The sequence below is a fragment of the Paenibacillus pini JCM 16418 genome (genome assembly GCF_000576305.1).
Classification (GTDB): domain Bacteria; phylum Bacillota; class Bacilli; order Paenibacillales; family Paenibacillaceae; genus Paenibacillus_AQ; species Paenibacillus_AQ pini.
Window position 1 is genome coordinate 1 of sequence record NZ_BAVZ01000021.1, and the last position, 51,569, is coordinate 51,569.

Annotated in this window: 31 protein-coding genes and 12 pseudogenes; 39 read left to right on the plus strand and 4 right to left on the minus strand. The window is 44.2% G+C overall.

Going from position 1 to position 51,569, the window contains the following annotated elements:
- The 18 genes and pseudogenes from JCM16418_RS25080 to JCM16418_RS25345 all read left to right on the plus strand — a co-directional run.
- Nucleotides 1-295, plus strand: a 295-nt coding sequence (locus JCM16418_RS25080) for a hypothetical protein (protein WP_036652580.1), incomplete at its 5' end; no start/stop codon positions are given.
- A 353-nt stretch (nt 296-648) separates the two neighbouring features.
- The gene (locus JCM16418_RS20075) at nt 649-846 is read left to right on the plus strand and encodes a cold shock domain-containing protein (RefSeq protein WP_036652581.1); all 198 of its coding nucleotides are present in this window, start codon (nt 649-651) and stop codon (nt 844-846) included.
- 306 nt (nt 847-1,152) lie between these two features.
- Nucleotides 1,153-1,727 (plus strand): annotated as a pseudogene (gene hpf / locus JCM16418_RS20080) (ribosome hibernation-promoting factor, HPF/YfiA family).
- A 442-nt stretch (nt 1,728-2,169) separates the two neighbouring features.
- On the plus strand, nt 2,170-4,674 hold the full coding sequence (secA, locus tag JCM16418_RS20085; protein WP_036652583.1) for a preprotein translocase subunit SecA: 2,505 nt from the start codon (nt 2,170-2,172) through the stop codon (nt 4,672-4,674).
- Nucleotides 4,675-4,847: 173 nt separating this feature from the next.
- A protein-coding gene (gene prfB / locus JCM16418_RS20090; protein WP_148298875.1) for a peptide chain release factor 2 occupies nt 4,848-5,961 on the plus strand; the annotation gives its coding sequence in 2 pieces (ribosomal slippage) (nt 4,848-4,919 and nt 4,921-5,961; 1,113 coding nt in all).
- Between the two features lie 92 nt (nt 5,962-6,053).
- Nucleotides 6,054-6,941 carry a YitT family protein gene (locus JCM16418_RS20095; protein ID WP_036652585.1) on the plus strand — a complete coding sequence of 296 codons (888 nt, stop codon included), beginning with the start codon at nt 6,054-6,056 and terminating at the stop codon, nt 6,939-6,941.
- 269 nt (nt 6,942-7,210) lie between these two features.
- A pseudogene (gene argC / locus JCM16418_RS20100) lies at nt 7,211-8,286 on the plus strand (N-acetyl-gamma-glutamyl-phosphate reductase).
- A gap of 15 nt (nt 8,287-8,301) precedes the next feature.
- Complete coding sequence (argJ, locus tag JCM16418_RS20105) at nt 8,302-9,528, plus strand: bifunctional ornithine acetyltransferase/N-acetylglutamate synthase (protein WP_036652587.1); 1,227 nt, start codon at nt 8,302-8,304, stop codon at nt 9,526-9,528.
- A gap of 126 nt (nt 9,529-9,654) precedes the next feature.
- Nucleotides 9,655-10,424 (plus strand): annotated as a pseudogene (argB, locus tag JCM16418_RS20110) (acetylglutamate kinase).
- A gap of 42 nt (nt 10,425-10,466) precedes the next feature.
- On the plus strand, nt 10,467-11,666 hold the full coding sequence (gene argD, locus JCM16418_RS20115; RefSeq protein WP_036652589.1) for an acetylornithine transaminase: 1,200 nt from the start codon (nt 10,467-10,469) through the stop codon (nt 11,664-11,666).
- 24 nt (nt 11,667-11,690) lie between these two features.
- Nucleotides 11,691-12,640, plus strand: a pseudogene (gene argF / locus JCM16418_RS20120) (ornithine carbamoyltransferase).
- Between the two features lie 68 nt (nt 12,641-12,708).
- A pseudogene (locus JCM16418_RS20125) lies at nt 12,709-13,940 on the plus strand (argininosuccinate synthase).
- 91 nt (nt 13,941-14,031) lie between these two features.
- Nucleotides 14,032-15,435: an argininosuccinate lyase gene (gene argH / locus JCM16418_RS20130; RefSeq protein ID WP_036652590.1), complete on the plus strand. Its 1,404-nt coding sequence runs from the start codon at nt 14,032-14,034 to the stop codon at nt 15,433-15,435.
- Nucleotides 15,436-15,808: 373 nt separating this feature from the next.
- Nucleotides 15,809-16,447 carry a YhbD family protein gene (locus JCM16418_RS20135; protein ID WP_036652592.1) on the plus strand — a complete coding sequence of 213 codons (639 nt, stop codon included), beginning with the start codon at nt 15,809-15,811 and terminating at the stop codon, nt 16,445-16,447.
- 3 nt (nt 16,448-16,450) lie between these two features.
- Nucleotides 16,451-16,627, plus strand: coding sequence for a hypothetical protein (locus tag JCM16418_RS25085; RefSeq protein WP_156327236.1), 177 nt, complete (start codon nt 16,451-16,453; stop codon nt 16,625-16,627).
- Nucleotides 16,600-17,175: a polymer-forming cytoskeletal protein gene (locus JCM16418_RS20140; protein ID WP_052020595.1), complete on the plus strand. Its 576-nt coding sequence runs from the start codon at nt 16,600-16,602 to the stop codon at nt 17,173-17,175. The genes JCM16418_RS25085 and JCM16418_RS20140 overlap by 28 nt, the downstream gene beginning before the upstream one ends.
- A 28-nt stretch (nt 17,176-17,203) precedes the next feature.
- A complete protein-coding gene (locus JCM16418_RS20145) occupies nt 17,204-17,947 on the plus strand; it encodes a hypothetical protein (protein ID WP_036652593.1) in 744 nt (247 codons plus the stop codon).
- Nucleotides 17,948-18,007: 60 nt separating this feature from the next.
- Nucleotides 18,008-18,163: a hypothetical protein gene (locus JCM16418_RS25345; RefSeq protein ID WP_162832486.1), complete on the plus strand. Its 156-nt coding sequence runs from the start codon at nt 18,008-18,010 to the stop codon at nt 18,161-18,163.
- 90 nt (nt 18,164-18,253) lie between these two features.
- Here JCM16418_RS25345 and JCM16418_RS20150 read toward each other — a convergent pair whose 3' ends face one another.
- Nucleotides 18,254-19,693, minus strand: a complete 1,440-nt coding sequence (locus tag JCM16418_RS20150) for a VanW family protein (RefSeq protein WP_036652595.1) — start codon at nt 19,691-19,693, stop codon at nt 18,254-18,256.
- A 210-nt stretch (nt 19,694-19,903) separates the two neighbouring features.
- On the opposite strand from JCM16418_RS20150, the gene ftsE reads away from it, so the two are divergent.
- From ftsE to JCM16418_RS20180, 6 genes are all read left to right on the plus strand, one after another.
- The gene (ftsE, locus tag JCM16418_RS20155) at nt 19,904-20,590 is read left to right on the plus strand and encodes a cell division ATP-binding protein FtsE (RefSeq protein WP_036652596.1); all 687 of its coding nucleotides are present in this window, start codon (nt 19,904-19,906) and stop codon (nt 20,588-20,590) included.
- On the plus strand, nt 20,580-21,494 hold the full coding sequence (gene ftsX, locus JCM16418_RS20160) for a permease-like cell division protein FtsX (protein ID WP_036652598.1): 915 nt from the start codon (nt 20,580-20,582) through the stop codon (nt 21,492-21,494). Before ftsE ends, ftsX begins: the two co-directional genes overlap by 11 nt.
- A gap of 88 nt (nt 21,495-21,582) precedes the next feature.
- A complete protein-coding gene (locus JCM16418_RS20165) occupies nt 21,583-22,896 on the plus strand; it encodes a murein hydrolase activator EnvC family protein (protein WP_036652620.1) in 1,314 nt (437 codons plus the stop codon).
- Nucleotides 22,897-22,990: 94 nt separating this feature from the next.
- Nucleotides 22,991-24,454 carry a S41 family peptidase gene (locus JCM16418_RS20170; protein WP_036652621.1) on the plus strand — a complete coding sequence of 488 codons (1,464 nt, stop codon included), beginning with the start codon at nt 22,991-22,993 and terminating at the stop codon, nt 24,452-24,454.
- Between the two features lie 63 nt (nt 24,455-24,517).
- A complete protein-coding gene (locus tag JCM16418_RS20175) occupies nt 24,518-25,828 on the plus strand; it encodes a PDZ domain-containing protein (RefSeq protein ID WP_052020604.1) in 1,311 nt (436 codons plus the stop codon).
- 36 nt (nt 25,829-25,864) lie between these two features.
- Nucleotides 25,865-26,173, plus strand: coding sequence for a hypothetical protein (locus JCM16418_RS20180; protein WP_036652599.1), 309 nt, complete (start codon nt 25,865-25,867; stop codon nt 26,171-26,173).
- 77 nt (nt 26,174-26,250) lie between these two features.
- On the opposite strand, the gene JCM16418_RS20185 is transcribed toward JCM16418_RS20180, so the two are convergent.
- Nucleotides 26,251-27,072, minus strand: coding sequence for a flagellar motor protein MotB (locus JCM16418_RS20185; protein ID WP_036652601.1), 822 nt, complete (start codon nt 27,070-27,072; stop codon nt 26,251-26,253).
- Complete coding sequence (locus JCM16418_RS20190) at nt 27,056-27,850, minus strand: flagellar motor protein (RefSeq protein WP_036652603.1); 795 nt, start codon at nt 27,848-27,850, stop codon at nt 27,056-27,058. The genes JCM16418_RS20185 and JCM16418_RS20190 overlap by 17 nt, the downstream gene beginning before the upstream one ends.
- A gap of 174 nt (nt 27,851-28,024) precedes the next feature.
- Here JCM16418_RS20190 and uvrB point away from each other — a divergent pair.
- The 15 genes and pseudogenes from uvrB (at nt 28,025) to ligA (ending at nt 49,789) form a co-directional block, all read left to right on the plus strand.
- Nucleotides 28,025-30,015 (plus strand): annotated as a pseudogene (uvrB, locus tag JCM16418_RS20195) (excinuclease ABC subunit UvrB).
- A gap of 117 nt (nt 30,016-30,132) precedes the next feature.
- Nucleotides 30,133-32,994 (plus strand): annotated as a pseudogene (gene uvrA, locus JCM16418_RS20200) (excinuclease ABC subunit UvrA).
- Nucleotides 32,995-33,312: 318 nt separating this feature from the next.
- On the plus strand, nt 33,313-33,522 hold the full coding sequence (locus JCM16418_RS20205) for a hypothetical protein (protein WP_036652633.1): 210 nt from the start codon (nt 33,313-33,315) through the stop codon (nt 33,520-33,522).
- A gap of 274 nt (nt 33,523-33,796) precedes the next feature.
- A pseudogene (locus JCM16418_RS20210) lies at nt 33,797-34,995 on the plus strand (S1C family serine protease).
- 23 nt (nt 34,996-35,018) lie between these two features.
- Nucleotides 35,019-36,929 carry a copper amine oxidase N-terminal domain-containing protein gene (locus tag JCM16418_RS20215; protein ID WP_036652605.1) on the plus strand — a complete coding sequence of 637 codons (1,911 nt, stop codon included), beginning with the start codon at nt 35,019-35,021 and terminating at the stop codon, nt 36,927-36,929.
- Between the two features lie 72 nt (nt 36,930-37,001).
- Nucleotides 37,002-37,151, plus strand: coding sequence for a hypothetical protein (locus JCM16418_RS25090; RefSeq protein WP_156327237.1), 150 nt, complete (start codon nt 37,002-37,004; stop codon nt 37,149-37,151).
- A gap of 37 nt (nt 37,152-37,188) precedes the next feature.
- Nucleotides 37,189-39,700 (plus strand): annotated as a pseudogene (locus tag JCM16418_RS20220) (U32 family peptidase).
- Between the two features lie 171 nt (nt 39,701-39,871).
- Nucleotides 39,872-40,756, plus strand: a complete 885-nt coding sequence (galU, locus tag JCM16418_RS20225) for a UTP--glucose-1-phosphate uridylyltransferase GalU (protein ID WP_036652607.1) — start codon at nt 39,872-39,874, stop codon at nt 40,754-40,756.
- A gap of 282 nt (nt 40,757-41,038) precedes the next feature.
- Nucleotides 41,039-41,586, plus strand: a pseudogene (gene rfbC / locus JCM16418_RS20230) (dTDP-4-dehydrorhamnose 3,5-epimerase).
- A gap of 14 nt (nt 41,587-41,600) precedes the next feature.
- Nucleotides 41,601-42,622, plus strand: a pseudogene (gene rfbB, locus JCM16418_RS20235) (dTDP-glucose 4,6-dehydratase).
- Complete coding sequence (rfbD, locus tag JCM16418_RS20240) at nt 42,619-43,488, plus strand: dTDP-4-dehydrorhamnose reductase (RefSeq protein ID WP_036652609.1); 870 nt, start codon at nt 42,619-42,621, stop codon at nt 43,486-43,488. The pseudogene rfbB and the gene rfbD overlap by 4 nt, the downstream one beginning before the upstream one ends.
- A gap of 166 nt (nt 43,489-43,654) precedes the next feature.
- Complete coding sequence (locus tag JCM16418_RS20245) at nt 43,655-44,524, plus strand: phosphatidylinositol-specific phospholipase C/glycerophosphodiester phosphodiesterase family protein (RefSeq protein WP_036652611.1); 870 nt, start codon at nt 43,655-43,657, stop codon at nt 44,522-44,524.
- A gap of 175 nt (nt 44,525-44,699) precedes the next feature.
- A pseudogene (gene pcrB / locus JCM16418_RS20250) lies at nt 44,700-45,384 on the plus strand (heptaprenylglyceryl phosphate synthase).
- Nucleotides 45,385-45,416: 32 nt separating this feature from the next.
- Nucleotides 45,417-47,744 carry a DNA helicase PcrA gene (gene pcrA, locus JCM16418_RS20255; protein WP_036652613.1) on the plus strand — a complete coding sequence of 776 codons (2,328 nt, stop codon included), beginning with the start codon at nt 45,417-45,419 and terminating at the stop codon, nt 47,742-47,744.
- Between the two features lie 32 nt (nt 47,745-47,776).
- Nucleotides 47,777-49,789: an NAD-dependent DNA ligase LigA gene (ligA, locus tag JCM16418_RS20260; RefSeq protein WP_036652615.1), complete on the plus strand. Its 2,013-nt coding sequence runs from the start codon at nt 47,777-47,779 to the stop codon at nt 49,787-49,789.
- A 58-nt stretch (nt 49,790-49,847) separates the two neighbouring features.
- On the opposite strand, the gene JCM16418_RS20265 is transcribed toward ligA, so the two are convergent.
- Nucleotides 49,848-51,104: a molybdopterin-dependent oxidoreductase gene (locus JCM16418_RS20265; protein WP_036652616.1), complete on the minus strand. Its 1,257-nt coding sequence runs from the start codon at nt 51,102-51,104 to the stop codon at nt 49,848-49,850.
- Between the last annotated feature and the right edge of the window lie 465 nt (nt 51,105-51,569).

The window sequence follows — 51,569 nt, forward strand, 5'->3', positions numbered from 1 at the left end:
GGCGTTAGTGGCAGAATCAAATCAAACCAAACTAACCGGCGCAGTATCGAAAATCGCAGAACTCAAAGCTACAGCGGAACGTGATCAAGCCGCAGCAGAGGAAGTAACCGCGAAAATCGTAGCCTTACCAGAAGAAATCACGTTAGAGAATGAAGAGGAAGTAACTTCAGCTCAAGCTGCATACGCAGTTTTAACAGAAGAGCAAAAGGCGTTAGTTCTGGAAGTAAACTATACCAAACTAACAGCAGCAGTAGAAAAGATCGCAGAACTTAAAGCCGAAGCTGAACGCGATTAAGCCACAGCAGATACACTAACAAAGAAATTGTAGCTTGACCAGCAATGCAACGAAAAGGCTTCATAAAAGACTGTACAAGTGGTAGGACCCTATTTAATATGTGGGGTCCTTTTCTTTGGGCCTTTCATTATTTGATGGGTATTAAATTTTAACATTAAAGGTACTAAGGTAATTACCATAATTACAAATATTTTTTTAATAAATATTTTACTTCATCAATCCTGTTAATTGTGTATATATTCTATAGGTATTATATGTGTCATTCACATTGACACCACCCAATCCATGGTGGTATATTCGAAATGTGAGCGCTTGCTTATTACTCTATTTGACAATGAAGGGAATGTTAGTGCATGCAAGGTAAAGTGAAATGGTTTAACGCAGAAAAAGGTTATGGCTTTATTGAAACTTCTGAAGGTGGCGATGTATTCGTACATTTCTCCGCTATTCAAACTGAAGGTTTCAAAACTTTAGAAGAAGGTCAAGACGTAGAATTCGACATCGTTGAAGGCGCACGCGGACCACAAGCAGCTAACGTAAACAAACTGTAATCATCCGGCTACGGCCGCGACCTACATATGATGTGTACGATGGTTAATGGAATAACGATAGCTACCAAGACCCTGGTCATTCAGGGTCTTTTTTTGCGTCATGCACAATTAATGGTTTATTTTAACATAAAATTTTCTTATAGCTTATGTTTCCCGATCCCATAAAACGGTTAAGAATTCGTACCCTCACCTATAGAACAGGTTAAAAGAGTAATGGGGCGTTCAAGGGCGCAACATACACAGAAACGCCTTTTTACTTAGGGTTAACAATTGTGATATAATGGATTTGCAAAGGAGGAGTGCCCTATGAATTTTAGTATTCGAGGTCAACATATCGAGGTAACCGATGCTTTGAAAGATTACGTGGATAAGAAACTTGGAAGACTTGAAAAGTACTTTGATGCACCCCCTACCTCAGAAGGCTATGTAACACTTAGCGTCATTCGAGGATTGCACACCGTGGAGGTGACGATTCCACTCCCAGGCGTTATGCTTCGGCAGAAGACCGCAGTGAAGATATGTATTCATCAGTTGATTCGGTCGTGGACAAGCTGGAACGTCAGATTCGCAAACACAAAACTAAATTAAACCGTAAGTTCCGTCAGGAAGGCAGCTTGAAGACGCTGTTTACTGAAGATCCGGCTGCTGGATTAAATCCTAGCTCCGAGATGGAAGAAGAACTCGATGATCTGGAAGTAGTGCGTACCAAGCGGTTTACCTTTAAACCAATGGATGTGGAAGAAGCTATTTTGCAGATGAACATGATTGGTCATAATTTCTTCGTATTCTCTAATATTGATAACCAAGAAGTGAATGTTGTGTACAAACGGAATGATGGTAAATATGGGCTGATTGAGAAGACTGAGGTTGGATCGTATTAGAACATGTTAATGAAGCGGATGTAACAATTTTCATGTAATTGTAAATTTTAATTTCAAAAAAGAGCCCTAATCCTGCAACGGATGGGGCTCTTTATACGTATATATATATATAGAAGGTTTTTGGACGGTGTCAGCACAAATGAACTGTGATAGTCTATCAACCTGTATGTTGCGGCATCCCTTACAAACTGTTACAATTTATGCAAACAAGAAATGAAAAGGATCTATTTTTTCAAGCGTATCCGAACTAACTTCAAACCGTAAATTTTGTCTGGATGAAGTCGATTCGATCTGGATCAATTTCAACAGAACCCAACGTACCCATATGAGTTGCTTCCTGTATGAATTGATTCTCAGGGAATCCATCTCATTTGATAAATAACCCTTATATATTGAAGTTAATTCTTAATCTAACTATTGTTTTGCGCGAAAGGGGTTAATCATGCTAGGACTTGTTAAAAAGATCTTCGGCGATGTAAATGATCGTGATATCAAACGTCTGATGAAGACAGTAGAAAAGATTAACAACATAGAACCGGATTTCGTATCACTCTCGGACGAGCAGCTGCAAGCTAAGACGGCAGAATTCCGTGCACGGATTGAGAAGGGTGAAACGCTCGATGAGCTTTTGCCAGAGGCGTTTGCTACCGTACGGGAAGCTTCCAAACGTACACTGGGCAAACGTCATTATAACGTTCAGCTCGTAGGTGGTATGGCTCTGCACGAAGGACGAATTGCAGAGATGAAGACAGGTGAAGGTAAAACGCTAGTAGGTACATTGCCTGTATATTTAAATGCTCTACTTGGCTTAGGTGTACACGTGGTTACGGTCAATGATTACCTTGCACAGCGTGATAGCCAGGAAATGGGTATCATTTATGAGTTCTTGGGTATGACAGTCGGGGTTAACCTGGGCGGCATGGACCATGCGGATAAACAATTGGCTTACGCTTGTGATATTACGTATGGTACTAACAATGAATTTGGCTTCGACTATCTACGGGATAACATGGTTCTGTATAAAGAGCAAATGGTTCAACGTCCGTTGTATTTCTGTACCATTGATGAAGTTGACTCGATCCTTGTCGATGAAGCCCGTACACCACTCATTATTTCTGGACAAGCGCAGAAATCAACCGAGCTATATTACTATGCGGACCGCTTTGTGAAACAATTGCAGAAGGAAGAAGATTTCACGGTTGATATTAAAGTGAAATCTGTTGCACTGACGGAGAAGGGTGTACAGAAGGCAGAACGTGGATTTGGTATTGAGAATCTATACGATCATGCTAACGTAACGTTGAACCACCACGTGGTTCAGGCTCTGAAGGCAAATGCTATTATGCGTCGTGATGTTGACTACGTTGTAACCGAAGATGAAGTTGTGATCGTGGATGAGTTTACAGGCCGCCTGATGGCTGGACGCCGCTACAGCGATGGACTACACCAAGCGATTGAAGCGAAAGAAGGCATCGAAGTACAGAATGAAAGTATGACGCTGGCTACGATTACGTTCCAAAACTATTTCCGTATGTACCGCAAGCTTGCAGGGATGACAGGTACAGCGAAGACAGAAGAAGAAGAATTCAAGAAAATTTATGGACTTGAAGTACTTCAAGTGCCTACGAATAAACCAAACCAGCGCATAGACACGCCAGATGTAGTTTACAAGAGTGAGAACGGTAAGTTTAAAGCTGTTGTAGAAGAAATCTTGAAACGTCACGAGAAGAACCAGCCCGTGCTGGTAGGTACCGTTTCTATTGAGAATTCTGAGTTGATCTCGGACATTCTTAAACGTAAAGGCGTGAAACACCAAGTCCTTAATGCTAAATACCATGCTGAGGAAGCTGAAATCATTTCCGGTGCTGGGCAGGCGGGTGCTGTGACGATTGCAACCAACATGGCTGGACGCGGAACAGATATTATACTTGGTGAAGGTGTGGCTGAATTAGGTGGTCTGCACATTATTGGTACAGAACGCCATGAATCTCGTCGTATTGATAACCAGCTGCGCGGACGCGCAGGGCGTCAAGGTGATCCGGGTTCTACACAGTTCTACCTCTCCTTAGGTGATGAGCTGATGAAACGTTTCGGTGCGGATAACGTGCTGGCTATGATGGACCGTCTTGGATTTGAAGAAGATCAACCGATTGAGAGCAAAATGATTACCCGTGCAGTTGAATCAGCTCAGAAACGGGTAGAAGGTAATAACTTCGATATGCGTAAAGTTGTCCTTCAATATGATGATGTCATGAATCAACAGCGTGAAATTATCTATAAACAGCGCCGTGAAATTCTGGAGTCTGAGAATATTAAAGACATTGTTATGGAAATGATTAAACCGGTAATTGAGCGGGTTGTTCAGGTGCACTGTAGTGATGATATTCCAGAAAACTGGGAACTACAGGAAGTTGCTGATTATGTGAACAGTAAATTACTTGATGAGGGTTCCATTACACGTGATGATTTATGGGGTAAGGAAATTGAAGAGATTGTTGAATTCCTATTCGATAAGATTCAAGTGAAGTATACGGAACGCGAAGAACGTATTGGTGCAGAACTCGTACGTGAATTTGAAAAAGTTATCGTACTACGTTCTGTAGATAGCAAGTGGATGGATCATATTGATGCGATGGATCAGCTTCGCCAAGGTATTCACCTCCGTGCATACGGTGGTACAGATCCATTACGTGAGTATCAATTTGAGGGCTTCGAGATGTTTAATAATATGACTGCTAATATTCAAGAAGAAGTTGCACAGTATATTATGAAGGCACAAATTGAAGGTAACCAAGAGCGCCAATCGGTAATCGAAGAAAGTAAAGTTTCTACGAATGCTGAACCTGCAGAGAAGAAGCCGGTGCAAGTTGCTGAACAAGCGGGTCGTAACGATCTATGTCCTTGCGGTAGCGGTAAGAAATATAAGCATTGTCACGGACAAGAATAGTTCGGTTAGCATAAAATAATTATACAATGCCCGCCTTCATGAATTGAGGCGCGGACCAAAACTCCCTTGATTCAGGGTAACTTAAGCCGCTTTTGTATTCAGCCTCTAAGCTGATGGCTAAAGTTGTCCCTACTTAAGGGAGTTTATGTCGATAAAGAGGTGAAGAGTTCATTATGATCGATCCAAGTATTAAGCATGACCTGCGCGAAATTGCAAAGAAACTCACCAATCTTAGGGGGTCTCTTTGACTTAGATCTCAAGCAGGAAATGATACTCAACTTTGAAGAGAAAATGTCTGTTCCAGATTTTTGGGATGACAATGAGAAGGCGCAAAGCCTAATTGCTGAAATGAATGCGGTGAAGTCCTCAGTGGACGACTATGAGAAGCTGCAGCAGGAGTACGATGATGCGGCAATGATGGCAGAGCTAGCAGATGAGGAAGGAGAGGAATCCCTTTTTGATGAAATTGCAGAAGCTGTCAAAGGCATCACGAAGAAGCTAGATGATTTCGAACTCGAGCTGCTGCTAAATCAACCGTATGACAAGATGAACGCGATCTTAGAGCTTCATCCAGGTGCTGGCGGTACGGAGTCGCAGGATTGGGGTCAGATGCTTCTACGTATGTATACGAGGTGGTCTGAGAAGCATGGCTTCAAGGTTGACGTACTAGATTACTTACCTGGCGATGAAGCAGGCATTAAGAGCGTGACGCTGCTGATTAAAGGATTCAATGCTTATGGATATCTGAAGGCGGAGAAGGGCGTACACCGACTAGTAAGGATTTCACCTTTCGATTCCTCAGGCAGGCGCCATACTTCATTTGTATCCTGCGACGTGGTACCGGAAATTACCGAGGATGCAGCTGTTGAGATCCGGACTGAAGACCTGAAAATTGATACGTACCGCGCGAGCGGCGCGGGCGGACAGCACATCAATACAACAGATTCAGCTGTTCGGATTACTCACTTACCCTCAGGTGTAGTTGTGACGTGTCAGAATGAGCGTTCACAGATCAAGAACCGTGAGCAAGCGATGACCATGCTTCGTTCGAAATTGTATGAGCGTAAAATCGAAGAACAAAAGAAACATCTGGACGAAATCCGAGGGGAACAGTCGGAAATTGCGTGGGGAAGCCAGATTCGCTCCTATGTGTTCCATCCCTATAACATGGTAAAGGATCACCGTACATCAGTAGAGACAGGCAATGTCGGCGCTGTTATGGATGGGGATCTAGATCTCTTCATTGACGGTTATTTGCGTAGCCAAATTAAGGTGGAAACTGAATAAAATTTGTTTATTCCTGCACGCTAGTAGTGCAGGAATTTTTGATGTCTAAGGAATACAACCTATTGATCTAATAATAAGGAGAGAGAAGAAACATGCCTCAACCACCATCGAGTCGCAGAACAACGCCACTCATACCCATGAACAGCCCACAACGTCACGTTGTGGATACGCTTTTAATTATTATAGGATCATTTATTATTGCACTTGGATTTAATCTGTTCTTTCTACCCAATGGCATTGCTTCTGGTGGGGTATCTGGTTTATCGGTACTTGGCGAGGCTTGGCTCGGATTGGAACCCGCTTTTACGCAGTGGGCACTCAATATTCCATTATTTATTATGGGTGTGTTATTACTCGGCAAAAATTATGGCATTCGCTCGTTACTTGGCAGTGTAATTTTACCGCTGTTCGTATTTTTAACTAAAGATTGGCCGCTCCCTACAAGTAACCCGCTACTGGCATCCATTTATGGTGGTATCGCTGTTGGACTGGGTATCGGAATTGTATTCCGTGGTAGAGGTTCCACAGGTGGACTGACTACTCTAGCACAGATTATCCAGAAGTTCACCGGGCTTAGCTTTTCTTTATGTGTTGTACTACTAGATGGTTCGGTTATTATTTTGGCGGCATGTACACTTTCCTTAGAAAAGGCGCTGTACGCGCTCGTAGGCTTATATGTTACAGGCAAGGTGATTGATGGAATTGAAATGGGCTTCAATTTCACCAAAGTGGCTTATATTATTTCTGACCACACGGAACCCATTAGTCAGGCGATTCTGCATGATCTCGACCGAGGTCTTACGAAGCTGAACGCACAAGGTGGATATACAGGGAATAATCGCACAGTACTGATGGTTGTTATTGGACAAAGTGAGACGACCCGATTGAAGGCGCTTGTTCGATCAGTGGATCCAGATGCTTTTGTGATTATTAGTCATGCGCATGAAGTCTTGGGCGAGGGATTTAAATTGCATGAGTAGTTTATGATGGATAGGTAGAAGAGGTATACTGCTCCCGAATGGGGCGGTATACCTTTTTTGTGGAAAATTATAGTTGAAAACGATGATTAATAAGTTCAAAATGGTTGGTATGCAGATGCTATGGCAAGATGTTGGATTTGGTAAAAGTCCATATGGGACAAGGGATTAAATCCTCAAGAACGGTTGTATTTATATGAATACAGATGTATAATAATACATACTTATTAATGGGAATGGACGTAGTAGGCAGTGGAGAGGGGAACGCGAACATGTCAGGTGATCAAGCAGATAACAGTAGAGATCAAAAGGTGAGAGTAGCTATTATTGGTTCAACCGGATATGGCGGAGTAGAATTGATTCGATTGCTGCAAGGACATCCTCAAATTGAAATCACATCCGTTATTTCTTCTTCTAGTGCGGGGGTTCCAATATCGGATGGATTTCCCCATCTAACGGATATTATCGTACAGAATCTAGACGGGGTAGATGCCCAAGAAATAGCTGGAAAAGCCGACGTGGTTTTCGCGGCAACTCCATCAGGCGTAAGCAGTACACTTGTACCGCAGCTACTTGATGCTGGCCTTAAAGTCATCGACCTATCAGGAGATTTTAGATTAAAGGATGCAGCTAGCTATGAACATTGGTATAAGCATGCGGCTCCCGAAGCGTCCTATTTGGAACAAGCCGTATACGGTTTAAGCGAAGTGTATGGCGAGGCAGTAGCTGGTGTCGACTTCATATCAAACCCAGGATGTTATTCGACAGCAAGCTTGCTAGGATTGATTCCGGCGATTAGCGCTGGATGGATTGATCCGAAAAGCATCATTATTGATGCCAAGTCTGGCGTATCTGGATCGGGTCGAGGCGTTAACTTAGGCGTTCATTACGCGGAAGTGAATGAGAATTTAAAAGTTTACAAAGTCAATAAACATCAACATATACCGGAAATTGAGCAGGTACTAACACAGATAACAGGCGAGCCCGTTACGGTGACATTTACAACGCATCTTGTTCCGATGACTCGGGGAATTATGACGACCATATATGCAAGCATGAACAACACATATAGTATGAAGATTTAGTGCAATTATACCGAGAATATTATCGTGGAAGTCCGTTTATACGGGTAAGAGACAAAGGCATTTGGCCTGCAACGAAGGAAGTCACTGGATCAAACTATTGTGATATTGGATTCGCAACAGATGCACGTACAGGCAGAGTAACGATTATATCGGTCATTGATAATGTTGTGAAAGGTGCGGCAGGTCAAGCGATTCAAAATATGAACCTGATGATGGGATGGGAGGAGCATCTTGGCTTAAGATACGTACCAATGTATCCGTAAGCAGGATGAAAGGACATGGGAGAAGGACATTATGAAGTGATTGAGGGCGGCTCCATTATTACGCCAAAAGGGTTCTTCGCAGGGGGCGTGCACTGCGGACTCAAGAAGACGGATCGCCATGATATTGGCATCATCCGCTGTGAGGTGCCGGCCGTGGCTGCGGCCGTTTACACCACGAATGCTTTTCAAGCGGCGCCACTGAAGGTGACGCGCGAGAGCTTGCAGGACGGCCGCTTGCAGGCCGTCGTTGTCAATAGCGGCAACGCGAACGCCTGCACAGGGCAGCAGGGCGAAGCCGATGCCTATGAGATGCGCGCGCAGGCCGCTCGCCACCTTGGGGTGGCGGAGCAGGATGTCGCTGTCGCCTCCACAGGCGTGATCGGCGAGCTCCTGAAGATGGACTGCGTCAGCGCCGGCATTGAGGCGCTGCCAGCACGACTAGGCAGCACACCGCAGAGCGCTGAAGATTTCTCGCAGGCCATCCTCACCACCGATTTGGTGAAGAAGGAAATTTGCGTAACGGTTGATGTAAACGGCAAGAAGGTTGTCATCGCTGGAGCCGCGAAAGGCTCAGGGATGATCCATCCGAATATGGCGACGATGCTTGCTTTTATGACTACAGATGCAGTCATTGAACAGCCAGCATTACAAGTACTTATGCGCCAAGCAACGGATTCTACGTTTAACATGATTACCGTTGATGGCGATACAAGCACCAACGATATTCTGATTGCTATGGCGAGCGGTATGGCGAGTAATGATGTATTAAATGAGGATCACCCCGATTGGGAAGCTTTTGCAGCTGGGTTTACGTATGTATGCCAAGTGCTTGCACAAGCGATTGCTCGTGACGGTGAGGGTGCAACGAAGCTGGTTGAGGTAAGTGTAAACGGTGCGGTTAGTGACTTATCTGCCCGTGCAATTGCCAAAACAGTAGTCGGTTCAAGTCTAGTCAAATCCGCTGTATTCGGAGCGGATGCCAACTGGGGACGAATTATCGCAGCCGTTGGACGTGCGGGGGAGCCCGTGAATCCGGAGAGCGTAGATATTCGTCTCGGCGATATTTCGGTGCTTGAAGCATCTCGTCCTGTTATATTCGATGAGGATGCGGCGCTTGTTTATTTGAAGGGTGACACGGTGCGAATCGTGGTTGATCTTCATCATGGAGAAGGCAAAGCTACAGCTTGGGGCTGTGATTTAACATATGATTATGTTCGCATCAATGCGGCATACCGAACTTAAAATGAACTCAACCATGAATGACTGGAATGCTAATCTTCTGGAGAGGAGAGAACATGTGTGACGAATCTAAAATACGAGACTAGTAATACCGATGCTACTAAAGCTTCCTCCACTCGGAGCTTTGTGATGAAATGCGGGGGAAGCACACTAGCTGCATTACCCGAATCATTCTTTGAAGATTTGAAGCAGCTTCAGAATAATGGAATGCAGCCTGTGATCGTTCACGCGGGGGCCCTGCCATATCGGATAATTTGACGAAGCTCGGTATAGAAACGGAGTTCGTAGGTGGATTACGTAAGACGACGGATGCCGTTCTCGATGTTGTTGAGATGGTTTTGGCAGGGAGCATTAACAAACAAATCGTAAGACGTATACAGGGAACCGGTGCACGTGCTTTGGGACTGTCTGGAGTAGACGGTTCGCTCATTCAGGCACAGCCTGTTCCCAATCATGCCGAAGTTGGTTTTGTAGGTGATGTTACTTTCGTAGAATCAAGCATTATCCATGGAGTTATGGATATGGGATATATGCCAGTCATCGCTCCAGTGGGTGTAGATGCTAGCGGACAGCGATATAACATTAATGCGGATACGGCAGCAGGCGCTGTGGCTTCGCATATGGGTGTCGATCGAATGATCGTCGTCACAGATGTTCCGGGCATTATGACATCTGCTGGCGGCGAGAAGCGGGTGCTGCCTGAGGTTTCGATTCAGCAGATTGAAGATATGATCACAAGCGGTGAAATCTATGGCGGTATGATTCCGAAGGTTCGTGCAGCCATTAACTGCATCCATGGTGATGTACAGGAAGTCGTTATTGTCGACGGAAGTGAACCACAGGTGCTGAGCCGTGTCGTTCATGGCGAAACCATCGGCACACGAATTGTCCGGGTGTAAAGCGTAATGAGTTAACTGAAAATAGGGATAGGAGTGATACGAATGGGTGATCAAGCACAACAAACAAGCTCGTTGTTTCCGACATATGCCAGATATCCGATTAGTTTGGTTAAGGGTAAGGGAAGCTGGCTTTGGGATGATCAAGGGAATAAATATTTAGATTTCATGTGCGGTTTGGCTGTTACGAATTTGGGCCATGCGCCTGAGAAGGTGTCGGCGAAGTTGAAAGAGCAGATCGATGAGCTATGGCATGTATCTAACTTATTTCAGATCCCAAATCAGGAAAAAGCAGCTGCGCTATTAACAGCTAACACTTGTGCGGATGCTGTATTCTTCTGTAACAGTGGCGCAGAAGCGAATGAAGCTGCAATCAAGCTGGCTCGTCGTTATCACCAAAAGGTGAAAAAGACAGGACGTTTCGAGATCATCACATTCTATCAATCCTTCCACGGGCGGACGCTAGCTACATTGACAGCAACCGGGCAAGATAAGGTGAAAGAAGGATTTTTGCCGCTTCCGACTGGATTCAAGAGTGTACCTTTGCATGATTTAGACGCGCTTAAAGCAGCAATCAGTAAAGACACAGCTGCAATTATGATTGAGATGATTCTAGCTGAAGGCGGCGTATTGACTGTTCAAGCTGATTTCCTTAAAGCTGTGAAGGAGTTGTGCGATGAGCATGGACTTCTACTTATTGTAGATGAGGTTCAGACAGGAATGGGACGTACAGGCAAGTTATTTGCACATGAGCATTATGGCATTGAGCCGGATATTTTTACAGCCGCCAAGGGAATTGCTAGTGGCTTCCCCGCAGGAGCGATGCTTGGTAAGGGATATCTGCGTGAAGCATTCAGCGCAGGTAGTCATGGTTCCACCTTTGGGGGTACACCACTCGCAACAAGCGTCATGATTGCGACGATTGAGACCATTCTAGAAGACAAACTGCCAGAGCGTGCGGCTGAAATGGGTGCGTATCTCGTCCAGCAATTGAATGAGAAGGTAGCAACGAATCCTTTTGTCATCGAAGTTCGTGGTAAAGGACTGTTGATTGGCATCGAATGCCAAGACGCCGTAGGCGATATTGTATCGGCAGGACAGAAGCGGGGTCTATTATTCGTGACAGCCGGTCCGAATGTGATTCGTCTGTTGCCAAATCTATACGTTAGCAAAGAAGAAATTGATCAAGCTGTGAGTATTCTTGCAGAGTTGATTCATGAACATACGGCAGTAAAGAAAGCTTAGTAGAATTGAAGGAGGGGTCAGCATATGACACAGACACAGCAGCAGGTGAATTTGAAAGGGCGGGATTTGCTAGAGCTTGATGATTACAGCCCGGAGGAAATCCAGTATCTGCTGGATCTTGCGGTGGAACTGAAGCGTAAGCAGAAGAACGGTGAGGTTTATCAGCCATTGAAGGGTAAGACGATTGGTCTTATTTTTGAAAAATCATCTACACGTACACGTGTATCCTTTGAAGTAGGAGCCTTTCAATTGGGTGCACACGCACTTTTCCTTAGCAAAAATGATATTCAGCTTGGACGCGGGGAAATCATCAGCGATACAGCGCAGGTGCTTTCACGCTACCTAGACGGCATGATGATTCGTACCTTTGGTCATCACAATGTGACGGACCTCGCGAAGTATGCTTCTGTACCTGTCATTAACGGTCTTAGCGATTTAGCGCATCCATGTCAGGTGCTTGCGGATTTACAAACAATCTACGAGCAAAAGGGCACATTAAAGGGCCTCAAGTTAGCTTATATCGGTGACGGTAATAACATGGCCCACTCGCTTATGATCGGCGGGGCGAAGCTGGGTGTGCATGTTTCCATTGCAAGTCCTGAAGCTACGAGCCAGATCCAGAAGTTGTAAAGCTCAGCCGTCAAATTGCTTCAGAGAGCGGAGCACAGATAGTGGTGACTCGCAGTCCTCAGGAAGCCGTGAAGGATGCCGATGTAATCTATACGGATGTATGGGCGAGCATGGGCTTTGAAGAAGAACAGAAGCAGCGTGAAGCGGCTTTTAAAGATTATCAAGTGAATGAAGAGCTAGTTAAGGGTGCGAAAAGCGACTACTTGTTCATGCACTGCCTGCCTGCACATCGCGGTGAAGAAGTAAGCGCGGGCGTGATCGACGGTAAGAACTCGGTAATTTTTGATCAAGCTGAGAACCGTCTGCACGCACAAAAAGCTTTGATGGCTGCTTTAATGGCATAATAGAGTAAGTATTTCATTATATAATCCGAATTTCGATTCATAAAGGATACAGGGAGAGGAACCTTACGATGGCAAAAGAAAAGATTGTACTCGCATACTCCGGCGGTTTGGATACGTCGATCATTCTCAAATGGCTAAAAGAAACCTATGATGCTGAAATTATCGCTTTTACAGCTGATGTTGGACAAAAGGAAGAGCTAGATGGCTTGGAGGAAAAGGCTCTCGCTACGGGTGCTTCCAAAGTATACATCGACGATCTTCGTGATGAATTCGCAAATGATTTTATCTTTCCGATGTTCCAATCGGGTGCTTTGTATGAAGGACAATATCTGCTAGGTACGAGTATTGCTCGTCCGCTGATCGCGAAGCGTATGGTGGATATCGCCCGTGCTGAAGGCGCAACGATGATTGCTCACGGCGCTACAGGTAAAGGTAACGACCAAGTTCGTTTCGAACTAGGTGTAGCTGCACTGGCACCAGATATTAATGTCATTGCTCCTTGGCGTCTTGAAGAATTCCGTAATGATTTCCCTGGACGTGCTGAAATGATCGCTTACGCTGAGAAGCATGGCATCCCAGTTACTGCTTCAGCTGCTAAGTCTTATTCCATGGATCGCAACTTGCTACATATCAGCTATGAGAGCGGCGTGCTTGAAGATCCTTGGTTTGACCCAAGCACGACGGAAAATAAAGATATGTTCCTGCTGAGTGTGTCCCCAGAGGATGCACCAGATGAAGCGGAATACCTAGAGCTTGAATTTGCTAAAGGTGACTGCGTTGCTCTAAATGGACAGAAGATGAGTCCGTTAGAAGTTATGGATAAATTAAATGAACTGGGCGGCAAGCACGGTATTGGGCGCGTAGATATGGTAGAGAATCGTTTTGTGGGTATGAAGAGCCGCGGCGTGTATGAAACGCCGGGCGGAACCATTCTGTTCACCGCACACCGCAAAATGGAATCCATTACGATGGATCGTGAAGTGATGAATCTTCGTGATAGCCTAATTACTCGCTATGCCACTCTTGTATATAACGGTTTCTGGTTCGCACCAGACGCCTTGCATTGCAAGCGTTGGTACAAGAAAGCCAGAAGAATGTGAGCGGAACCGTTCGCGTGAAGCTGTATAAAGGTAATATTATCGGTGCTGGCGTGAAGAGTCCTGTCAGCTTGTACAACCCGGACATTGCTACGATGGAAGCTGATCCTACACAAGCTTATGACCAAGGCGATGCTACTGGATTTATCCGTTTGAACGCCCTTCGTCTCAAAGTGAGTAAAGGCGTAGAACTGAATCAATAAAACAACCTATGGCTGCATGAAAGCCGTTCCTGCTTCTTTGTGAAGGAGTTGGGACGGCTCTCTGCTGTTTAGAAGAGGAGAGGGAAAAGCTATGAGTAAATTGTGGGGAGGACGCTTCACAAAGCAGACCAACCATTTGGTAGACGAGTATACGGCATCGATTGGTTTTGACCAAGCGTTGGCTGAGGAAGATATTCAAGGCAGCTTGGCCCATGTGACCATGTTAGGTAAATGTGGGATTCTGCCACTCGAAGACGTGGAGAAGATTAAAGAAGGGCTGAACACCGTATTAGGAAAAATTAGGGATGGAGAGATTGAATTCTCCGTATCCGATGAAGATATTCACATGAATATCGAGAAGAACTTAATTCAAGAAATCGGACCTGTTGGTGGTAAGCTGCATACAGGACGTAGTCGTAATGACCAAGTAGCTACGGATATGCACTTATACTTACGTAAACGTGTGGTGGAGCTTACAGGTATGCTGCATACGCTTCAACATGCTTTAGTTACGCAGGCACGTGATAATCTAGATACAATTGTTCCAGGTTATACACACTTACAGCGTGCACAGCCGATTCTTTTTGCTCATCATCTGATGGCGTATGTATCAATGTTCCAACGTGACATTGAGCGTCTAATGGATAGCTATAAACGTATTAATGTATTGCCGCTAGGTGCAGGGGCTCTTGCAGGAACGACATTCCCAATCGATCGTCACTATGTAGCGGAACAGCTTCAGTTTGATCGTGTCTATGAAAATAGTCTAGATGCAGTTAGCGATCGTGATTTCATCGTGGAGTTTCTATCCCACGCTTCGATCATCATGATGCACCTCTCCCGTCTATCGGAAGAGCTTGTGCTGTGGAGCAGCACAGAGTTTGGCTTCGTTGAGCTTGATGATGCGTTCTGCACGGGCAGCAGCATTATGCCACAGAAGAAGAATCCGGATGTTCCCGAGCTTGTTCGTGGTAAAACAGGCCGCGTTTATGGTAACTTAATCGGTCTATTGACCGTATTGAAGTCTCTGCCGCTTGCATACAACAAGGACATGCAGGAAGATAAAGAAGGCATGTTTGACACTGTCGCTACCCTTGAAGGAGCGTTACAATTGTTCGCTCCAATGATCACGACGATGAAGGTAAACAAAGGACGTATGCGTGATGCGGTTAACAAAGATTTCTCTAATGCTACGGACATTGCGGACTTCCTAGTAGGTAAAGGTCTTCCTTTCCGTCAAGCACATGAAGTCATCGGTAAAACCGTGCTGTATTGTATTCAGAACAGCAAATACTTGCTTGACCTCTCCATGGATGAGTTCAAGCAATTCTCACCGTTGTTTGATGACAGCATTTATGGCGTATTACAGCCAGAGACGGTAGTGGATGCTCGTAATGTATACGGAGGAACGGCAACCGATCAGGTTGTAAATGCCATTAAACGCGGCGAGGTATTGCTGAATATGACGGAGCAGTGGCTTGGAGAGCACGAATAAAGGACAAGCGCTACGAGTTACAGGTTAACATATAAACATAACCGATAGAGATTAGTACATTCTCTATCGGTTTTTTGTATGTATCTATTCTGGTTCAACGCCAAAATTAGGGGTTGCTAAAAAGCGAAAGTAGCGAAGGGGACGGAATCGATCTGAAGAAGCGGTAGCGGTCGCCTTTGTCTCCGAATTTCTACCTTTTAAAATAATAAGATTAAGAAATTCAGAGACAACAGCGATCGGAAGAACGATCCGTAACCGCAGCGGTCGCCTCGCTCAATGTCAAACACTAATTTTTTAGATTCAACCTCTACTATTAAATATTTACAACGTAACAATGTTATGTTACATTTATTTTGAGGGGGTCATTATACAAATGAACGAAGACGAATTGATCTCAAAAAAAGAACTGCTGGAATGGACCGGCATATCATATGGTCAGCTGTATCGATGGAAACGTAAGAATCTCATCCCAGAGGATTGGTTTATACGTAAATCCTCTTATACGGGGCAAGAAACTTTTTTCCCGCGGGAGAAGATATTACAACGTATTGATCGAATTAAGAATATGAAGGATGGCTTATCCCTGGATGAGCTTGCGGATGTGTTCTCGCCAAGCTCAGACGACATTTCACTTGGAGCACAAAAACTTGTTGAACGTAACATTGTTACTCAAACAACCCTACATTTGTATGAAGAAGTTCAAGGGAGCCAGGAAACACTGGCCTTTTCCGATATGGTTTGTCTATTTGTATTAGAGAAGCTACTCCAGAGTGGGGAAATGACCCAAGGCGAGGGGAAGATGCTGATACATTTACTCAAGGAACATGAAGAGCATTTTGCTAGCAGACCCTGTGAAGTTGTTCTTTTCCGCAAAATGGGCGTAACTTCATTCGTACTCGCAGAGTCCATGGAACATATTTATTTTGACAAGGGTGTAAAGTGGGTCGTTCGAATGTCGGTCACAGCCTGTATTGAAGAATTGAAGATGAGCTTGAATGAACGGGAGGAATGAGGAGTGGAGCAGCAATCACGTCATGATTTGATTTTATCGGGAATGGGCAAGGCGGCTGGGGGCAGCTATCAGCATGTGCAGATCGATGGGATGGGCACTATAAATCAGGATACCGACTGTGTTTCATTGACTGCACACGGAAGGTTCATGTTATGGGAGCATTGCAATCAGAGGCGGTAACGGCAAGTGGTACCTTATCTATAAATGGGGCTGTTCATGCAGATCGAATTCTCGTGGATGGTATGGCAACAATGAAGGATGCTGTAGTATGCAAAGATTCTCTTGAGGTGAACGGAAGAGTGTCCATCGAGAAGAATCTTAGCGCTGATAAAGTGAAGGTGGACGGAAGTTTGAAGACAAGGGGCGACGTTCAATGTGAGACTCTTTCAGTACATGGTGGGTTTAATATTGAGGGGCTGTTGAATGCAGGACAGGTGGATATTAAGCTTAATTTTCCGTGTCGGGCTCATGAAATTGGCGTCGAGAGAATAACGGTTAAGCGGACGAAGAAATTCCGTGTACTAGAGCAACTAACAGGTACGTTTGCGGCTCGTTTGAAGGTGAATGTAATCGAAGGTGATTTCATTGAACTGGAGTATACAGATGCCGATACGGTGCGAGGCAACGAAGTTAGAATTGGCCCCGGATGTCAAATTCGGTTGGTTGAATATAAGCATGAAATGATTCAGCATCCTGATGCAAAGATTGGATCGATTCAACAGATATAAGGATTAGTTTAACTTGAGGAGGGTGCGTATGACAGCTTCTAACAACGAGAATGTTAAATTTTCAGATATGAAGATTATGGGTAATGGAAGCTCGGCAGGAGGAACGTTTAACCTAGTCAAAATCATGGGTGATGCTGAGATCAATGGTTCGATAACATGTAACGCATTTAAATGTATGGGAAATACTCAGGTAAGAGGAATGGTAAGCACAGGTGGATTTAATTGCACTGGTGAAATACAAATCACCGAAGGCATGCGGTCTGAGAGTGCTAAATTAAATGGAAATTTACGAGTGCTAGGAGAACTAAGCGCGAAGTTGATTACGATAAATGGTGAATTATCCGTTGGACAACGAATGACTGCTGAGAAGGTCAAGGTCAACGGCACGCTGAGTGTTGCAGCAGACTGTCAATGTGAAGATATGACGATCCGAGGTTCCCTCGAGGTGGACGGCATGTTAAATGTTGAGCATTTGCAGCTTAAGATGCATGGCTCAAGCAAGGCACGAGAAGTGGGTGGCAGTAAACTTCATGTAAGCAGGGGATTCAGTGTCCCAATTCTGAACAAATTGATCACAAGTATGGAAGGAACCTTTCAAGCGGGTAGCATTGAAGGCGATGAGTTGTATCTGGAGTATACGATAGCGAAGATTGTACGGGGGCGGCATGTAACGCTTGGACCTGGCTGCGAAATAGGTTTGGTCGAATATGCTGAAGAATTCAAGTATGATCCAAGTGCTTCGGTTTCTCAGGTGAATCAAATCATTGTATGAGGTTTCCTCAGCGAAAGCTGAGGGTAATTCTCCTTATAGAACGAAGGGAGACGATATAAGATGAAGGTTATCATTACACAAGCAGAAGCGGTAGAGAAAGGCATCTGGAGTCAGGTCATGAGTATGTTTGGTGTGGATGACGAGGATGAGGTATGGCCTAAAGAAGAGTATATTCTGACAGAGGATCAGGCTCGGAAGCTTGAACTCATCCGTTAAAAAAGAAAGTACATACTATAAGTAAAAAGCGCTCCTGTAGGAGCGCTTTTTTGGTTTGTTCATGGTGAGAGAAGTATGTTCAATTTGAGCTTAGAGATTCGGACCGCTCACACCATCCTCAACTACGGAATCATTAGAAGCAGGACCATTGTTTTTGGCTCTTCCACTACCGGGAGGGACGGCAATCAGGCGATTCTGCGGACGGTAGGTATCTGTAGATATCTTGTGTTTTTCAATGACTTTTCCATCTACGATTTTGGTTTGATAGGTCTCAACCACATAACCAGGTTTTCCACTCTGTAGAATTTCCTGGCCATCCGTAGGTATCGAAGCATTTTGTACAAATTTATCCGTAACGGGCAAAGTCTTCACGATGTTCGATTCAAGTGCGTATTCAATATTTTCGGGAAAGGTGCCAAAGAATTTAACGGTTAGTTTGTGCTCCTGAACAGCAGCGCGAATAATTAGCGTCTTACCTGTATTGTTCTTAAAGCGAAAATTAATAGAGCCTGAGGCAAAGGTGGCATCTTGGCCTTTAGGCAAGTAGCTGACAGGAAGGGAATGATTGCGACGTTCAACGATTTCCATGCCCGTGCGCAGAGCTGCATTGTAGACTGTACTGGATACCTGGCAGATCCCTCCGCCAATACCCGGCACAAGCTTGCCATTCACAATGACGGGGGCCTCTTGGAAACCGGATTCCTTCTCCGCCTTAGCAATAACCTTGCTGTAATCAAAAAGATCACCGGGTTTCAGCACCATACCGTCCACTGCCTTTGCGGCTGAACTGACGTTATAGATTCTACCCGGACCACTTGACCCAAGGGTAGTGGAGAACTGAACAATTTTACGATCAATTCCTTCATCCTTTAGCCCCTTATAAGTAATCTTCGGTTGAAGTGTATAAATAGGAAGATCAAGCTTAAGTGCTTGGGTAGATCGATTGTCGATAGGAGTGAAATCTTTAGGAATGATTGCAGTCATCTGCTCTGAGAACGTCTGCCAGTCAATGCGCGCCACGGATGTCTCAGTCGTATAGATAATCTGATCATTGTCGTTAATTCGCCGAGTTGCATTCACGGGTATGCCAAAGTGCTCCTTCTCCCACGTGTCATTGTACATGCTTTTAAGGACGGATGGATCGAAGTGGGGAACAAGACTCCAGTTCTGACTAAACTCACGGCGATAATTCAGTTTATCCCACCAGCTACCTGCGCTTAGTTGTAATAGAGCATTACGAAAAGTCTCTGCTTCGTATGTCACTCCCGCCTCGGCCAATGTCAACTTTACTTCCGGAACATCTTGCTTCGTCATAGACAAGTTTAAGGGAAGTTCCCCCATCTGTTGGAGTCGCTCATCAAGTTCTTTGAGCACATCGGTCGTTTTCTTGCCGCCTACGTCCCACCCAGAGACCTGTACATTTTCTGGGACGGTGTTTTGGTTTGCGTAGAGATGAATCCATCCTGCGGTGATGGAACCGATCAACACGAGACTGGCGATGATGATCAGGCTTAAATGAATTTTTTTCATGGGCTCCCACCTTCTGACTTCGTATTAATCACGATTAATGCTATTTTCATGTATATGCCCGTAACCATGGAAAAATTTCGGGTACTAAAAAGGTAACAATTTTGTTACAATGGAAAACATCTTGATGATTTCTAAAGTTTTTTAAAGGAATTAGCTGGAATGTGTCGAAATTATAATGGCTAATTATGTAATTAGGAAGTGATGAAGAACGTGATCGAAATGCAGGATGTATGGAAGACGTATCCGAATGGCGCACATGCCCTTCAAGGAGTCACCGTTAAGATTGATCGAAACGAGTTTGTATACGTTGTCGGACCGTCCGGCGCAGGTAAATCGACATTTATGAAACTGATTTATAGAGAAGAAGTACCCACTAAAGGTCAAATCTCTGTAAATGGGTTTAACATTGGTAAGCTGAAGCAGCGTAAGATTCCTTACGTTCGCCGTAACATAGGCGTTATTTTTCAGGATTTTCGCTTGTTACCTCGACTATCGGCATTTGAGAATGTAGCCTTTGCGATGGAGGTTATCGAATCGCCAAAACGTCAGATGAAGAAACGCGTGATGGAAGTGTTGGATTTGGTAGGTTTGAAGTCCAAAGCGAACCGTCAACCTGCACAGCTCTCCGGCGGGGAGCAGCAGCGTATTGCGATTGCAAGAGCAATCGTCAATAATCCTTCTGTCATTATCGCGGACGAGCCTACAGGTAATTTAGACCCGGAAACCTCGTGGGGCATCATGCAATTGCTCGATGAGATTAATTTTCGGGGAACGACGATTGTTATGGCCACTCACAACAAGGACATTGTAAATTCTATGCGTAAGCGTGTTATAGCAATCGAACAAGGCAACATTGTGCGGGATCAGTTGAGAGGAGAATACGGATATGACTTTTAACACCTTCTTGCGTCATTTACGGGAAGGGTGTAGGAACGTATTCCGCAATGGATGGATGTCAGTGGCATCTATTACCTCCATCATCGTGTCCCTTTTTATTCTGGGCGTTTTTGTTCTTCTAGTCCTAAATGTGAATGCCATTGCCGACAAGGCCGATAGTCAGGTGCAGATTCGGGCATTTCTGAATGTGACAGTAGATCAGAAGCTTCGTGAATCCTTACAGAAGGAAATTGCTTCCATGCCTGAGGTTAGCCGAATAAGCTTTATTTCCAAAGCGCAGGGCCTTGAGGATTTCCGCAAAAGTATGGGTGATGAGGGAAAGGATATTCTTGAAGGTTTTAGCAAGGATAATAACCCGATTCCCGATACAATCATGGTGGAAGTAATCGAACCGACTACCGTCCCTTTTGTAGCGAAGAAGATTGAAGCACTGAACACAACCCATACCGAACAGCCTATTTTCAAAGTAAAGTATGGAAAAGGTACAATTGAAACTTTATTCAAGGTTACGCGGACTGTTCGCAATGTTGGCTTTATTTTTGTAGCGGGATTAGCACTTATGTCGATGTTCCTAATATCTAATACCATTCGAGTAACAATCCTAGCGCGCCGTAAGGAAATTGGCATTATGAAGCTGGTCGGAGCAACGAATAACTTTATACGCTGGCCGTTCTTTGTTGAAGGAACATTGATTGGTCTTATTGGTTCGCTAATTACCATTGGAATATTGTTTGTTGGATATGATCAGTTGATTTCTGCGGTTAGTTCGGATCTTGCACTACAGGTTTCTTTAATTCCCCTGAAACAAATTTGGCTTCAAATTGGGGGCATATTGTTCGTATTAGGTGTACTTATCGGAATGTGGGGGACAACGCTCTCCATTCGTAAGTTTTTGAAGGTATAAATATGAGGCTTCGTTATAAGCCTCGTCTGATCATTACGGGATGTCAGCTGAACGGGAGAACATTTTGAAAAAGGATGGGGAGCGCAAGTTGAAAAAAATCGCCTCTATAGTAGCCGTTGCGATGTTGGCAGCTGTTATTTTTCAGCCCACAGAAGGATATGCCAAGCGTAAAACGGTAGATCAAATTGAACATGAATTGAGATTGCTGCAGCAACAAGCACAGTCCGCGAAGAAGCAGAAGGCATCGGCTGATGCGAAGAAGCAGGAAGCTCAGCATTATAAGAATAAAACGACACAGAACCTGCAGACTGTATTGGACCGAATTGATCAAGTTAGTACTAATTTGGCCAGCCTATCGGTTCGTATTGATCAAACACAAGAGAATCTTCGAAAGACGGCAAATGAACTGGATGAAGCGGAAGAACGGATCCAGTCACGTGAGAAGATGTTAGAGTCGCGTGTCAGACTGATGTATACAGATGGGAATGTTTCTTATTTAGAAGTGCTCCTTGCTGCAACCAGTTTTTCTGATTTCCTAGAGCGAGCGGATACAATTAAGAACTTCGCAGATCAGGATAAAGATTTAGTTGAGCAACATAAGAAGGACAAGGCTCTTGTATTGGACAAGCAGAATGATTTAAAGGGCCAGTATGCGGAAGCTAAGAATTTATATGCCGATATGGAAACACAGAAATCAATATTGGACGAAAATGAGAAGCAAAAGCAGGTCCTGATTGCTCAGTATGACCATGAGATTGAGGAATCAGATGGCATTAGTGAAGAGCAGGACCAAATGCTCGTTACTTTGGTTAGTAAGCGTTCTGCGTTGCAACAGGAGAAGAATAAGATTAAGGCGGAGGAAGCGGCACGTAGAGCCGCTGCCGCTAAGAGAGCAGCCTTAGCTGCAGCCAAGAAAGCAGCCGCCAAGAAGGCCGCTGCTGCGAAGAAGGCTTCATCTAAAGGCCATGTTTCAGGTAGTTCATCTATAAGTGGCTTCTCAGGCAACGGCGGTCCGCTTCTATTACCCGTTAGTGGAGCACGCGTTTCATCTGGATTCGGACGCAGGGTCCATCCGGTAACTGGTGAAGTCGGCAAAATGCATAAAGGTGTCGATTTAGCTGTGCCTCAAGGAACTTCTATTCATGCTGCTGATGAAGGGAATGTCATATTAGCGGAGTGGTATAGCGGTTACGGATACTGCGTTATTGTTGATCATGGAGGTGGCATGTGGACCCTTTATGGTCATATCCGTCAAGGTGGTATTAAAGTAAGCGTGGGAGATCATGTTTCTCGCGGTCAAGTTATTGCAGAGTCAGGTGCTACTGGGCAAGTAACAGGGCCACATTTACACTTTGAAGTTCGTAATGATGGCAATGCTGTTGATCCAATGCCGTATCTGTAGTGATGAGTATAAATATTCCGTACAAGCCAAACATATACTAGGATGATTGGCCCGGGTCATTGATCTTGATCTGAAAATAAAAGGCGGTGGACATATGCTCAAAAAACAAACAGTCGTTTTATTGCTGATTCTGGCTATTGTCGGCAGTAGCGCATTGACGCTGTTCGTATCAAAGGATCATAGCTTTGCTACAAGTCCGGGTGCCGGTATCCTTGCGAGCGGCGGGTCTAATGGACTCAAACAGGAAGAGGCCAAGAAACTTGGAACGGCCCTCGATCTTATTGAGGGTAACTACTATCAAGATGTAGATCGTACAAAACTGGTGGATGGTGCGATTAACGGGATGATGCAATCGCTCGAAGATCCGTATTCCTCATATATGGGTAAACAGACTGCCAAAGAATTTGAAGAGAGTATTGAAGGTTCTTTTAGTGGTATTGGGGCTGAGGTTTCCTCGGACAACGGGAATGTTATGGTTGTCTCTCCAATTAAGGGTTCTCCTGCTGAGAAAGCAGGTATCCGGGCTAAGGACATTATTCTTTCGGTTAACGGACAGTCTTTACAAGGTCTTGAACTCAATGAAGCAGTGGCTAAGATACGTGGTCCAAAAGGAAGTGAAGCGAAGGTATCTGTCAAGCGTACAGGTACAGCCTCACCAATCGAGTTTGTTATCGTTCGTGATGATGTAGATCTGGAAACGGTCAAAGCTCATATGGAACCAGGTAAGATTGGTGTCATTGAAATTACACAGTTTTCATTGAACACGGGCGAGCGTTTCAAGAGCGAATTAACGAAGCTTGAGCAACAGGACATGAAGGGCCTAGTGATTGATGTCCGTAATAACCCTGGTGGGGTATTGTCAGTCGTTATTGATATTGCAGACCAGTTCGTCCCACAAGGTAAAGTGATCGTGCAAGTTGAAGATAAGGATAAGAAACGTGATAAGAATGTATCCAAAGGTAAAGGTAAGTCTTACCCTGTAACATTGCTAATGAATAAAGGAAGTGCTAGCGCTTCTGAGATTTTAGCAGGTGCTTTGCAGCAGTCCGCTGGTGCTAAGCTTATGGGTGAGAATTCATTTGGTAAAGGGACCGTACAGACTAGTTTTGAGAAACAACTAGGTGATGGTAGTTTACTCAAAATTACAATTGCGAAGTGGCTTACACCGAATGGATCATGGATTCATAAAAAAGGAATTAAACCGGATATTGCGGTTTCACAACCGGATTATTTCTCTGTAGCTCCAATCAATAAAAAGGTGAGCCTACAGTATAATACGAATAACAGTGATGTGAAGAATGCTCAAATCATGCTGGATGGCCTTGGATTCAAGCCAGGACGCAAGGACGGTTTTTTCGATCAGAAGACGACCACAGCAGTCAAGGAATTCCAAAGTAGCGAGAAGCTTAAGGTTACCGGAATTATCGATGCCAAAACGGCAGAAAGCCTTGAATCAGCACTGATTAAAGCGATTCGAGATCCGAAGCGGGACAATCAAATGAAGAGTGGAATCGAAGAGGTACGGAAGGAAATCGCGGCTTCCGCGTCGAATAAGTAAGAAGGCTGAACTTCAGCCTTCTTTTTTTCTGTACTAAGCTTTATTTGGGAGGAGTGACCTAGTTTGAATTTGGCTTTGGAATTATTATGGAATTTTACAGATGCTCTGGTACAGCTGTTATTACAGCCGTTTTACTATATTTCGATCATATTTATGATGTTGATTTATCGCAGGCAGGTATTACTAGAACGTAAGCTGTTTCATGTCCGCCTTCACAGTTGGGGGAATCAAACCTTTCGTACGATTGTAGGGGGATTAATTGCAGGTATTAGTGTTTCAATAGCAGTGGCCTTTTTGGGTATATCATTGACGCAAGAGGCAATTATTTGTATATGGGCAGTAGCGATTGTATTACTTCTGTTTCGTATTCGCTATCTATGCTTTGCGTACTCGATCGGTATTTTAGGTGTAATGCAATTCGGTTTAAACCTATTTACGAATTGGGAGCCAACCAGTTTCATGGGATCGATAACAGACACGATCCGAGGTCTAGATATTCCTGCATTGTTAGCGCTAGTGGCTATTCTACACTTAGCAGAAGCACTATTGATTAAGCTGCAGGGTGTGTCGTTTGCCAATCCACTGTTTATGGAGAGTAAGCGAGGCAAGCTGGTTGGAGGATATCAGATGCAGGCATTCTGGCCGCTACCGCTGTTCCTACTCATCCCTGCACAGACTAGTGGAAGTATTCTGCCTTGGACTCCTCTACTAGGAAACGGATGGAGTGGCGGATTTAGTATGATGGCACTTCCAGTCGTCATTGGTTTTAGTGAGATGACACAAAGCTTACTGCCGCAGGTAAAGGCTACGCGTACATTTAAACGCCTGCTTATATATAGTGTTGCTCTATTTGCACTCAGTCTATTATCAGCATGGTGGACACCGCTTATCATTGTGGCGTCACTTGCAAGCATCCTGCTTCACGAAGGGCTAGTCTGGTATAGTCGTTTTGAGGAGCAGAATCAGAGTCCGATATTTGTGCATCCCACACAGGGGATGAAGGTGCTTGGCATTATACCGGGTAGTCCAGCTCAGGAACTAGGTATCGTCACAGGAGAAACGATTCTAAAGGTAAACGGAGTGTTGATTCGTACGAAGGAGCAATTGCATAGCGCGCTACGCATGAATCCGGCATTTTGTAAGTTGGAAGTCCGTAATCTTCAGGGGGAAAGTAAGTTTATACAGAGGGCCATATACGCAGGTGATCATCACCAGCTAGGAGTCATTTTGGCGCCAGATCCAGATGCCGGTGTAGCATTGGTGATGAAACCAGTTAGTATTTTTCAAATCGTAGGGATGAAGGTCAATGCTCGCAACAAATTGCCAGATACCTATAGATCAGATGATATAGAGGAAGATTCTTTCCCTATGTAGCATATACATGATTAAATGATAATAGGGGGGATTTATTTGAGTGGTTCTAGTATATTAAGATTAATTACGGGTGTGTTTGAATTCACCTTAGCCATCCCCATAATTGGTGGGCTCATTGTAATAGGAAGTTCTTATAGTGTGTTGGTAATTATGGGAATCCTCCATATCATTACTCTTGTGATCTCACTAGGAAAGAGGGAACCTGTGTATGGATCAGGATTTGGCATTCTGACTTGCTTAATTTCTTGGATTCCACTTGTGGGCTGGTTCATGCATTTAATTTCGGGAGTGCTCCTATTGATTAGTGCATTTCAGAGACCAAGAATTCAAGGAGATCGATATTAGAACGACATAATAATACTAGCTATACATTGCTAGATAAAAGGCCCTACGAATGTATTCGTAGGGCCTTTTATTGTGATTTAATCGTGTAATTGCCGCAATACAATGATTTCAACGCGGCGGTTCTTCTGCTTACCAAGTTCGGTTGTATTATCACCAACTGGGCGTGTGTCGGCATAACCTGCATATTGAAATTCAGCAGGATTTAGCTTCTTCTGGTCCAGAAAGAAACGAAGTATTGACAGCGCACGAGCACCAGACAAATCCCAATTGTCCTTGTACTTGGAGGCATGCGTAATCGGAACATTATCCGTATGACCTTCAATACTGATGGTTGTCTTTAGTTCTTTAAATAGACTGGCCAGCTTGTCCAGTGCAGGTTCTGAGATAGGTTTGAGATCTGCCTTACCGATGTCGAACAGAAATTTATCACTTAGTGTAATAGCAATGCCCTGAGGTTCATCAGCAACGAAAATTTGATTTTCTAGACGATTATCCTTTACATAAGCTGAGATGACTTTCATTAAATTTTGTAACTCCTGCTCCTGTGAGCGGAAAGCTTGTTCGCGTTCCGTCAAAGGTTTAGAGGTTGTATCTTCTGGCGTTTTTTCCCCTATGACCGGGGTCTTTATCGTTGTATCCGGGTTCTTATGATTGTTCTTGGCGGCATCGCCGGTAAGTCCAGCGCCTTGCTCAAGAATTGAATCGCCACTCTTAAATGTAAGCTGCAGTGATTCGGTCACGACTTTATATTTTTCAGTATCTAGCCGGCTCATTGCGTACATCATAACAAAAAATATGAGTAGCAGCGTGATCAGGTCAGCGTAGGTAATAAGCCAGCGGTCCCGGCTTTCCATGCCGTCATTCTTTCCGCTGCCTCGTCTTCTACCTCGCCGTCTCATCAAATCCCTCCTTTGCTACAGGTATATGGTAACGTTCAACAGGTGTAAAAGAGTTAAGCTTCTTACGGACTAAATTGGGATGCTCTCCGTTCTGAACGGCGAGGACTCCTTGTAGTAATAATTCCATATTCTGAATTTCGTCAGCGCTCCGGGATTTAATTTTGGATGCAATGGGCAAAAAGATAATATTAGCACTCGCAACGCCGTACAGGGTAGCTGTAAATGCGACAGCAATGGCTGGTCCCAGCTCGGTTGGTTGTTGAAGGCTACCAAGTACATGAATGAGTCCCATAACCGTACCGATGATACCCATGGTTGGTGCATAGCCACCGGCTGATTCAAAAATTTTGGCATAGCCTTCATGTTTGTGTTCTACAGCGTCCATTTCAAGCTCCATAATCTGTGCGATTAATGGACCTTCAGTTCCATCTACCACCATTTGAATGCCTTCCCGTAAAAATAAGTTGGGATGCTCTGATGCCGTTCTTTCCAATTGTAAAACACCATTACGACGGGCAGTTGTAGCCATTCCAACCAGATCCTCAATCAACTGCTCCGTATGGTCGTCCTGACGAACAAAGGCAAAGCGCAGCGCGTGTGGGATGGTCTTAAGTTTAACAAGAGGGAAGCTGACCATAACGGCGGCGATGGTACCGCCAAATACGATGAGAGCAGCGGTCTGCTGCATTAACCCGCCAATCTTACCTCCTTCCCATAGAAATCCTCCTACCAGCGCGAACAGGCCGGCTAGTAAACCAATAATTGTAGTCAAATCCATGTTGATGAATCACTCCTATTGTTGAGTTGGGGTTTGCATAAGGAAACTGATCAAGGTATAATTAATAGGAACAAATATTCTTATTTAAACAAGGATTTCCTATAATATAATATCGGGAAATCTCGACATATAGTTTAGAATATCTATTTTAGATGATAAGGGTGATGTTGGGCAATGAGTGATATTGTCGTTAGTACCAAAGCATTCGAGCTCGAGTCAGAATACAGCCCGCAGGGAGATCAGCCCAACGCGATAGTGGAGCTGGTTGAGGGCCTTAAGCAGGGTAAACGAGAGCAGACATTGCTCGGGGCTACAGGTACAGGTAAAACCTTTACAATGGCACAGGTCATTGCCAAGGTCAATCGGCCTACACTAGTTATAGCCCATAACAAGACGCTAGCTGCTCAGCTTGCGAGTGAGTTTAAGGAGTTCTTTCCCACGAACTCTGTGGATTATTTTGTAAGTTATTATGACTACTATCAGCCCGAAGCGTACATTCCTTCCTCAGATACGTATATCGAGAAGGATTCTAGTATAAATGAAGAAATTGATAAGCTTCGTCACTCCGCTACCAGTTCGTTGTTCGAACGTAGAGATGTCATTATTGTAGCGAGTGTATCCTGCATATACGGCTTGGGATCGCCGCATGAATACTCTAGCTTGTTACTTTCGTTACGAGTAGGTATGGAGAAGCCTCGTAATCAGATTTTGGCGAGACTTGTCGATATTCAGTATCAGCGCAATGACATTAACTTTGTACGCGGAACGTTCCGCGTTCGTGGCGATGTGATTGAGATATTCCCTGCCTCCAAGGGAGAGCAGGCTGTTCGTATCGAATTGTTCGGTGATGAGATTGAACGGATTACAGAAATTGATGTGCTGACCGGAGAACTGGTTGGAGAACGAGATCATATTGCCATTTTTCCAGCATCTCACTTCGTGACGCAAGAAGAGACAATGCGAGTTGCGCTCGTGAATATTGAACGAGAACTGGAAGATCGCCTGACCGTCCTGCGTGAAGCAGGTAAATTGTTAGAAGCACAGCGACTCGAACAGAGAACTCGCTATGATATAGAGATGATGAAGGAAGTGGGCTTTTGTTCTGGGATTGAGAACTATTCTGGACCACTCACGTTCCGTGAACCAGGCGCAACGCCGTATACGTTAATGGATTACTTCCCTGATGATATGCTAATTGTTGTGGATGAGTCGCATGTGACTCTGCCGCAAATCCGAGCGATGTATAATGGTGACCGTGCACGTAAAACCGTATTGGTGGAACATGGATTTCGCCTACCTTCTGCACTGGACAACCGACCATTGAAGTTTGAAGAATTTGAAGAGAAGGTCAAACAAATTGTTTATGTATCGCTACGCCTGGTCCTTATGAGATCGAACACTGCAGTACAATGGTAGAACAGATTATCAGACCTACCGGTTTGCTGGACCCTATTATTGAAGTGCATCCATCGAAAGGGCAAATTGATGACCTTATCGGACAAATTCGAGAACGCATTGATCGTGATGAACGTGTGCTAGTCACTACACTGACGAAGAAAATGTCTGAGGATCTTACGGATTATCTGAAGGAGATTGGAATTAAGGTCAGATATTTACACTCCGACATCAAGACTTTAGAGCGGATCGCTATTCTTCGTGACCTGCGGCTAGGTACATTTCATGTCCTAGTGGGTATTAACCTGTTAAGGGAAGGTCTGGATTTGCCCGAAGTTTCATTGGTTGCGATCCTTGATGCGGATAAGGAAGGTTTCCTTCGTTCAGAACGGTCACTGATCCAGACGATTGGACGGGCGGCTCGTAACTCCGAAGGTTTTGTGATTATGTATGGTGACAAAATAACGGACTCAATGGACAAAGCTATGAAGGAAACGGCGCGCCGCCGCACCATTCAGATTGCTTACAATGAGGAGCATGGGATTACGCCACAGACGATTCGGAAGAAAGTCCGGGATGTTATTGAAGCAACGAAAGTTGCTGAATCCAAAGCGGATTATCTCACGGGAGCGGCAGGCAAGCTGAATAAGAAAGATCGTCAATCGCTGATTCAGCGGCTTGAGGTAGAGATGAAAGAGGCGGCTAAGAACCTACAGTTTGAGCGGGCAGCCGAGCTGCGTGACGCACTACTGGAGATCAAAGCAGAGTAGCTATAAGAATAATAGGGGAACGACTGCAAGCATAAGTCGTTCCTTTTATAGATGCATATTTAATTAAGAATAAAGTCGTATCATCAACAGCCTTTGATTGAAGGAGATGAGTTAGCGTTGGCTAGTGAGAATATTGTAATTAAGGGCGCAAGAGCCCATAACTTGAAAAACATTGATATTACCATTCCGAGAGACCGTTTCGTTGTATTAACAGGTTTAAGCGGATCGGGCAAATCTTCACTTGCGTTTGATACGATCTATGCTGAAGGACAACGTCGTTACGTAGAGTCGCTATCTGCTTATGCTCGGCAGTTTTTGGGTCAGATGGAGAAACCAGATGTGGATTCCATAGAGGGTCTGTCTCCGGCGATTTCCATTGATCAGAAGACGACAAGCCGGAATCCGCGTTCCACGGTCGGAACGGTTACAGAAATTTATGATTATTTACGGCTACTCTTTGCTCGAATCGGCCATCCACATTGCCCGGATCATGGGGTAGAAATTACTTCGCAGACGGTAGAGCAAATGGTAGACCGTATTACGCAATTTCCGGAGAAGACTCGACTACAGTTACTTGCTCCGCTGATTTCAGGACGTAAGGGCGAACATAAGGCACTCTTAGCCGATATCGGTAAACAAGGATTCGTTCGGGTGCGGGTAAACGGAGAACTGCGTGAACTCGCAGAGAACATTGAACTTGAGAAGAACAAGAAGCATACCATTGAGGTTGTTGTAGACCGAATTGTGATCAAAGAAGGCGTTGAATCTCGACTTGCTGACTCGATTGAAACGGCTCTTAAGCTGTCGGGTGGACAGTTATTGGTGGATGTAATAGATCAGGAAGAACTACGTTTTAGCTCGAATTTCGCATGTCCGATTTGTGGGTTCAGCATGGAAGAATTGTCTCCGCGGATGTTTTCGTTTAATAGCCCATTTGGAGCTTGCCAAGAATGTGACGGTTTAGGTGTCAAAATGATCGTCGATCCAGATCTGCTTATTCCAGACATGGACAAGTCCATTGAAGACGGTGCATTCCTGGCTTGGACCGGTAGCACTTCCAATTACTATCCGCAGTTTCTAAGTTCGGTATGTGCTCATTTTGGCATTCCACAGGATGTTCCTGTAGGTAAGCTCAAGAGTGAAGATATGGATAAACTGCTCAAGGGTACAGGTAGTCAGAAGGTTCGCTTTGTATATCACAATGACTTTGGACATCACAAAGAAGCACATGTCGTTTTTGAGGGCATCATTCCGAATTTAGAGCGACGTTATAGAGATACGGCATCCGAAGGTATACGTGAATTTATCGAAGGGTTTATGAGTGCTAAGCCATGTGAACTATGTAAGGGTCACCGCCTGAAGAAGGAAGTACTCGCGGTTACAGTTAATGATTATAATATTTCTCATGTAACGAGTCTTTCCATAGGTGAAGCTATGGAACTCTTTAATCAACTTACTTTAAGTGAGAAAGAACAGCTATCGCCAATCTTATTTTAAAAGAAATCAATAGTCGCCTTGGATTCTTAGTTAATGTTGGACTAGATTACCTTACACTCAGCCGAGCAGCAGGAACTTTCGGGTGGTGAAGCGCAGCGTATTCGACTTGCAACCCAAATAGGTTCTAGTCTTATGGGCGTCCTGTATATTCTGGATGAACCAAGTATTGGACTGCATCAGAGAGATAATGATCGATTGATTGCTACATTGGAGCATATGAGGGACTTAGGTAATACACTTATTGTCGTAGAACATGATGAGGATACGATGATGGCGGCCGACTATATTATCGATATCGGACCTGGAGCGGGCATCCACGGAGGTCAGATTATGGCCAAGGGAACACCGCAAGAGATTATGGATGATCCTAATTCATTGACAGGACAATATTTGAGTGGGCGCAAGTTCATTCCCGTTAGCTCGGAACGTCGCAAGCCTGACAAACAACGTTGGTTGGAGATTCGTGGAGCCAAAGAGAATAACCTAAAGAATCTTAACGTCAAAATTCCAATCGGTGTATTCACAGCGGTAACAGGTGTATCGGGTTCAGGTAAGTCAACATTGGTCAATGAAATTCTGTATAAAACACTAGCGAAAGTGTTGAACAAAGCGGTTAAGGTTAGACCTGGTCAGCATAAGGAAATTAAGGGCCTTGAACATTTGGAGAAGGTTATTGATATCGATCAGTCTCCAATCGGACGTACTCCACGCTCTAATCCAGCGACATACACGGGTGTATTTGATGATATTCGCGATATTTACGCGCAGACAAATGAGGCCAAAATGCGCGGATACAAGAAAGGTCGCTTCAGTTTTAACGTAAAAGGTGGACGTTGTGAGGCCTGCCGTGGGGATGGAATAATTAAGATTGAAATGCATTTCCTACCGGATGTATATGTGCCTTGCGAAATTTGCAAAGGGAAACGATATAACCGTGAAACCCTTGAAGTTAAGTATAAGAGCAAGAGTATTGCTGAAGTGCTGGAGATGACGGTGGAGGATGCGACAGAATTTTTCAAGAACATCCCTAAGATTCATCGTAAACTACAGACATTAATGGATGTTGGTCTTGGTTATGTAAACATGGGACAGCCTGCGACAACCTTATCTGGTGGGGAAGCGCAGCGTGTGAAGCTAGCATCCGAGTTACATCGTCGGAGTACGGGTAAAACCTTGTATATTCTCGATGAACCAACTACAGGTTTACATGTAGATGATATCGATCGCCTACTTACCGTACTTCATCGACTTGTGGATTCAGGCGAATCCGTGCTTGTCATTGAGCATAATCTCGATGTTATTAAGACGGCAGACTACCTGATTGACCTCGGTCCTGAAGGTGGTAGTGGTGGGGGTACCATCATTGCGACGGGTACACCGGAGCAGATTGTGGAGGTCGAGGAGTCGTACACGGGCAAATATCTTAAACGGGTGTTAGAACGAGATACGGCACGTAGTGAGGCTTTGAAAGTCCAAGTTTAAGTCTAAGTTCTAAGTACACTTAACAATTATTACTAATCATGATAAGAAGCCGTGTGTCATTCCAGAGGATGCACATGGCTTTTCTAATAAAATAATGGGATTTGGATCATAATAGACATCAGTCGGATTAATCCTGGTACATAGGCATTTTGTCAATATAGAAGGTCATTAGAAGATAAGTTTTACATTCCATATAATGTAAACTTTATGACATTTTTATTTTTTTGAGAATGAAGTCTTGCATAACAAGTCTTGGAAGGATAACATGTATATAGATATGTTAAAATTGAGCGAATTGATTAGGGAGGTCCAATCATGATGATCCTTGCAGAAGCTGCAACTACAGCTGCATCCAAATTTAATACGTTTGATATTTTTATGATTTTATTCACAATCCTTATCCTTATTGGTGTCGTTCGACTAGTGACCCAACCGGTTAAGAACAAGTTTGCAATCGGATTCAGCATTGTTTGTCTGCTCGTATTCCTAGCATCTGATTTTGCTATGGTTAAAGAGTGGATGAGCTAAGAAATCTCGCATTTGCATCATCTATTGAAGAGCTCTACCACGAAGAAGACACCTTTCTGCCGAATGGCGGAATAAGGGGTCTTTTTTTATCGGAAATATCCATCTAAATATAGGGCTTCCAGCAATTGTATAGACGGTCGTTCTATGTTACATTTGGCTAAGATTCAAGGGACAGAGGACTACGGCCATGGGAACTCATCGTAAGATCTTGGGAGAGACGGCAGCAGCACGGCAACCTTGACTCACAGATAAAGAGAAAATCAGGTGAGGGGAAATGATTGTTATGGGGAAAAAGAGGGCCATTATGCTGTTAAGCAGCTTACTGTTGCTCAGTGGAACGATGGAGGCTCAAGCCCAAAGTGCTGGGAAGACAACGATTACTAAAGCTTCTGCTGTACCTACGGCCTCGAAAACGGACAAGTCCAACATATCGTTAGTATCGAGTAGTAATAAGAGTGTTAAAAGCGTTAAAAGTAGCAAAGTGGTCAAGAATACAACATCTGTTGCTACGGATCCGATACCGCAGATTGTTAAGAATATTTCTCCATCTGTCGTGGGTATTATTGGCCGTTCTACGGATGCTACATCGAGTGGTAGTGCTGCAAATCGATATAATCTTGCCCATGGAACTGGCGTCATCATTCGTTCAAATGGATGGATTGTTACCAATGCCCATGTGGTCAATGGTTTGCAAAGTACGTTAGTTGTTACATCGGATGGTAAATCCTACAACATCACGGATACATATATAGATGAAACGAGCGATATTGCACTTATAAAAATTAACGCTAAAAATATGGTGCCAGCTACCTTTGCTAAATCAGCTCAGAATGCTCAAGTCGGAGAGAGGGTTGTGGCTATTGGCACACCGATTTCCTTTTCTCTACGTAACTCGGCTACGGTTGGAGTTGTTAGTGGCTTGAACCGAGGCATTAACGCTTCCTATCGGCTTATCCAGAGTGATACGGCCATTAATCCAGGGAACAGCGGCGGACCGCTTGTGAATATGAAGGGTGAAGTACTAGGGATTAATAGTATGAAATTTGCTGCGGTTGGCGTGGAAAATATGGGATTCTCCATCCCATCGGAAACGGTTCAATATGTGATTGTGCAGCTATTTAAATATGGTGAAGTACAGCGTCCAAGTCTGGGTCTTAGCATGGAAGAAAGCTGGTCCGCTATTGTGGGACTGCCAACAGATGATCCGTTGACCATTAATAAGGTTCTTTCAGATGAGGCAAAGAAGGCTGGGATCCGTGAGAATGATGTCCTCTACAGCATTAATGGCAAACGTGTTTCGTCGGTAGTAGATATCAACGAAATGTTTAAGCTTATATGCCAGGACAAACCGTGAAGCTGCTTATGCAGAGCGGAGGCGATATTGTGACTCGTCAGCTCGTCTTAACTCGTGAAGGGAAGCTAGGCGCCTCAGCAGATGTGAATGGCGATGATGAGATAGGTGACGACCTATGATACGTAACAGAGGGAGAGAGAACATGAACAGGAACCAAAGCACATTGCGCAAGACAGGTGCAGTGCTGATTGCCGCAGTTATTATGGCATCATCTGCACTTCCGGTATGGGCAGCTGATCGTGGTGCGGACAAATTAGTGATTCAGCTCAAGACGGGGAGCGCAATTGCTGTAATTAATGGACAAGAGCAGCGTATTGCGGCGAAGCCTTATATGGAGAAGGGTACGACTATGGTGCCACTTGGGGTGTTTAATAAAGCTTTTGGTAGCGAAGTACGACTTGAGAAAACAAATGTAATCAAAGTTATGTACGGTCCGCATACGGTCTCACTTACGATAGGTAGCACAGTCGCATGGGTGGATGGTCATAAAATTATTTTGGACACAGCGCCTACAATGGCTTCTGGCACGCTAATGGTACCGCTACGAGTGGTAGCAAAAGGTATTGGGGCTACTATTAATTCGGGTAAAGCAAATGAAATTAATATCTCTCTTGTACCTACCGATAATGATGTTGTCGTTGATCCGGGCATTGATAACGATCTTGGAAAAACGAAAATTGGTAATAGTTTTTACCAGTGGACCATGAATTATCCAAGTGGACTCGTGCTTGGTAGCGGAGACGAAGACGAGAGTGTTGCTTCATTTAGCGATGCTGAGGATAACTACTATATCGAGGTCCATGCTAACGATCAAGAAGTGCAGCTAAGTGCAGCTGATTTGCTTGAGCAATTGGTCGAAGACGCTAAAGATTCTGGAGAGACGGTTCTGGACCGAGAGGCTTTTCCACAGGCGAAGGTGCCATATGCACGGATTATTGCGAAAGACAGCGATGGAACGTATTGGGAATGCCGACAATATTACAACAATGATCGACTGTATGAGGTTTATTTTGCCGATACGAAAGCTTCGAACTATAAGGACTTAAGCAAATATGCGGGGCTGCTTAATTCATTCGACACAGGATTTAATGTATCAGATAAAGCAGTTAAGGACTTATCCACGGTTAAAAATGGGATGCGTAGTGCATTCAATGATGATTATGGTATATCTTTAAATGTTCCAGCCGGTTGGAGTATGGATCATGCCGATATGTATTATGAGAGCAAGGAAGGCAGCTACTTAAAGCTGAACGTTTCATCAGCACCGAAGGGATCGACGCTAGACCAGTGGAGTGGTCAACTAAAGACGTGGCTAGAGGAGTCTTTTGTACCTGAATCTTATCAATTCGTAAAGACGTATCCGATCCAAATTTCGGGTGAAGATGGAATCGTGAACGAGGTTAGATACAATTATGGTGATGGCTGGATTACAGAGTATGAAGTGATGATTCAGAAGAATGGATATCGTTATTACACCGAATATGCTGTTCCTGAAGATCAGAAGGATGATTTGGCACGCTTTAAACCTTTGATGGATGCCATTCACATTGATTTCGATGTGGTAACGGATACGTTTGGAAATTTGGAGGAAGATTCTTTCCTTACCGCAAAGAGCAAGAAAGTAACGAAGACTTCAAAGGCCTTCCAGTATAAAATCGATATTCCGCAGTATTGGACAGCGGTTCACGATAAGTTCGAAAAATCCCCTGTGGAGTATCAGTTTACGGGTGGCCGATTCCTCTTGACTGTAGAGAAGACTGGAACAGTAGAAGCTACGGTGAGTCAGTTGAAATCATATTATAATGAAGCAGCTAAGACGCAAAAAGATTTTAAAATTGTGAAGATTGAGGAAATTACCTTTGCTGGAGTCACGGCAACATCATTCACGCTGCATCAGGTTAAGGATGATATTCCGTATGTAGGACGTCAGCTCGTATTCCAGAAGAATGGAAAGGTGTACACGCTTACCGCTTCACTGAATGATGCGAATGCAACGACATTACAGAAAGATACTTTAGATAGCACGCTGAATTCATTTGAATTTACGAAATAAAAGATTCAGAGATATTTGATATAGGATAACGATTAGAGCCGGGTGACCCTGAAAAAGGGGGAATCCGGCTCTTTGCCATTAATTTATCATCGAAATCATGCTCTCAAACTAGAAGGAATCGGGGATGTTTGGTACACTAGTAAGGTTGAAGTACCATTGATCGTATGCACGTATGTTATGAAAGAAAATATAAACGTGAATCATGAAGTACATGCAGCTTAAACTAAGGTACCGGCTAGGCCGGTTTGGGAGGACATAGATGGATACTCAGGCAATACAAAGGCAGGATGTTGAGCTGCTGGCACCCGCAGGTGATTGGGATTGTATGCGCGCAGCTGTGGCGAATGGAGCGGATGCGATATTCTTTGGCGTGGAGAAGTTTAATGCACGCGCACGCGCAAACAACTTCCAGATGGCAGAGCTGCCGGAAATCATGGCTTTTCTGCATAGCTATGGGGTTAAAGGATTCCTGACTTTTAACATTCTTGTATTTGAAAATGAACTAGAGGATGCTCAGGGTCTAATTGACGCATGTATCGATGCAGGTGTAGATGCGGTCATCGTACAAGATTTGGGGCTTGTGAAATTGATTCGTGAAATGTCACCTGACTTCCCAATTCATGGCTCTACACAGATGACGATTACATCTCCGGAAGCGGTTGAATTCACCAAACCGTGGGGAATGGAGCGCGTTGTACTTGGTCGTGAGAACAGCTTGAAACAAATTCAGAAGATTGGCGATCAGGCTAAGCTACCAATGGAAGTGTTTGTACACGGTGCACTATGCGTGTCCTATTCTGGTCAGTGTCTGACATCCGAAATGTGGGGCGGACGCTCTGCGAACCGCGGTGAATGTGCACAAGCTTGCCGCCTACCGTATGACCTGATGGTCGATGGGGAGCAGAAGCCAATGGGGGATGTAGCCTATCTATTGTCGCCAAAAGACTTGGCAGCGATCGATATTATGCCTGAACTTATCGAAGCGGGAGTGACTTCTTTCAAAATTGAAGGGCGACTCAAAAGCCCAGAATACGTGGCTAACGTCGTTAGTAAATATCGCAAAGCGATTGACCTCTATTTTGATGGAAATAAGGTCCGTCCGAGCAAAGAAGAAATTCGTGAACTAGAACAGAGCTTCTCTCGTGGTTTGACTCACGGCTTCCTAGATGGAACAAACAACAAGAAGCTGGTCGAGGGTACTTTCCCGAAAAGCCGTGGTGTTTACCTCGGTCGTGTCGATCAAATTCTGCGTGACGGCGTGGTATGTCATATTGATGCACCGCTTAAGCGTGGAGACGGTATCGTGTTTGATGCTGGAGATCCGACGAAGAAGGAAGAAGGCGGACGTGTTTACGATATTCGTCGTAAGGGCGTCAAGATTGAAGCGAAGCCGGTGAAGGCTGGATCATCGATATCGTGCCAGGCCGTAATGACGTAGATTTGCGTAAGCTTCACGTAGGTGACCGCATTTGGAAAACGAATGATCCAGCGCTCGATAAGCGTCTGCGTCAAACGTATGAGACGGAGAAACCGTACCGGGTATTCCCGGTTCATGTGAAAGTCGTTGGCCATGTAGGTGGCCTACTGACAACGATTTGGACTGATGTGCAGAAGGGCACAACCGTCCAAGTGGATTCGGAGCTGGAACTCGAAATCGCGCAAAAGCGGCCAATGGACTATGCTCTTCTGGAAGAGCAATTCGGCCGTCTTGGCGGAACAGTGTTCCAGCTGGAACAGCTTGACGTCGATCTGCAAGGCGACGTCATCGTGCCTATGCGCGAGCTGAACAGCATCCGCCGCCGTGCGGTGGAGCTGCTCGCTGGCGAGCGCCCTAAGCCGCCCGTCTACGTGAAACGGGCGGTCTCGGTCTTTGACGATGCGGCGCGAAGCGCATCGCCAGTGATGCGCGGTGAAGCAGAGATCACCGCGCTATGCCGCAGCCTGCCGCAGGTGCAGGCTGCGCTCGACGCCGGCGTGGATTTCATATACGCCGACTTCGAGTTTATCAAGCAGTTCCCGGCAGCGGTAGAAGCCGTTCATGCCGCCGGCAAACGGATTGCGCTGCTACGCCGCGTATTCACATGCCGAACGAGAACGGCTACCATAAGAACATCCTGCGCCTCAAGCCCGATGCCGTGCTTGTGCGTAACACAGGGGCACTCTACTTCTATCTCCGCCACCGGATGGAGAACCCAGATGCAGAGCATCCACAGCTAATCGGCGACTTCTCACTGAATATCGCCAATCATAAAGCGGTGGATTTGTTCCTTGAAGCAGGTTGTGATCTCGTTACACCATCATATGACTTGAACATACAACAGATGGTCGATCTCTTGGGCCGTTCGGATACATCTCGTATGGAAGTCGTTATTCATCAGCATCTACCGATGTTCCATACAGAGCACTGTGTTTACTGTACCTTCCTTAGTGAAGGAACAGACTTCACTAACTGTGGTCGTCCATGTGAAGACCATAGTGTCTCCCTACAAGACCGCATCGGTATGTCTCATCCCGTTCGCGTGGACGAAGGCTGCCGTAATACCGTGTATAACGCTATTGAGCAATCCGGTGCAGAGTATCTCACTCACTTTATGGAGCTTGGTGTAGCGAACTATCGTATCGAGTTCCTTGAAGAAACAGAAGAACAAGTGCATGAGGTTATTAATCTCTACAAACGCGCATTGCGCGGCGAGATCAGCGGTACGCAGGTTTGGAAGTCTCTGAAAGCGACGAACCAGCTTGGTGTAACGCGTGGTCAGTTGGTGAAATAAAGGAAGAATGATTAGATTGAAAAATGGTTCTATATCGGCATTGCTGTATCTTTAAATATAAAAGGGCGTCCGCTTGCGGACGTCCTTTATTAATTCATAATATGTCATCAGTTCCTATATTGGTTATAATTAGGTTAATACATAGCAATAGATGATTAGGAGAGATTGACCATGAAAATCCGCAAAGCTATAATTCCAGCAGCCGGTCTAGGCACACGTTTCCTACCAGCGACTAAAGCTATGCCTAAAGAGATGTTACCTATTGTGGACAAGCCAACGATTCAATACATTATAGAAGAAGCAGTAGCTTCAGGCATTGAAGATATCATTATAGTAACAGGTAAAGGTAAACGAGCTATAGAAGATCATTTTGACTCATCATTTGAATTAGAACATAACTTGGCAGAGAAAGGTAAATGGAACCTGCTTGAGGAAGTTCGCAAATCTTCCGAAATGGCTGACATTCACTATATTAGACAGAAAGAGCCCAAGGGTTTAGGCCATGCGATCTGGTGTGCTCGTAAATTTATTGGAGATGAGCCTTTTGCCGTATTGCTTGGGGATGATATTGTTGAGTCAGATATTCCTTGCCTCAAACAAATGATAGACGTATATGAAGAGCATCAATCCTCAATTGTGGGTGTTCAGCCCGTTCCATGGAATGAAGTATCTAGATATGGAATTGTTGATGCTTCTAAAATAAATGAGCGTGTATACAGCGCTAATAGACTAGTAGAAAAACCTAAGGTAGATGATTCTCCATCTAATCTAGCCATTATGGGGAGATATATTCTAACACCTCGGATATTTGAAATCCTGGAGCAGCAATCTGCTGGAATTAATGGTGAGATTCAGCTAACGGATGCGCTCTCTAAACTTGGTGAAATAGAGACTATTCTAGCCTATCATTTTGAGGGCAAGAGACATGATGTAGGGGAGAAGTTTGGTTTTATTCAAACGACTATTCATTATGCTTTGCAAAATAAAGAGCTTAAAGCTGAACTTCTTAATTATATGCGTGGCGTTATGGAAGAAGAGAAGAAGCAATCGTTCTAATTAAAAAAGACAGGGCCTAGTAGATATCTGCTAGGCCCTGTCTTTTTCATTAATTAATTCATAATAAGGCATATAGCTATTTTATTTATCAGGCATAAATTATCGGCACTAAGAGAGTTGGAAATCTGACGTAACTAAATGCATATATTAAATGTAACGAACGCCCCCTCTGTCATTATTAAAACTGCTGTACAGGTGCGGGTTCACGTCCGTCATTATCGGTATTGAGCTGGTGAAGACGTTGGAACACTGAAATTATAGAGAAATTGGAGGAAGCATCCCATGAAAGTCACTCCTTTACATCTACAAGGCGCATGCCTAATTGATCCGGTTGTCCATGCGATAGCCGGGGTTTTTTTATGGAAAGTTATAATGAAACGATGATGAACGAGCAGGGTATCAATTTTGATTTTATTCAAGATAATCAATCTCTTTCCGCAGAACCTGGGGTAATTCGTGGCCTTCATTATCAGCTTAACCCTAAAGCTCAAACAAAACTAATCCGTGTTCTTACAGGCGCAATTTATGATGTCATTGTTGATGTACGCCAAAACTCCTCGACCTTTGGGCATTGGGTTGGCGTGATTTTGAGTGAGCATAACCAACGTCAATTGCTTGTGCCGAAAGGTTTTGCACATGGGTTTTGTACACTTGTACCGAATACCCAAGTCATGTACAAAGTGGACGAATACTATTCCCCAGAGAATGATCGCGGCATATTATGGAATGATCCGGCGCTTGGTATTGATTGGCCAACGTCGAAACCAATTCTTTCTGACAAAGACAAGCTTCATCCGCTCTTACAGGATGCAGAGCTTAATTTTGAGTAGGAGGCTGCATTGAAATGAAACTTCTTGTTACCGGCGGAGCGGTTTTATAGGCAGTAACTTTGTAATATATATGATGCAGCAACATCCAAATTATCAAATTATAAATGTAGATTCTCTTACCTATGCTGGGAATCTAGAGAATTTGAAATCTATAGAGAACAACCCCAATTACACTTTTTCTAAAACAGATATCACAGATGCTCAAGCCGTGGATACATTGTTTCGACAAGGTGTAGATGTTGTTGTAAACTTTGCCGCTGAATCCCATGTAGATCGCAGTATTCTTGAACCCGAAGTGTTTGTGAAGACAAATGTATTAGGAACTCAAGTGCTTCTGGATGCCGCCAAAAAATACGGTGTTACCAAATTCGTTCAAGTATCTACGGATGAAGTGTACGGAACTTTGGGTGAAACAGGTCTATTCACGGAAGAAACACCACTTACACCAAATAGTCCATACTCAGCTAGTAAAGCGGGTGGAGATCTACTTGTTCGTGCATATCATGAAACATTTGGACTTCCTATAAACATTACTCGTTGTTCGAATAACTATGGACCTTACCAGTTTCCTGAAAAGCTGATTCCATTAATTATCTCTCGTGCTTTGAGTGACCAGGCGCTTCCGATATATGGTGATGGTCTAAATATTCGGGATTGGCTCTATGTAGAGGATCATTGCAGTGCCATTGATTTGGTTATACACCAAGGACGGATTGGTGAGGTATATAACATAGGGGGAAACAATGAACGAACCAACCTCCATATTGTGAAGACCATTTTACAAGAGCTGAACAAACCGGAAGCCCTTATGACATATGTTAAAGATCGCCTCGGACATGATCGTCGATATGGGATCGATCCTACGAAGATTACACAAGAGCTGGGATGGAAGCCTAAACATCATTTTGAGACAGGAATTAAAGAAACCATACAATGGTACTTGAATAATAAGGAATGGTGGAGCCGAATTCAATCGGGTGAATACCAAGACTATTCCACGAAACAATATGGTGACCGTCTAGGAGATTCGTTATGAGAATCGTGGTGACGGGTGCTTCCGGGCAGCTTGGAACAGATGTGGTATTACTGCTGCAAGGTGAGAATCATGATGTTCTTGGTTGTACTCGTAATAACCTAAATATTACCGACCTAGAGCAGTGCAAAAAGGTTATAGGGACATTTCTGCCTGAGGCTGTTATTCACTGCGCTGCATATACGGCGGTTGATGCTGCTGAGACTGATATCGATAAGGCGTATCAAGTTAATGCTGTCGGTACTAGAAACATTGCAATAGCTTCCGAGCAAGTTGGAGCTAAGATGATATATATAAGTACCGATTACGTATTTAACGGTCGTTCAGAATTACCTTACCAAGAGTATGATAATACAGATCCACAGGGCGTTTACGGTAAATCCAAAAGAGCTGGGGAGTTATTAGTCCAAAACTTATCCTCTCGCTATTTTATAGTGCGTACATCTTGGGTGTACGGGCTACACGGCAACAATTTCGTGAAGACGATGCTACGTTTAGGTCAAGAAAAGCCTTCTTTACAGGTTGTCCATGATCAGAAAGGCTCTCCAACATACACCGTTGATTTGGCTGAGTTCTTACTCGAATTAGTTCAAACTGATAAGTACGGTATTTATCATGCTTCCAATAGTGGTGAATGTACTTGGTTTGAATTTGCCGAGGCTATATTTGAGGAAGCTCTTAACATGGGATTCAACATGATTGCCAAGCCAGAACCATGCACAACAGAGCAATTCCCTCGTCCTGCTCCTCGTCCTTTTAACTCGGTGATGGATCACTTATCAATCCGTATTAACGGACTCACAGATCTTAGACCATGGCGGGAAGGACTTCATCATTATTTGATTATCTTATCTTCAATACAATCATAGATAATGCCAATGGATTTATTTAACAGAGTCCTAATCATTTGAATTTTGTATCTTGACCATCCTATTAATCCCCTCGTTTGATCCCACAATTCTTAGGGTAATCCTTTACTATCAGGCATTATACCAAGTCTAATAATACTAGATGCCGCAAAGGACGTGGGGTTGTATGAGAAGAAAGATGATAGCTCTCGTTTTACTACTAGGAACCGCTAGTTGCTTATTGTTATTTGGCACAAAAGGTAGCTCTGAAGACAAGAAAAGCAACTTCACGGATTATCAAGTCATCTCGCATGCTATGGGTGGAATACGCGAACAAGCGTATACCAATTCATATGAAGCGTTTATCGCCAACTACGAGAAGGGTAACCGTGTATTTGAAGTCGATCTATTATTAACTTCAGATGAGAAATTGGTTGCAAGACATGAATGGACGAAGAGTATGACGGAACAATTAGGGCAGCAAGATGAGCTCCCTGAAGAGCGACAAGCGATGCAACTAAGTTACAGCGAATTTAAACAGAGTAAAATTCTTGGTTCCTACGATCCGCTGGACTGGGAAGATATTCTTGACCTTTTACAGGATTATCCTGATATGTATATCGTAACAGACACGAAAGATGAGAATATGAAGCTAATTCTTTCTAAACTTGTCAATGCTGTTCAGAATAGAGATCCTGCTTTGATGAACCAAATTGTGCTACAAATTTATGACCAGCCGATGCTGCAAACGGTACATGAGATCTATCCTTTCAAACAGATTATCTACACGTTATATGCCACCAAGGATACGGACGCAGAAGTTGTAGACTTTGTCAAAGCAAATTCAATACCTGTAGTCACGATCCCCGAGCAACGTGTCACTCAATCCTTTATTTCAGATCTGAACAAAGCAGGGGTTACTACGTATGTAAATACGATCAATGATGAGAATGAAGTCAGTAAGTATCGGCGAATGGGTGTGAATGGTGTTTATTCTGATTTCTTGACGGAGGAAGAAGTGAAATCACCTAGCTGGACTACTCGATTAGGTTTATAATAATTTGAAGTAAAAAGGATATGCCATCGATGATGAGGCATATCCTTTTTTGTTTATAGGACATTTATAGTATCTAAGGGATATATTTGTTCGTATTAAATGCGAACATAAATTGACACTCATCCGGTGCTGACATAGACTAGATTTATGAACAATTCAGGTGGAGGAATGTCGTTTGAAGGATATGATTAATCCGTGGAGACACGTATTTAAGCTCGACTGACCGGGAATTGGATGACAAGGCGCTGGATGCAGTGTGTATGTCTGGAACGGATGCGGTTATGGTCGGGGGCTCTAGCGGAGTCACCTATGACAACACCGTGGATTTGCTATCGCGTATCCGCCGTTATGAGCTACCCTGTGTGCTTGAAGTTTCGGATCTAGAGTCCATTGTACCTGGTTTTGACCTATATATGATTCCGATGGTCATGAATACCGCAGATACCTCATGGATTGTAGGGCAACATCAGAAGGCCGTTGAAGCTTATGGTTATATGATTCCTTGGGACCTTGTGGTGCCAGAAGGTTATATTGTACTTAATCCCAATTCCACAGTTGCTCAGCTTACGGGCGCGCAGTGTGATCTGGATGCCGCCGGAGCGGCTGCCTATGCCCAAGTTGCGGACAAGCTGATGTCGCTACCTATTGTCTATGTAGAGTATAGTGGTACTTTTGGCAATATGGATACGGTCAAAAGAATTCGCCAATCCCTAAACAACGCGAAGTTGTTTTATGGAGGAGGCATTAAGGATCTGGAGACAGCTAAGCAGGCTGCAGCCGTATGTGATACGGTAGTCGTCGGCAATGTTGTCTATGAAGATTTAAAACAAGCCCTATTAACAGTTAATGCAGTTAAATAATATACACCCAAAGCAGGAAGGAGCATGCACGCATGCAACCTATTGATATACAAGAAGCAATTAAACGTCTGAACCCGCCCCAGCAGCAAGCAGTACAAGCTACCGAAGGCCCACTATTGATTATGGCAGGAGCAGGCAGTGGTAAGACCCGCGTGCTTACGCACCGAATTGCCTATCTGATCGCAACACGCAAAGCTCCACCATGGGGCATACTTGCGATTACCTTTACGAATAAAGCAGCTCGTGAAATGCAGGAGCGCGTCTCCAAGTTGGTCGGACCTGAGGGCCGCGATATTTGGGTTTCTACGTTCCACTCCATGTGTGTTCGAATACTCCGTAAAGACATTGAACGAATTGGCTTCTCATCGAACTTTTCCATTTTGGATTCTAGCGATCAGCTTTCTGTTATTCGCAACTGTATGAAGAGTCTCAATATGGACACTAAGAAGTTTGAGCCAAAGGCTGTACAATCCGTCATTAGCACCGCTAAGAATGAATTGGTATCACCAGCGCAGTATGAGCAAACGGCAGGCGATTATTTTGAAAAGCTGGTTGCCCAGGTATACTCCATGTACCAGCGTCGATTGAAGAGCAATAACTCACTCGATTTTGATGATCTGATTATGTCCACGATCCAATTGTTCAAAGAGGTTCCAGAAGTTCTCGATTTCTATCAGAAGAAATTTCAATATATCCATGTCGATGAATATCAGGATACCAACCGCGCACAGTATATGCTTTGCCGGATGCTTGCAGAAGGACATAAGCGAATTTGTGTCGTAGGGGACAGTGACCAGTCTATTTATCGTTGGCGCGGAGCGGATATTAGCAACATTCTTAATTTTGAACAAGATTATCCAGACGCTACTACGATTCTACTGGAGCAGAACTATCGCTCCACTTCAACGATTCTGAATGCAGCGAATGAAGTCATCGGCGGCAATACTGGCCGGAAGCCGAAGAAGCTGTGGACGGACAAAGGTGAAGGTAACAAAATTAAGGTGTACCGCGCAGATTCAGAGCATGATGAAGGATACTTTGTAACCTCTGAAATTAATAAAAGTATAAAGCAACATAAGTCATATCAAGATCATGCAATTCTCTATCGTACCAACGCCCAATCACGGGTAATTGAGGAAATTTTGATCAAATCGGATATTCCATATCAAATTGTCGGCGGTATCAAGTTCTATGATCGTAAAGAAATTAAGGATATTCTTGCTTATTTACGTCTACTTTCCAATCCAGATGATGATATCAGCCTTGCACGGATTATCAATGTTCCGAAGAGAAGTATAGGCGATACAACCGTAGCCAAGCTTGCAGCAGCAGCTGGAGAACGAGGCGTTTCTATTTATCGTGTCTTGGCCGTAGTTGATGATCTTGGATTTGCTGGCAGAACTCGTAATGCACTCGTAGAATTTTATGATATGATCGCGGCATTAAATCAAATGGTAGAATATCTATCAGTAACGGAATTGACGGAGAAAATCATTGAAATGTCGCAGTATCGTTTGGAGCTTGAGCGGGAGAATACGCTTGAATCTCAAGCGCGTTTAGAGAATATTGATGAGTTCTTGTCTGTAACGCTGGAATTTGAGAAGAATAATGAAGATAAGTCATTGGTTTCCTTCCTTACAGATCTAGCTCTAATCGCAGATATTGATAGCGTAAATGATGATGAAGAAGAAAGAACAGATGCTGTTGTCCTAATGACTATGCACAGTGCCAAGGGACTCGAATTCCCGGTAGTCTTCATTGTTGGTATGGAAGAAGGTGTATTCCCGCATAGCCGTGCATTCTCTGATAATGAAGAACTTGAAGAAGAACGGCGACTGGCTTATGTGGGTATCACCCGAGCTGAACAGCAATTATTCCTTTCGTGTGCACAGATGCGTACCCTCTTTGGCCGCACAACAGCCAATCCTCCATCCCGTTTCCTTGACGAGATACCTGAGGAATTGAAGGAAGATACCAAGGTTGCCCAAGATCGCTACCGTCGTGGTGGTAATGTTGGAGGATCGTATGGCGGTCGTGGATTAAGTAGTGGGGGCGGTAGCAACTTCGGACGAAGTGCTTCAAATTCTTCCCTTAGTGGTTCTACAGCATCGGCGTCTGGTACGCAGAGTAGAGTTACTGTAACGACTTCTAAGCCAACTCCAAACGTTGCCGCAAGTAGTGGAGATCTATCCGCACTCAAAGCTGGGGAGAAAGTATCCCATGGTAAATGGGGAATTGGAGTTGTCGTTTCGGTAAAAGGAAGCGGGAATGACACAGAACTTCAGATTGCTTTTCCAGCACCGGTAGGCGTCAAAAGATTACTTGCTGGATTTGCGCCAATAACTAAAGTAGAAGAATAATATCTAATCAATGGACGGAGGGCAAGCCCTGCATGGATCCAATGCACAGTATGGAGCAGCTTGTAGCTGAGTTGAATAAGTACAATTATCATTACTACACGCTGGATAAGCCGCTTTTAAGTGACAAGGAGTATGATGCACTTTACGATCAATTGGTGAAGCTGGAGCAAGAGGGAGGGATCGTCCTTCCTGATTCACCAACTCAACGTGTAGGTGGCGAACTTCTCAAAGGGTTTGTACAGCATCGCCACTTATCACCGCTCTGGAGTCTCGATAAAGCTCAGAGTATGGATCAGCTTAGCAATTGGAATGCACGTGCGGTGAGGTTGACCACAGATTACAATAATAAGCATCCAGAGAACCCGCTCCCACCTCTCAGTTATGCTGTTGAGTTAAAGTTTGATGGGCTGACACTGAACCTAACGTATACAGATGGCAAATTGGTTCAGGCCGCTACACGTGGTAATGGTACAGTAGGCGAAGGGATTCTCGCTCAAGTCAAAACAATCAAGTCGATTCCACTTACCATTCCTTATAAGGATGGAACAATTGAAGTGCAAGGTGAAGGTATGATGAATCTGTCTGTCCTTGCCGATTATAATACTCGTGCTGCAGAGCCGCTTAAGAATGCGCGTAATGGTGCCGCAGGAGCACTGCGCAATCTAAATCCCAAATTGACGGCAGAACGTAGACTGACTGCTTTCTTCTATAATGTCGGTTATTCGGAGGGCATACGTTTTCAGACACATAAAGAAATGATGAGTTTCCTACACGAGAACTACTTTAAAGTGAATCCGTTTATTTCTTACTTCGATAATTTTGATGATGTCGTAGAACAGTTAGAGGACATTCAGGAGCGCAGAGCGGGACTAGATTATCTAATCGATGGAGCCGTGATCAAAATCGTAGATATGCGCACCCGTGAAGCACTCGGCTATACGGATAAGTTCCCACGCTGGGCAGTTGCTTTCAAATTTGAAGCCGAAGAGACGACAACCATTCTTGAGTCTGTTTCATGGGAAGTCGGCCGTACCGGTAAAATAACACCTGTAGCGCGTGTAGAAGCTGTCGAATTGGCAGGTGTAACGGTTCAGAACTGTACGCTTAACAATATCGGTGATATTGAACGCAAGAACCTGAAACACGCTCTAGGCTCACGTGTCTTTATTCGTCGATCAAACGAAGTTATTCCAGAAATACTGGGTAAGGTGACTGAAGAGAACGATGGGGAAGAGATTGTTGCTCCAGAGAACTGTCCATCTTGCGGCTTCCCATTAGAACAACGTGGCGCTCATCTATTCTGTAACAACCGTCTAGACTGCAAACCGCAAATCATTGGACGTATTACTCATTTCGCTTCACGGGACGCGATGGATATAGAAACGTTTAGTGTGATGACGGCAGAGCAGTTGTACAATGAGATAAATGTAAGGGAACCTGCGGATTTATATACGTTAACCTTTGATCAACTCATTCAGCTCGATCGATTTGGTGAGAAGAAGGCTAATAATTTGTTAGAATCCTTAGAGAAGAGTAAGGAGAGAGATTTAGCTTCTTTCCTTTTTGCACTGGGTATTCCTAATACAGGTAAGTCCACTACCAAAACGCTGGCAGAGCATTACCGCGATCTCCATGCCATTATGAATGCATCAGCAGAAGATCTGATCGCACTCCCAGATGTAGGTGGTATCGTTGCGGACAGTATCGTCAACTTTTTTGCAGATCCATTCATGCAGGCAGGTATAGAAAAAATGCTTTCTCTAGGAGTTCAAGCACAAGCACCGGCTGCGCCGCAGGTTGTAAGTACTGACTCGTTTTTCTATGGAAAGACCGTCGTACTGACAGGTACCTTGTATCAACTCACTCGGGATGAAGCTTCTGAGAAGCTTGAGGCGCTTGGCGCTAAGGTGACAGGTAGTGTTTCTTCCAAGACAGATCTCCTTATTGCTGGTGAGAAGGCAGGAAGTAAGCTTGCCAAAGCAAAACAGCTGGGTATTCAGGTTATTGAAGATGAGGATGAGTTTGTTCGTCTGCTTCAATCTTAGAATAGGAACAACAAAAGCAGCCCCAAAATGGGAGCTGCTTTTTTCTTTTACCAAACCCTTAAGATTCGGAGGTTCTGTCTTTACTGACCCAAGCATCTTGATCGTAACCCCGTTGTTCCCAGTAACCGATATGTTCTCCTTCAATAAGTTCGATGCGGTTCAGCCATTTGACTGATTTGTAGGTGTACATCTTCGGAACAACTAAGCGGACGGGTCCACCAAGATCGCTTGGAATCGGTTTACCATCATGCATAACCGCTACAAGGACATCGTCCATCTGAGCTTGCTCAAGGGTAAGTGAATCCGTGTACTCACCATCTCCAGAATAGAATTTAACCGTTGTAGCGGCTGCCTGTACACCAGCTTGTTCGAGCAACGTCCGAAGGGGGATGCCCTCCCACGTATTTTTATAAACCGACCAGCCCGTGACGCAGTGAAAATCGCTTACCTGTACGGTACGCTGAAGTTTAACAAACTGCTCCCAATTCCATGTGGATTTATGATTGACAAGTCCATCTATGCTGAAAGACCAGTTACTGTTATTAAAAGAAGGAATCGGTGTAACTGTATACACTCGAAATTGCCCTTCAGACCCGCCCCCTACTGGAGGGAGAGACTGAGGTAACGGTGTTGGAGCGGGTAGAAGCTGATTAGCATCTTTTTCAATAAGGCTTTCTAAGTTTTGCTGAGACCCCAAGTTGCTTCCAAGCCATTTAATAAAAGAAGGACCCATAGTAACTGCTAGCCCGACCCCAATAGCAGAACGAATAAATGATCTGCGACTATATAACGGTTGTGTTTGAGATGCTTCTGTCTTTACTGTTTGTGTTTGTCTGTCTGTTCTAACAGCGCGACGATGAGGTTCTTTTAACCATTTGGTCCGAGTAACAGAGTGATAGATGATATACGGTAGACCAACCCAAGTCAGAGCGTCATGTATTGTAAGTGCAGGGTTGGACCATGCGGGTCCGAGTGCGCGGAATTGCCACAGTACTACTCCAGATAGTAACCAACCTATTAGAAGAGTCAGTACGACTATGACATTCCACCGTTGGCGCGGTCGATCTTTAAGTTGGCGCCAGTGCTTTCCTGCCAAGAACAAATAGTAAAGTACAGGTAAAAGCAATATTAGACCTACTATAATATGTAATGATTTCAGCCACACGCGCCCTTCTCCAAGTACTTCTCTCCAAAATCCCCATGGCAGTATTAAACCGCTAAAAGCTAAAAACGCGACCATCCATGCATTCCAGCGGTGAATAAAATTCAGTTTCTTTCCATAACCCTTGCGCAGCTTGGCTAGCCATTCATTCATGGGACACACTTCCTTTCACTCTAATCGTTAACCCTAAAGAACTTCGAAAATATATCCTCTAATAACCTTTCGTATTTGAAGGCTGAAATGGATTACTATTCGGTAGTATTTTAGTAAGTATTTTATAGAAATAGTAACACAATTAATTATTTTATAAAAAAGCTTGCAATATAGCCCACATGCATGGTATATTATTTCTTGCCGCTAAAACGGTAAACAACATATCGAAAACGAGCCAACATGAGCTTAGTAAAACAAGTGTTGACTTCGAATAAAACGATATGATATAATAAATCCTGTTCTAAACAACTTAGATAAACGTGATGAACAACTTAAGTTCTTTGAAAACTGAACAAATGGATGATGGTTTTAAATAGAGATTATTAATCTCGTCAGTTTCAAAATGAGCAAGTCAAACACATCGGATGGATCACCCGACGCTGCAAAGACGACGGTTGAATCATT

Bases quoted from the DNA above. Each gene is read 5' to 3' on its own strand.
- JCM16418_RS20075 (WP_036652581.1), top strand. From the start codon at position 649: ATGCAAGGTAAAGTGAAATGGTTTAACGCAGAAAAAGGTTATGGCTTT.
- secA (WP_036652583.1), top strand. From the start codon at position 2,170: ATGCTAGGACTTGTTAAAAAGATCTTCGGCGATGTAAATGATCGTGAT.
- JCM16418_RS20095 (WP_036652585.1), top strand. From the start codon at position 6,054: ATGCCTCAACCACCATCGAGTCGCAGAACAACGCCACTCATACCCATG.
- argJ (WP_036652587.1), top strand. From the start codon at position 8,302: ATGGGAGAAGGACATTATGAAGTGATTGAGGGCGGCTCCATTATTACG.
- argD (WP_036652589.1), top strand. From the start codon at position 10,467: ATGGGTGATCAAGCACAACAAACAAGCTCGTTGTTTCCGACATATGCC.
- argH (WP_036652590.1), top strand. From the start codon at position 14,032: ATGAGTAAATTGTGGGGAGGACGCTTCACAAAGCAGACCAACCATTTG.
- JCM16418_RS20135 (WP_036652592.1), top strand. From the start codon at position 15,809: ATGAACGAAGACGAATTGATCTCAAAAAAAGAACTGCTGGAATGGACC.
- JCM16418_RS20140 (WP_052020595.1), top strand. From the start codon at position 16,600: ATGGGAGCATTGCAATCAGAGGCGGTAACGGCAAGTGGTACCTTATCT.
- JCM16418_RS20145 (WP_036652593.1), top strand. From the start codon at position 17,204: ATGACAGCTTCTAACAACGAGAATGTTAAATTTTCAGATATGAAGATT.
- JCM16418_RS25345 (WP_162832486.1), top strand. From the start codon at position 18,008: ATGAAGGTTATCATTACACAAGCAGAAGCGGTAGAGAAAGGCATCTGG.
- JCM16418_RS20150 (WP_036652595.1), bottom strand. From the start codon at position 19,693: ATGAAAAAAATTCATTTAAGCCTGATCATCATCGCCAGTCTCGTGTTG.
- ftsX (WP_036652598.1), top strand. From the start codon at position 20,580: ATGACTTTTAACACCTTCTTGCGTCATTTACGGGAAGGGTGTAGGAAC.
- JCM16418_RS20170 (WP_036652621.1), top strand. From the start codon at position 22,991: ATGCTCAAAAAACAAACAGTCGTTTTATTGCTGATTCTGGCTATTGTC.
- JCM16418_RS20185 (WP_036652601.1), bottom strand. From the start codon at position 27,072: ATGAGACGGCGAGGTAGAAGACGAGGCAGCGGAAAGAATGACGGCATG.
- JCM16418_RS20190 (WP_036652603.1), bottom strand. From the start codon at position 27,850: ATGGATTTGACTACAATTATTGGTTTACTAGCCGGCCTGTTCGCGCTG.
- JCM16418_RS20205 (WP_036652633.1), top strand. From the start codon at position 33,313: ATGATCCTTGCAGAAGCTGCAACTACAGCTGCATCCAAATTTAATACG.
- JCM16418_RS20215 (WP_036652605.1), top strand. From the start codon at position 35,019: ATGAACAGGAACCAAAGCACATTGCGCAAGACAGGTGCAGTGCTGATT.
- galU (WP_036652607.1), top strand. From the start codon at position 39,872: ATGAAAATCCGCAAAGCTATAATTCCAGCAGCCGGTCTAGGCACACGT.
- rfbD (WP_036652609.1), top strand. From the start codon at position 42,619: ATGAGAATCGTGGTGACGGGTGCTTCCGGGCAGCTTGGAACAGATGTG.
- JCM16418_RS20245 (WP_036652611.1), top strand. From the start codon at position 43,655: ATGAGAAGAAAGATGATAGCTCTCGTTTTACTACTAGGAACCGCTAGT.
- pcrA (WP_036652613.1), top strand. From the start codon at position 45,417: ATGCAACCTATTGATATACAAGAAGCAATTAAACGTCTGAACCCGCCC.
- ligA (WP_036652615.1), top strand. From the start codon at position 47,777: ATGGATCCAATGCACAGTATGGAGCAGCTTGTAGCTGAGTTGAATAAG.
- JCM16418_RS20265 (WP_036652616.1), bottom strand. From the start codon at position 51,104: ATGAATGAATGGCTAGCCAAGCTGCGCAAGGGTTATGGAAAGAAACTG.